Source organism: Ruegeria sp. D4, from assembly GCF_056534475.1.
Genome location: NZ_JBQFPJ010000003.1, coordinates 56300 through 113970 on the forward strand (window position 1 = coordinate 56300; position 57671 = coordinate 113970).

Below are 57671 nucleotides of genomic sequence, written 5' to 3' on the forward strand. Positions count from 1 at the left end.
GCACAGGATTGCCATGACTTCAGATGCCACGGTGATGTCATAGCCTGCTTCACGCGGGAAACCGTTCGAGACACCGCCCAGCGAGCAGGTGATCTGACGCAGGGCACGGTCGTTCATGTCGACCACGCGGCGCCACACGACGCGGCGCATGTCAATGGCCTGCTCGTTGCCCCAGTAGATGTGGTTGTCGATCATGGCCGACAGCAGCGAGTGAGCCGAGGTGATGGCGTGGAAGTCACCGGTGAAGTGAAGGTTCATTTCCTCCATCGGAACAATCTGCGCGTAACCGCCACCTGCAGCGCCGCCCTTCATCCCGAAGTTCGGGCCCAGCGAGGCTTCGCGGATACAGATCATCGCATTCTTGCCGATGCGGTTCAGGCCGTCGCCCAGACCAACGGTGGTAGTGGTTTTGCCTTCACCTGCCGGGGTTGGGTTGATCGCGGTCACCAGGATCAGCTTGCCATCTTCACGGTCCTGCACCGAGTTGATGAAGTCCTGGCTGACCTTTGCTTTGTCGTGACCGTATGGCAGCAGGTCTGCGGACTCGATGCCGATTTTAGCGCCGATTTCCTGAATCGGCTTTTTGTTCGCTTCGCGGGCGATTTCGATGTCGGATTTGTAGCTCATTGGGCAGGGTCCCTGGTTGAATGCCGTGCAAAACCGACGCTGAGCGTCGGCGCTGTGCAATCCATACCGTCGTGTACAAAACGGATGGCTATGGATTCCGACATAATTGTGCCGCGAAACGGCGTCGGGGTGTTTACCGCGTTTCTAATCGGAAACGCCGGTACCGGAAGGTGCCCAGGCCCGCTGATCCGGCACGAACAGTTTCATGCTGTCACCCAGCTTCAATTGACCCGGGCGTTCGACCCAGGCGGTCACGCCCCTGCGCCCCTGTGCCGCCGGTTTGAAGGCAGGGCCATGTCCCGGCAGGTCGGCTTCCACCTCGCGTCCCGGAATGATGCAGGGACGGTTTTCCATATCGATCGTTAGCGTCAGGCCATTTACGGCCTGCAGACGGGAACTTGGCGGCACATGGGTGAAATCGGGAATTCCGCGCAACACAAGGCTGGCGCCCAGATAGGACGGGTCCAGCCGGGTGAGGCTCATCTCGGCGGCAATCTCGTCCAGTTGCTCGGCTGACAATACCGACAACTGCCGGACATTTCGAATTTCTGTTCCCTTCGGATACAGGTTTGTCATGCGAACGCAGGAGGCCCGGTTCACACCTTCGTGCCGCGCGCCGGGATCACCCGCGAAATCCAGATCCAGCGTCTGGACCGACTTGGCCCGAATGCTATTGCCAGCAGGAACGTGCCCCAGCCAGGTCACTTCGGCGGTGTATTCGGTTTGGCGCAATACGGGCATGTCACCCCTTTCAGGCTGTGTGCGATAACGCGGCACAGAAACCCAGTTTCAGGTGATTGGAAAGAAAAAAGACCCGGGACATTGCCCGGGTCCGTTTGTTATGCCGAGGGTTCCGGCTCCATCCCGCCTTCGGGCGGAGACTTCTTGACCTTGGTTTTCGGGATCGCGGTGACACTGGGCGCGCTACCCTCGTCGGTGTTGTCGCCTTCGTCATCCCCCTCGCCGGGCGATTCGCCGTTCATGACGCGCTTTATCTCGTCACCTGTCAGCGTTTCGTATTCCAGCAAGCCCTGTGCCAGGCGTTCCCAGCTTTCACCGTTCTCGTGCAGGATTTCGAGCGCGCGCTCATAACCCTGCTGAATCAGGCGCTTCACCTCTTCCTCGATCAGTTCCTTGGTGTGGGCGGAAACCGAGAATCCGGCCGTGTTGCCTGAATACCCCTCATGCGCCTCGGCATAGTCGATATTGCCGACCTTGTCGGACATGCCCCAGCGCATCACCATGGCGCGCGCCAGCTGGCTGGCCTGCATGATGTCACCGGCCGGACCGTTCGACACATGGTCTTCACCGTATTTGATCACCTCGGCGGCTTTGCCCGCCATGGTCATGGCCAGCTTCTGCTCACACTCATCGCGGTGATAGTTCAGGCGGTCCATTTCCGGCAGCGAAACCACCATACCCAGCGCACCACCGCGCGGGATGATCGTCGCCTTGTAGACCGGATCGCACAGCGGCAGGGTCAGGCCGACCACGGCGTGACCGGCCTCGTGATAAGCGGTCTTTTCCTTCTGGTCCTGTGTCAGAACCATCGAGCGGCGCTCGGCCCCCATCATCACCTTGTCTTTCGCATTCTCGAAATCTTCCATGGTGACAAAGCGGCGGCCCACACGGGCGGCCATCAGTGCGGCCTCGTTCACGAGGTTCGCCAGATCAGCACCCGAGAAACCCGGCGTACCGCGTGCAATGATACGCAGGTCGACATCGGGGCCCAGAGGCGTCTTGCGGGCGTGGACACCCAGGATCTTCTCACGGCCTTTGATGTCCGGATTACCCACAGTGACCTGACGGTCGAAACGGCCCGGACGCAGCAGCGCGGGGTCCAGAACGTCTTTACGGTTGGTGGCCGCAAGAATGATCACGCCTTCGTTGGCCTCGAACCCGTCCATCTCGACCAGCAACTGGTTGAGGGTTTGTTCGCGTTCGTCGTTACCACCGCCATAACCGGCGCCACGATGGCGACCCACGGCGTCGATTTCGTCAATGAAGACGATACAGGGCGCGTTTTTCTTGGCCTGCTCGAACATGTCGCGCACACGGGACGCGCCGACACCCACGAACATTTCAACGAAGTCTGAACCCGAGATGGTGAAGAACGGCACGCCCGCCTCACCCGCAATCGCGCGGGCCAGCAGCGTTTTACCGGTACCCGGAGGGCCAACCAGCAGCGCGCCTTTCGGGATCTTGCCGCCAAGACGTGAGAATTTCTGCGGGTTGCGCAGAAACTCGACAATCTCTTCCAGTTCTTCCTTCGCCTCGTCGATCCCCGCCACGTCGTCAAATGTCACGCGGCCATGCTTTTCTGTCAGCATCTTGGCCTTCGACTTGCCAAAGCCCATCGCGCCGCCTTTGCCGCCGCCCTGCATCCGGTTCATGAAATAGACCCAGACACCGATCAGCAGCAGGAAGGGCAGCAGTGTGATCAGGAACGACTGGAAACCCGACTGTTGCTGCTTTTCAGCGCGCACGGGGATGTTCTTGTCGATCAGCAGTTTGGTGACTTCGGCATCGCCGGGCTTGATGGTGACATAGCTGGCACCACTTTGCGTGGTATAGCGAATCTGCTCGCCGTCCAGTGTCACATTCTTGACTTCGCCACCCTCAACAGCGCTGACAAAGTCGGAATAGGTTCTTTCGTTATTCTGAAGCGAACCGCCCGGTCCGCTGAACAGATTAAACAATGCCAGGATCAGCAGAAAAAGAACGACCCAGAAAGCGATATTACGAGCGTTGCCCAAGAAAAATCTCCCAACAGATTTCGGCAGGTGAGGATCCGCCGCTTGCTCCTTAAAATAGAGAGGATTGTGGCAGGTTCAATGCGATAAAATCATAGCATAAAACTCGGGCCAATTTGGCATCATTTCGGCATGCCAGCCATTTGGAGATCCGGAAAGCGGGGCAGACACGACCGTATCGCCTGTCCAGACCGCAGGCGTGGACATCAGTGCGCGCCGGGGCAAGCGTGCTTCACGCCAATCCAGCAGTTGTTTCAGCCCGTCCTCGCCCAGCGCGCGGATTTCGGCATCTGGAATTGTGGGGCCGGACACCACCCAGCGTCGGTCCCAAGGCTGGTTACACGCGGCCGTTACACCCTGAAGCGCCTTTAGTTCCCTGCAAATCCACGCATTATCGCGTTCTGTGAAGACCAGACAGCCTCCGATGGTGCTGGTCCGGCGATTCAATAATGCTTCCAGCGCCTGATCCACATTTGACTGGCGCGGCGGATACCCCTCTCCCGCGATCCAGTTGATGGTTGCGACCAGAAGGCGGCGCTGGATCTCGCGCGGCAACGCCGCAAAGCCTGCGGGATCAATGCAGACAGCGCCGTCTTTCACTTCGGTGATCTTGCGCGCGGATTCCTGCGTATACCGCGCCAAAGCATCACGGGCTTGTGCAAGATTTTCAGCCACCCGGGCCAGAGACTGCGCGGTGATGCCAATTGGTTCAAGGCTTGCCAGAGCCTGCCGCACCTTGATCCGGTCAAATCGGGTATCGTGATTCGACGGGTCCTCGATCCAATCAGCGCCGATCTCGCGTAGATAAGTGCGCAGTTCCTGACGCGAGATATCCAGCATCGGTCGAAGCAGCAAAACCCCGTCTCGTGCGCGAACAGACGGCATCGATGACAGGCCGGTGACGCCGGCCGCGCGCGCCAGCCTCATCAGAACGGTTTCGGCCTGATCGTCTGCCGTGTGCCCAAGGGCAATGGCCTCCACCCCATTGCGACCGGCCCATTCCGTCAGCAACGCGTAACGCGCCTGACGGGCCTGATCCTGCAGGTTTCCGCTGCCACCCCACCCTTGCCAGACCAGAGTATCATGCGACAGCCCAAGGCTTCCTGCCTGCGCGGCCACCGTTTCTGCCTCGGCCGCTGCTTCAGGCCGCAGGCCATGATTCACGGTTGCTGCCAGAACTGTCACCCCTTCAGCCTGTGCTATGCCATGCAGAAGATGCATCAGCGCAACCGAGTCGCCGCCGCCCGAAACCGCCACACCGATACGGCGCGGCAGTGTTTTCGGCAGTCGCTCGCGGATCTGAGCTGTCAGAGAAGCTGCACTTCGGGTCAAGAACAACCCAGAGACGCCATTTCCTGCGTGGCGTCCGAGACCGTGCTGGAGGATGGGAAACGCACCCCAACCTCGCCCAACGTGATACAGGCCTGATCGGTTTGTCCCAATCGCCCCAGCGCGGCCCCCAGTTCAAACAGCGCTTCGGGGGCAAAGGCCCCTTCGGAATCACCGGTAAAGCTCGCCAAGAATGCCCGGGCGGCTTCCCGGGTATCGCCCAGACCTTCCAGCGCCTGGCCACGTTTCAGATGCGCCTCGGGTGCAAGCGGACTGCCGGGATACGAGGTGTCGAATTGCGCGAATCCATCTGCGGCAGACTGAAAGTCACCATCAGCCAGCGCCTGCGACGCTGCATCAAAATCAGCGCGTTCACCCACGGCAAGTTCACCCTGACCCGAGTTGGTCGGCTCAATCGGCGTAGGAGCGACGGCGACATCGGTCGCGGTTTCCCCACCTAGGGTCGACGTTTCGCCCAACGTGCTGAGATCGCCCCCTTCCAGTTCGACCAGTCGGAATTCCAGATCGCCAATTCGATTGGTGCCATCGGTCACAACGCTCTGGATACGTTGGTTCAGCTGTTCAGTCTGCCGGGTCAGGCGCTGTAACTCGGCCTCGATGGCGTCAACGCGTTCCAGTACGGAACTGCCGGACAGGTTCGGAGCCGGGGAGCCGGTGGTCGAAAACTCGCGCTTTAGGCGCTGGATTTCCACGTGCAGCACTGTCAGTTCCTGCCGGATATCCGCCAGCGTCTGCTGATCCTGCGCCTTTGCCACGCCGGCGCTCAGCACGACCGCCGCCAGAACCCATCCTGCAATTCGCATCATCTTACCCCAGTGTTGAGCCGGTCAGCACCGTCACCGCGCGGCGGTTCTTGGAATAGCAATCCTCGGTGCTGCAAATCTCGATCGGGCGTTCCTTGCCATAGCTGACCGTGGTCAGACGGCTACCCGCCACCCCCCGCGAGATCAGATATTCACGCGCGGCGTTCGCCCGGCGCGCGCCCAGCGCAAGGTTGTATTCGCGTGTGCCCTGTTCGTCGGCGTGACCTTCGATCATCGCCACAAAATCCGGGTTTGCCATCAGCCAGTCGGCCTGCCCCTGCAGAACGGTCTGCGCCTGGGCGGTCAGGGTGGATTGGTCGACCTCGAACAGCACCCGGTCCCCGACCGTTTGCTGGAAATAGGCAGGCGAGCGTGGGTCGCTTGGCGATCCCGGCAGGATCGAACCGCTGCCGCCTGCGCCGCCGCCCAGTGCCGATGGATCATTGTTGGTACAGGCCGCGATCACGCTCAGCGCGCCCAAGGCCAGGATTTTGCCCAATACGTTCATTTCAGGTGCCTCGTGGATTTGTTTGTTTATTGCCGTCTCTTTAGCACAGCCAGAGTTTCATGTGAACTTTGCCGATCCGCTGACCCGATCAATTCTGCAAAGGCCCCCAGGACGGGTCGCTGCCGCCATCCGGCGTGCGGACCGGGCGCAGGTTCCGGCCCGAAATATCCACCGAATACAGCGTCGCCCGTCCGCTTGCGCCCTGGGTCTCGCGGGTGAACATGATCACGCGACCATTGGGCGACCATGTGGGGCCTTCGTCCAGGAAGGACGAGGTCAGCAAGCGTTCTTCACTGCCGTCCGTACGCATGACACCGATGTGGAAACGGCCCTTGTTCTGCTTGGTGAAGGCGATCAGGTCACCACGCGGCGACCAGACCGGCGTGCCATACCGGCCCTGCCCAAAACTGATGCGCGTCGGCTCACCCCCGCCGGCGGGCATGATGTAGAGTTGCGGCGTGCCCGAGCGGTCGCTTTCGAACACGATCTGCGAACCGTCCGGCGAATAGCTGGGGGCGGTTTCGATTGCGGGCGTGTTCGTCAGGCGGACGCTTTGGCCCGACGCAAGGTCCATCTTCCAAAGGTCGGTATTACCGCCCTGAATCAGCGAATAGACGATCGAGCGCCCATCCGGCGAGAAGCGCGGCGAGAAACTCATCGTGCCGTCCTGCGTCTTGAGTTCACGCCGTTTGACCCGGCCCACGTCCAGAACGTAAATCCGGGGGCTGCCGCTTTCGTAACTTGTGTAAAGCAACTGCTCGCCGGTAGGGGAAAAGCGCGGGGCCAGAACGATGGCAGAGCTGTCGGTCAGATACTGAACATTGGCTCCGTCGTAATCCATGATCGCCAGCCGTTTCAGGCGCTGGTCCTTGGGGCCGCTTTCCGACACAAACGCAACCCGGCTGTCGAAATATCCGCCCTCGCCTGTCACCCGGCTATAAACCTGATCGGCCACTTTATGCGCCATGCGCCGCCAGCCATCCGTGGTGCCTGCAAACTGCAACCCGCTGCCCAGTTCCTGACCCGAGAAAACATCCCAGACCCGGAAACGGACGGTCAGCTTTTTGCCTGACACGTTGACCGCGCCCGTCACCAACGCTTCGGCATTGATGGCCTTCCAGTCCGCAAACTGAAGCGGGGCCTCGAAGCTTGTCACCTGACTGATGAACGCATCCGATGAGATTTCGCGAAACAGCCCGGTGCCAGTCAGATCCGCCGCAACAACGCGCGAGATGTCCTGCGCGTATTGCGCCGCGGTAGGACTGTCCGGTACGAAATTTGGAACGGCAAAGGGCAAGGGTTCGATAATACCCTGATCCAATTCCAACCGCAGCGGCCCGCTTTGTGCAAAAACCGGCGCCGACAGAAGCGTCAGGCCAATAAAGAGGCTGGTCAGAAGTTTCATCATTTGATCCGCATCCTCTCGGGATTGAATGTAATCTCAATATCCTGCCACTGCGCGTATTTGTCAGCAGGCAGGTCGTATCCTTTGGCTCCGCAACGCAAAATAGCGCGCCGAGCGGCCTCGTAGGCCTGTTTTGCAGCCCCTGAAGAGCCGCCTGAGCTGTCGAGCAACTGCAAGCTGCCGCCAACAACCTTACCATCCGGGGTCAGAGAAAAGCCGACCACAACGACTGTCTGCAAGGCGTCCGTCGACAACGATCCGACATTCCAGCATTTCGATACCGCCAGCCGCATCGCGTCCTTTTCACCACTGGTCAGCGGTGGCCCCGATGGTTCGTCATTCTGTCCCAACGCATCGGCCAGCGCATCCTCGATGGCCTGCTGGTCACTTTGCGCCGGTTCTTCGGGGGCTTCCGGGGCTTCGGCCACCACGGGTTCGGCCGGAGGTTGCGGGCGGCTGGGACGCGTTCGGGGGCGCGGGGAAGTCTGGGGCGACAATTCCTGCGTCTCTTCCGCCTCGGTCACGATCTGATCCGTGGCTTCCTCGGGCGCGGTCTGATCCTGTTGCTCCTGCTGGGTCTCGGCCCCTTCATCCAGGGATACGGCGGGGGTTTCGATGTCATCCGGTTTTGCCTCGGGCGGCGGCGGGGCCACCGGCTCGGGCGCAACCTTGTCAGCGGAATTGGGCAGGGATTCCGGACCCGGCGTCGGCAACGCAGCGACTTCCGGATCAGGTTGGTCCAGCGTCGGGGGTTGTTCGATCACTTCCGGCTCGGGCGGGGCTTCCACCGGCTCGGGCAAAGGATCAGGCTCGGGCTCGGACGCGACAATCGGCTCGGGTTCTGGTTGTTCTTCGGGTGTCGGTTCAGGGGCGTTGGCCACTTCGGGCTCTTCAGGCGGCTGCAATTCAGCGGGCGGCGACGGAACCTGGGGCGCGTCACGTTGCGCAGTCATCGCAGCAAACTGTTCAGCCGTGACCACAGATACCTCCTGAACGGCCATAGGCAAAGGTTCGGACCGGAACGTGCCGCCAAACAGCGCCCATCCGATCAGACCTACGTGGGCAATCGCCGAGATCTTGGTGCCGGTATCCACCGCGCGGCCTCACTCTCCACCTTCGTCAAATGTCGGCCCGCCGGAATCGGTCACAAGGCCCACATTCGAAAACCCGCCGGCATTCAGCGCCCCCATCACCTGCATCACCTGCGCGTAGGGAATTGCGCCGTCCGCCCGCAAGAACACCCGGTCACTGGTTCGCTCAACCGCAATGGCCCTGAGTTTTCCGATCAGATCGGCACGCGCGACGTCCGTGGTCTGGATCTGCACCCGCCCGTCTGCTGTCAGTGTTACGGTCAGCGGTTCCTCATTGTCACCCGGCAGGGCACTGGCCGCCGTCTTGGGCAGGTCCACGGGCACCCCCACGGTCAACAGCGGGGCCGCCACCATGAAGATGATGAGCAGCACAAGCATGACATCTACAAATGGCGTCACGTTGATCTCGGCCATCGGCTGGGCGCGACCACGCCGCCGCCCCCGCCTGCGGCCGTTTCCGCCCGAGGGTTGCTGAACCGCCGCACCCATCTCAGCTGTCCAACTGCCGCGACAGGATGGTGGCGAATTCGTCGGCAAAGGCTTCATACCCGCCAACGATCCGATCACTGTCCGCGCTGAGCTTGTTGTAGAAAATCACCGCCGGGATCGCGGCCAGCAGGCCCAGACCGGTGGCCAGAAGCGCTTCGGCAATACCGGGCGCGACAACGGCAAGGTTGGTGTTCTGCTGCTCGGCGATCTCAATAAAGGCGTTCATGATGCCCCATACGGTGCCGAACAAACCGATAAATGGCGCGGTCGAGCCGACCGTGGCCAATATGGGCAGACCTTTTTGCAGTGTTTCCGCCTCTTTTGCGATGGCCACATCCATCGACCGGTCAATCCGTGCCGTCGCGCCGGCAATCAAGCCGCCGTCGGTCCGGTGTGACCTGCGCCACTCGATCATGCCGGCGGCGAATATCTTCTCGGAACTGCCGTCCGGTCGCGTCCCGATCTGTTCAAACAGCTCATCCAGCGGATTGCCGGACCAGAAGGATTCATCAAAAACCTGCGCTTCGCGTCGCGCTGCGCGGTAATTGATCAGTTTTTGAATGATGATCGCCCAGGACCAGAACGATGCAACGACCAGTATCAGCATCACCAGTTTGACGATAAATGTCGCGCGGGCAAACAGCCCCCACATGGAGAAGTCGATCTCCTGCGCCAGCGCCAGCGTTTCAGCTTCCATGAACCTGCTCTTTGTTTTGCCTGACAGCCATTTGGCCTTGTTTTGCCAAACGCTAACGCAGTTGATATCGAAAAGCCAACAGAACCACCCCGGCTGAGTAAATTGTTACATCAATGCGCGAATCTCTGCCGGAAGACGGATCGGCTTGCCCTCGCTATTGATGCAAACGGCGGTCACGGTGGCGCGGAAAATCTCGGTTTGGCCGCGCCGAACAAGCTGCGCCATGGTCAGGCGCACTCCTGAAATCGAAATCATCTCGGTCTCGACGATCAGTTCATCATCAAATTTGGCCGGCGACAGATAATCCGCCTCGATCCGGCGCACGACCCAGACAATCCCCTGATCCCGCATCGCGTTCTGGTCATTGCCGAGGTTGCGCACCCAGTCCGACCGTGCCCGTTCAATAAAACGCAGGTAATTCGCATGATAGACAACACCACCCATGTCGGTGTCTTCGTAATAGACACGAATGGGAAAGACGTGCTTCATTGTGGCTGCTCCAGACGCGCAAACAATCGCAATGCGTGGGACGCATCCTGCGCCATTCCCGGCAAAATCGGATCATAGGCGGCCCGGATCAGCGCAGCGATTTCAGGGCGCAGAATTGTCGTCTCGCCAGCCACGGCCAGCGGAGACTGCGACCGGAACGCAGCATCGGACCACAACAAAACGGTCTGTACCACCTGCCCCAGCGCAAGCGTTTCGGCAGGAATTTTGGACAATTCGCCATCCATCTTCAAAAACACGAACGCCGCCCGGATGGTCCCGTCCTCCTCGAACCGGAATATACGGTACTGGTTGGCATCCGCCTCCATCAGCCGCCCGACCAGAGGGGTCAGATCAGGGATCAGACGGTCCAGATCGGGCACCTCCTGCAATTCCTGCCAGTCGCGAAAAAAGAAGACCATGCAGTTCGCGCCCAGTTCCGGATCGGTCTCGGCCATCTTGTGGCCAGCCAGCGCGACAACCGCCTCGAACGCACCCTTGATCACTGAAAGCGTATCATCTTCGACGCCAAAGACGATCGGCACGATCGGTCGCCCCCAACGCGCGAACAGGAACTCGCCGTTTTCACGCGTAAAAAGTGCTTTGATTTCTTCCGGTGTCACGGCCGACCCTTCATCTTTTCAAAAATACTCTCGCCGAAGGCATAAAACCCATGGCGCACCGCATCAACCAAACAGATCGCTCTGCCCCCGGGGCGCGGCCATTCCCAAATGGGTCCATGCCTTCTGCGCCAGCATCCGTCCACGCGGAGTGCGCTGTATCAGTCCCTGCTGCAACAAATAGGGCTCAATCACTTCTTCAAGCGAATCCCGACTTTCTGACAGCGCTGCTGACAAGGTTTCGATTCCCACGGGGCCGCCCGCGTAATTCTCTGCGATCAGCTTCAGATAACGCCGGTCCGCGCCATCCAGCCCCAGGTTGTCCACACCCAGACGCGTCAGGGCACCATCGGCCAGATCGCGTGTAATCCGTCCATCGCCCTCGACAATGGCAAAATCGACCACGCGCCGCAGCAGCCGCCCTGCGATCCGCGGGGTTCCGCGCGAACGCCGGGCAATCTCGCGCGCGCCTTCATCATCAGCCGGAGCACCCAGCTTGCGCGCGTTACGGGTGACGATCTCGTGCAGTTCGTCGACCGTGTAGAACTGCAACCGCGTTGGAATACCAAACCGGTCGCGCAAAGGCGTGGTCAGAAGCCCCATGCGAGTCGTAGCGCCCACCAGAGTGAACGGCTGCAATTCGATCCGCACGGTGCGCGCCGCAGGGCCTTCACCGATCACCAGATCCAGCTCGAAATCCTCCATCGCCGGATACAGCACCTCTTCAACAGCCGGGTTCAGGCGGTGGATTTCGTCGATGAACAACACGTCCCGCGATTCCAGATTGGTCAGGATCGCCGCCAGATCGCCCGCCTTGGCCAGCACGGGGCCCGAAGTCATGCGGAAATTCACCCCCAGCTCGCGCGCCATGATCTGCGCCAGCGTGGTTTTCCCAAGCCCCGGCGGGCCATGGAACAACGTGTGATCCATCGCCTCGCCTCGCTGGCGGGCTGACTGGATGAAGATGCGCAGATTGGCTCTTGCCTCGGCCTGACCGATAAATTCGTCCAGCCCCTGCGGACGCAGCGCACGGTCATTGTCTTCCGGCAACGGGTCAGGGCGCAGGGCGGGATCGGCGTCTACCATTCATTCACCCTTTCGGAGCAAGCAGTTTCAAAGCGGCCCGGATCAGCTCCGCCTCACCCGCGTCGGGCAGGTTGGCTGCGGCTTCGGCCACGGCCGATGCTGCCTCGGACGGTCCATACCCCAAGTTGGACAGGGCCGACAAAGCCCCTGCAGTAGCAGCAGCCGAACCCGAGACTGGCCTGACCGCCGGTTTGGCGACTGGTGCAGGTTCGGACGATTCGACCACTTCCAGTTCGGGACCGCTCATCGCCTCTGTCACCGTGCCGCCCATTGCCATCACGCCCGGTGCCTTGTCCTTGAGGTCCAGCACAATCCGCTGCGCCGTCTTCGGTCCGACACCCTTGGCCGCCTTGACCGCACCCCAGTCACCCAACGCAATGGCGCGGCTGACCCCGCCCGGTCCCAGTGCGGACAGAATGGCTAGCGAGACCTTGGCCCCAACGCCCTGCACCGAACACAGCAGGCGATGCCATTCCTTTTCGACCAGCGACAGAAACCCGTAAAGCTGCATAAGGTCCTCGCGCACGACCATGTCGGTGTAGATCGAGACGCCCTCACCCACACCCGGTAGTGCCGCCATGGTCCGGTCCGAACAGTAGACGATATAGCCGACCCCGCGCACATCAATCAGCACGTGGTCTGCCGCGCGATAATCCAGCCGCCCGGTCAATTTTCCGATCATGCCCGCACCTCTTTCATCCGCGCCTGAGGCGCCGCGCCGTAATAGGAATGACAGATAGCAATCGCCAGCGCATCCGCCGCGTCCGCCCCTTTGGGCTGACACCCCGGCAGTTGCAGCTTGACCATATGCAGCACCTGCTCTTTTTCGGCGTGACCCACACCGACCACGGTTTTCTTGACCCGGTTGGGCGCGTATTCCCCGACCGTCAAACCGGCCTTCGCCAGCGTCAGCAACGCCACGCCGCGCGCCTGACCCAGTTTCAACGTTCCGGCACCGTCCTTGTTGACGAATGTCTGCTCGATCGCGGCCTGATCCGGTCGATACTCTGCTATGACCTCGACGATCTGGTTGTGCAGGGACAAAAGGCGTTCTCCCAGATCGTCCCCGTCGGACTTGCACAACCCGTTGGCGACATGGCTCAGACGGCTGCCATGCGATTCGATGATGCCCCATCCCAGGGTTCTCAGCCCCGGATCAATGCCTAGAATTCGCATGTTGTGCCTTTGGCCTGCTCGGGTTCGTGTGATTTTTTTATCAACTAGCACGAAGCAAGAACATTTTCCAAGCGAATTGACCCAAAGGCCAAAAACGACAGACCTGTCTCAACGGCGACGGATGGACCCTTTTTGCGACCCGGAATGTCCTGTTTCCGCCACCTAATGAAAGAGAAATTCATCAATGATTTAAGGGAATTTAAGGAAACTCGAGCTCTGCAGAAATTGCATAGGACACATGCAAATTCCGCTCTTGTGCCGGCGATATGACATCACTAGATGCCCGGCAGATCGCAAGATTAGACAGTAACACAAACCAGAAGGAAACAGGATATGGCTGCACTGGACACAACCCGCACCGCCACTGGCTCGTTCGGCCTCGTTGGCCGTATCGGTGAAACTTTCGCAGCGGTCGTCAACGCCGTTGTCGAATGGAATGACGCCCGCGTTACCCGCAACGCGCTGAGCGGTCTGACCGACCGTGAACTGGAAGATATCGGCCTGTGCCGTGGCGACATCGACGTCGTTGCCGAAGGCCGCCGCTAAGACGGCAAACGCCCACTCACAGCTCCTTTACGGAGCAAAAAAAACACCGCGCAGCCAGAAGCAGCGCGGTGTTTTTTGATTCAGGCCAAGTCAGTAGAGGACTTTGTTAAGCTGAACCGAGAGAAACTCTGTCATCGGGTCCACCTGCATGATCCAGGCTCCCGCCTGCTCAACCGAGGTGCCCTGGCTTAGGGTGTCAATGCGGTGGTCATAACCGTTCGGACCAAGGCTGGACAGCAGAAACGCCTTGAAGGCAAAGAACCCGCAGATGCAGAACAGCAGAACCTTTGCAGGGATCGCCGATCTGACGCGTTGTGGTTTCATCACCACCAGACCATCCTTGCGCATCGTCGCACGATAGCCGTGGCTCATCTTGCTGTGCTTCTTGTTCAGGCGATTGACGCGCTGATCGAACTCCAGTTGTTTTACCGTCATGGCAGCCTCCTAAAACCGCCCCCCGCTGACTTGAATGACGGTAGAAACAGATTGCGACAAAAAAGAGGCAAAAAACCACAAAACTCCTGCAAATGGCCCTGAATTAGCCCTGTTTGCTTAAGATCAGCGTCGTCCAGTCACCAATCTGGCCGCGATGATGGGTATTGAACCCATTTTGTAAATAAACGGAAACGACGTCATCGGCCTGTTCGTTCAGAATCCCTGACAGAATCGCGTAGCCTCCAGAGCGCAGATTCGCTGAAATTTCCGGTGCCAGAGCCACCAGCGGACCTTTCAGAATATTCGCAAAGATCAGGTCATAGGGCGCATGCGATTGCAGTTCGGGGTGATCGAAGCCCGCCGCCTCGATACAGAGCACCTGACCGGACATCCCGTTTGCCTTCAGGTTGGCCTCGGCCACGTCAACCGCGACCTGGTCAATATCGCTGGCCAGAAACTGCCCGTTCCAGACCCGCGCGGCGGCCATTGCCAGAACAGCGGTGCCACAGCCGATATCTGCCACTTTCGCCGCCGAGAACCCTTCGTCAAGCAACCGATCCAACGCCTTGAGGCATCCAAGGGTCGTGCCATGGTGCCCCGTGCCAAACGCCATCGCGGCCTCGATCAGCAGAGGGATACGGCCTTCGGGCAGCTTGTCCGCATCATGGCTGCCATAGACAAAGAACCGCCCCGCCTCGACCGGTGCCAGTTCCCGGCGGACATGCGCGACCCAGTCGGTTTCGGGCAGTTCCGAAACGACAAAGGGCTTCGCCCCGAACGCAGCGGCCAGAACGGCCAGCGCGGTTTCATCGGGGGCTTCGGTGAAGTAACCGCCAACCTCCCACAGGCCCGAGTCGTCTTCGACCTCGAACACGCCCACGCCAGTTGGTTCCGGGTCCAGACGCTCCATCGCTTCGCCCAGGCTTTCGGCGGCTTTCTTCCCGTTCAGTGTCGTGAGCGCAGTGAATGTGGGCATCGAGGCCTCCTGTCCAATCTCGCACTTCGCCTAGGGCCACCGGCCGCCAAGGTCAAGCGCTGGCGCCTATTCGGCGGGGGCGGGGGCGTATTTCGACAGGATGGTTTCGTTGCCCGGTTCCGGGTGACGCGGGATCAGCAGGGACAGACCCAGCGAGACCAGCGCCATGGCAGCAGCCAGCCCGAAAACGGCGCCGGGCGAGACAACCCACAGGAGCCCCAGCAATGCAGGCAGGAACACAGCCGCGATATGGTTGATCGTGAAAGCCACCGCCGCCGTGGGCGCAATATCCGCCGGGTCGGCGATCTTCTGGAAATAGGTCTTCAACGCCAATGCCAGCGCGAACAGTACGTGGTCGATCACGTATAGGATTGCGGCCAGCAGCACGCCCCAGCCAAACCAGTAGATACCGCCATAGGCCGCGAACACGATCGCCAGACCGGTATACTCAAAAATCAGCGTGCGGCGTTCGCCGAACATCGCCACCGCTTTGCCCAACATGGGCGCAGCGGTCATGTTGATCAGCAGATTGATCAGATACAGCCCTGTCAGTTCGTGCACGTCAAAACCGAACTTCTCGACCATCATGAAACCGGCGAAAACAATGAAAATCTGCCGCCGGGCCCCGGCCATGAATTGCAGCGCATAGTACAGCCAATACCGGCGGCGGAGTATGATCTTCTTTGTCTGCGGCGTCAGCGCATCGAATTGCGGGTAAGCGACCAGGCACAACAAGCCGAGCAGCGCCGTCAGCCCCCCGGCCGCCATGAATACCGTGTTGTAGGACAGATCGAACCGGTCCCATGTCAGAACGATCAGGCCGTAGACCACCAGAGTCGAGGCAGACCCCATCGCCACCAGCCATCCCAGCACTTGCGGCGCGCGGTCTTTGGGCAACCATTGCAGTTGCAGCGACTGGTTTACCGTTTCGTAGTAGTGAAAGCCGATCGAACTGAACAGCGTCACAAACAGCAACCCGCCAAGGCTGGGAAACCAAGCGGTGACGGCCGTTGCAACACCCAGCAGCATCAGGGAGATCATCGCCAGCACCTGTTCGCGAATGAACAGGATCACGGCAATCACGCCGACGGCGAGAAAGCCCGGAATTTCCCGCACCGTATGCAGCAAACCGATATCCGCACCGTCAAAATTCGCCACCTCGATGACAAAGTTGTTCAACAGCGCGCTCCACGCGTTGAACGCGATGGGCATGGTCAATGCCATCACGAAAAGGAGCGTGACCGGACGGCGCCAGAACGGAAGGCTCTGCGCCTCAGAAAGCGGCATGGGTTTCAGCATGGGACTCCCTCTACGCCCATTTGAACAGTTTGGCGAGAGGGAAGCGGCATGCGCACAGCAGGCCTGCGCAGATGCAGACGTCAGTAGAAGCTTTGCGGGTCGATATCCACGGAAAGTCGGATATCGCCTTTCAGGCGCAAAGGCGCGATCCAGCGCGCGATGGCGTCCTGAATGGGCGCGCCCTTCGGCGCTTTGACCAGCAGCCGCACCCTGTGGCGGCCACGGATGCGGGCGATGGGCGCCGGGGCCGGACCAAACACCTGCGCGCCCACGTCACGCAGCGGCGCGTCATTGCGGGCCATGGCATTGCCGATGTCGAAAACCGGGCCGACCTCTGGGCCCGACAGAACAATTCCAGCCATGCGGCCATAAGGCGGCACGCCTGCCGCCTGCCGCCCGGCGGCCTCGGCCTTCCAGAAACCTTCTTCATCGCCGGACAGAATGGCGCGGATGACAGGATGTTCCGGTTGAAAGGTCTGCAACAGCGCCTGCCCGGGCTTGTCGGCCCGACCGGCCCGACCCGCAACCTGCCGCATCAACTGGAAGGTCCGCTCGGCAGCCCGCAGGTCTGCGCCATGCAGGCTGAGATCCGCGTCGATAACTCCGACCAGCGTCAGCTTTGGAAAGTTGTGCCCTTTGGCCACCAGCTGTGTCCCGATGATAAGATCCGCGTCGCCTTCGGCAATCTCTGCAATCTTGGCCTTCAGCGCCCGCGCCGAGCCGAACAGGTCGGAACTGAGCATCGCGATCTTCGCCTCGGGAAAGGTCGCTTCGGCCTCTTCCGCCAGCCGCTCGATTCCCGGCCCGACCGGGGCCAGTTTGCCTTCGACCCCGCAGGACGGACAGGTCTCGGGCATCGGTTTGGTTTCGCCGCATTGATGGCACATAAGGCGTTTCAAAAAGCGATGCTCGACCATCCGCGCGTCACAGTGATCACAGGCAATCTGTTCACCGCAAGCGCGGCAGAGCGTCACCGGCGCGTAGCCACGGCGGTTGATGAACAGCAGCGATTGTTCACCCTTCTCGATCCGCTGCCGCACTGCCTGCCGCAGGGACGGGGAAATCCACGTTCCCGTCTGCATCTGTTCGGTGCGCATGTCGATGGGCTTCATCTCGGGCAGGACTGCCGCCCCGAACCGCGACGTCAGATCGAGACGCTCGTATTTCCCGGCCTCGGCGTTGGCCCAGCTTTCCAATGAGGGCGTGGCACTGGCCAGAATCACCCGCGCGCCACAGATGGCCGAGCGCAGGACCGCCATGTCGCGGGCGCTGTAATGCACGCCATCCTCTTGCTTGTAAGAGGTATCATGTTCCTCATCGACAACAACCAGCCCCAGATGGCGGAACGGCAGGAATAGCGCCGACCGGGCGCCGACCACCAGTTGCGCATCCCCCTGCCCGACCATCCGCCAGACCCGGCGGCGTTCGGTCATGGTCGCACCCGAGTGCCATTCGGCCGGCCGCGCGCCGAACCTTGCCTCGACCCGGGTCAGAAACTCGGCAGTCAGGGCAATCTCTGGAAGCAAGACCAGCGCCTGCCGCCCTTGCCGCAAAGTCTCGGCCACCGCTTCCAGATACACCTCGGTCTTGCCGGACCCGGTCACGCCCTTCAGCAACGTCGTGCCATAATTCCCCGTCCGCTGCCCCGCTTGCAGCCGCGCGACCGCGTCTGCCTGATCATCTGTCAGCTCCTTTCCCGGCAAATCCGGGTCCAGACGCGGATAGGGCAGATCTCGCGGGCTGTCCTCTTCCCGAACCGCGCCTTGCTTGACCAAGCCCTTGACGACCGAGGACGTCACCCCCGCCTGTTCAGCCAGTTCCTTCAGCGTAAAGGCCAGCCCGCCATAGTCGCGCAACACTTCCAGCACGCGGGTACGTGCATCCGTCATCCGGTCAGGTTGACCTTCGCCAAGGCGATATATCTTGCGCATAGACGGCGGATCACCCAGCCCCGGCGCGCGGGTCGCCAGACGCAGCATCGCGGGCATCGGCGTCAGCGTGTAATCGGCCACCCGCCCCAGAAACACGCGCATCTCCTCTCGCATCGGCGCAACTTCGAGCACATTTATGACCGAACGCGCCTTGGCAAGGTCAAAGCCCCCCTGCCCCGCCCCCCAGACCACGCCAAGAACCTTGCGCGGACCCAATGGTACTTCGACAAACGCCCCCAGAAAGCACCCACCCTCGGGCGCCTTATAGTCCAACGTCCGGTCCAGCGGCTGCGTCGTCAGCACCGCAACCAGGTCTCCTTCGTCGAAAAATCCGTTAGCGCTCACGGCATATCCTTCGCAGGGGGTTCCAGCATGGGTCTCTTTGAGGTAAAGCCATCCGCAACCAAGGCCAACCCATCAAAGGACTGCCCTCATGAAATTCTTTGTAGACACCGCCGAGATCGATGCCATCGCCGAACTGAACGATCTGGGCATGGTGGACGGCGTAACCACCAACCCGTCGCTGATCCTGAAGTCGGGCCGCGACATTCTGGAAGTGACCAAGGAAATCTGCGATCTGGTCGACGGGCCTGTGTCTGCCGAAGTGGTCGCAACCGAAGCCGACGACATGATCGCCGAAGGCCGCAAGCTGGCCAAGATCGCCCCCAACATCGCTGTAAAAGTGCCGCTGACATGGGCTGGTTTGAAAACATGCAAAACGCTGACCGACGAAGGCCAGATGGTCAACGTGACTCTCTGCTTCTCCACCAACCAGGCCATTCTGGCAGCCAAGGCTGGTGCGACTTTCATCTCGCCCTTCATCGGACGTCTGGACGACATCAACCTTGATGGCATGGATCTGATCGCCGACATCCGTCAGGTTTATGACAATTACGGGTTCGAAACTGAAATTCTGGCCGCCTCGATCCGCACCGTGAACCATGTGACCGACAGCGCGCGCATCGGTGCCGACGTGATCACAGCGCCACCCGCCGTCATCAAGAAACTGGCCGATCACCCGCTGACCGACAAGGGTCTCGAGACCTTCCTGGCCGACTGGGCCAAGACCGGCCAGAAAATCCTCTGATCCATTGCACAACCGCGCGGCGCCGTCAGGCGCCGCGCCCGGCCCAACGGCCGAGGCCTGATCCCCGATCAGGCGCAGGCAGGCGAGAGCCGCCGCATGAGACCTGAGAAAACCCGTCAAAGCTGCATTTTTTCCAAGGCAATCGCGGCAAGCCATGTTATAGTCTGGCACAACAAAAAAAGACCGGACGGGATATGAGCAGTAACCCCAAACTCGAGGATAGCCTTCGCGCCGCGATTCTGGCTGAACCAGACGCCGTGCTGGATGACAAGGACCTGATGCAGGCCCTGGTGGCCGCGAACGAACAGGCGCGTGGCGAAAATGTCATCGACCTGCGCGGCATCGCCATGCAGCGGCTTGAAGCGCGGCTGGACCGACTGGAAGACACCCACCGCTCGGTCATCGCGGCGGCTTACGAGAACCTTGCGGGCACAAATCAAGTACACCGCGCCATTCTGCGCCTGCTGGAGCCCGTCGAGTTCGAAGACTTCCTGCGCGCCCTGGGCAGTGACGTGGCCGATATTTTGCGCGTGGACCAGATCACTCTGGTTCTGGAAACCACAATCGAACAAAACGATCCCGCCATCGAAAAGCTGGGGGGCGTTCTGGCTGTGGTCGAGCCCGGCTTTGTCGACGCGTACCTCAACAGTGATCGCAGCAGATCCGCGCGGGATGTCATCTTGCGCGAAACCCGTCAACACAGCCGCAGGATCTATGGTGCGCAGGCGGGGCATTTGCGGTCCGAAGCCTGCCTGCGGCTGAACCTGGGCACTGGTCGCCTGCCGGGCATGATCGTTATGGGCGCCCGGGATCCACGACATTTCACTCCACAACTGGGCACCGACCTTCTGACCTTTTTTGCCGGCGTATTTGAACGCTCCATGCGCCACTGGCTGTCGTGAGCCTGATTTCTCCGGCCTGCCGCGATGCGCTGCAGCACTGGCTTGACGGGCTTGCCGCGCTGGCCGGACGGTCGGAGAACACGCAATCCGCCTATCGCGGCGATGTCACCGACTTTTTGTCCTTCATGACCCTGCACCATAACGGGCAGCAGGGGCTGGCCGCGCTTGAATGGATCACGGTTTCGGACATGCGCGCCTGGATGGCGGATCAGCGCGGTAGCGGTGTGGGGGCGCGGTCGCTGGCACGCAAACTGTCCGCCGTCAAAAGCTTTTATCGCTGGCTGGCCGAGCGCGAAGGCTTTGAACCCACCGCCGTTCTGTCGACCCGCGCACCCAAATACACCCAAAAACTGCCCCGTCCGCTTGCCGAAGATGCGGCGCGCGCGATGATTGATACGGTCGAACTGCAATCCAGCTCGGATTGGGTCGCGGCCCGGGACATGGCGGTGGTCACACTGCTTTACGGGTGCGGATTGCGGATATCCGAAGCCCTGTCCCTGACGGGTAGGGATGTGCCTCTGCCAGCAACACTGCGGATTCTGGGCAAGGGCGGGAAGGAGAGGATCGTGCCGGTTCTGCCAGTCGCCCGGCAGGCCGTGGAACGGTACACGTCGCTTTGTCCTCATTCCCTGGTGCCCTCAGAAGCTTTGTTTCGCGGTGTGCGAGGCGGGCCGCTGAACCCACGCGCAATCCAGGGCGTCATGGCGAAGGCACGGATGCAGCTGGGCCTGCCTGCCACAGCCACCCCACATGCACTTAGGCACAGCTTTGCTACGCATCTTCTGTCGGCGGGTGGTGATCTGCGCGCAATTCAGGAATTGCTGGGGCATGCGTCGCTTTCGACCACGCAGACCTACACGGCAGTCGACAGCGCGCGCCTGATGGAAGTCTACAACCGGGCTCATCCCAAGGCCTGAACCGGATCACCACAGCCATTCGCCGGCGTTTGGTCATTGGAGACTTTTTGCTTTGCATCTCGTGGCCGCATCGTCCATGACACCCCCATGACATTGAGATTCAAAGCCCTTAGCGTTCATCTGTTCACCGCCACCGGTGCCGTTTTTGCAATGCTTGCCATGCTGGCCGCCGTCGAAGAAAAATGGAGCCTGATGTATCTCTGGCTTGTGGTCTCGTTCATCGTGGACGGTATCGACGGCCCGCTGGCCCGCCACTATCACGTCAAGAAAAACGCGCCCGAGTTCGATGGCGTCCTGCTGGACCTGATCATCGACTACCTGACTTACGTGTTCATCCCCGCCTTTGCACTGTTCAAATCGGGTCTGATGGACGGCTGGACCGGCTGGTTCGCCATCATCGTTATCACTTTTGCCAGTGCCATGTATTTCGCGGATACGCGAATGAAGACCAAGGACAACTCGTTTTCGGGTTTCCCCGGCTGCTGGAACATGTTCGTCATCGTGATCTTCGCACTCGAACCGAATTTCTGGGTGATCCTGCTGCTGGTCACGCTGCTATCATTGGCAATGTTCCTGCCGCTAAAATTCGTTCATCCGGTCCGGACCGAACGCTGGCGCAATCTGACGTTGCCAATGGCCCTGGCCTGGACGTTCTTTGCAGGATGGGCGGCTTGGGTCGATTTCCATCCCGAAAGCTGGGCCCACTGGGGGCTGGTCATCACCAGCCTGTACCTGACCTTCGCGGGCATCGCTCAGCAGATGGTACCCGCGCGCGATAGCTGAAATTACAGGACCTCCTGCACTTCGAATTCGGTGCCATTATGGGTGAACACATCACCCTCCTGCAGGCCCGCCATGGCCAGATAGATCGGGCTTTGCATGGAAATGCCCATATAGGTGTTGCCGTCGACGTCAAACCGCGTCGTTGAAACACACACAACAAACCGCCGGTTGTTGAATTTGATCACCGCGCCGGGCTGCACCGTGTCGGTCAGGCTGAAATCAGTGTTTTCGATCACGTCGATCTTGGCATGATGGGCATGGACCGGCGCGTCGAAAGCTGCCGCCAGATCTGCATTCTCGCGCGAGGCAGCGATGTCGTCCTTGTCATGTCCTTCACGGTCATCCAGCTGCGAATCTTTCAGAAACGCATCATAATGCGCCTGCGCCGTGGCAAGCTCCTGCGCTTCAAGCGACATCAGCCGGTCGATAATTGCCTTTTTGCGGGCTGCAAGGTCTGCTTCAGTGGTCATTCAATGCGGTCCTTCAAATTCAGTATCGAATATAAGTTGGGCCGCAATCCGGGCGATTGCAACAGGTTTCCACTGTTCAGATAAGCAGGCTGGCAGCTCCTTCGTGGCGCAACAGGGCAACCTTGGTCTCGACACCCCCGCACCCGGAAAACCCGACCATCCTTCCATTTGCCCCCAAAACGCGGTGGCATGGGATGATCACCGGGATCGGATTCCCGCCACAGCCGCGCCCCACCGCCTGCGCCGAATAGCCCAGCTCCGCCGCCAACTCGCCATAAGTCCGGGTCTCACCCAGCGGGATCGCGAACATTGCGTCGCAGACCCGGCGCTGAAACTCTGATCCCTTTACGTGATAGGGCAGATCGAACCTTTGCAGGCGCTTCTGGTCGTAGGCCCGCATCTGCGCCGCCGCCTCGCGGAGCAACGGCGTATCAGGGGCATCGTCGGACCCGTCCCAAATCAGCCCCGTGATTGCCTCGTCTTCCTCGACGATGCCGAGGCGCCCAAACCGTGTGTCTACCGCAATCGTTCCCATGCGGTCATGCTGACAGACAGGTCACAGCCACCGCAACCCGATTCCGGACAATTCGCCCGTCTTTTGTTCAATATACCTTTCGGAGAAAGGCAGAGCCTCACTAAAGGCCCTGCCCCATAGCCGCCGGTAACGGATCAGCCCAGCGCTTCGTCGCAGCGCCCGCAAACTTCGTCATGCGCGTGGCGGCCCACGTCAGGCAGGATCTTCCAGCACCGTTGGCACTTCGCGCCTTCCGCCTTTTCGAACACCACTCCGACGCCTTCGATCTCGGGCACGCGAAACGCCTCGGCCGGGGCCGGATCGCCGGTCACCGACAGACCAGAGGTGATGCACATGTCATCCACATCAAACGTTGCCAGCAGATCGCGGGTTTCGGAGTCTTCGATATATACGATCGGCGCCGCCTCCAGGCTGGAGCCGATGACCTTGTCCTGGCGCTGCACTTCCAGCGCAGCGGTCACAGCACGGCGCACCCGGCGGATCTTGGCCATGGCTGTCTCAAGCTCGGCGTTGCGCCAGTCGGCAGGCGTCTCGGGGAAGTCCACCAGATGGACTGAACTGTCGTCGCCCGGGAACCGTTCCAGCCAGACTTCCTCCATGGTGAAGACCAGGACCGGCGCCAGCCAGGTGGTCAGGCGGTGGAACAGGGTATCCAGCACGGTGCGCGCGGAACGGCGGCGCAGCGTGTCGCCATCGCAATACAGCGCATCCTTGCGAATATCGAAATAGAACGATGACAGATCGACGGTCGCAAAGGTGAATACGGCACTGAACACGCCCTGGAAGTCGAACGCGGCGTAGCCCTTGCGTACTTGCTCATCCAGATCGGCCAGACGGCTGAGAACCCAACGCTCCAGTCGCGGCATATCCTCGGGCGCGACGCGATCCGCCTCGGAGAAGTCAGCCAGCGAACCCAGCATGAACCGCATGGTGTTGCGCAGGCGGCGATAGCTGTCGGCGGTGCCTTTGAGGATTTCCGGCCCGATCCGCTGGTCGGCGGTATAGTCGGTCTGAGCCACCCAAAGGCGCAGGATATCGGCACCATATTGCTTGATGACCTCTTCCGGCACGATGGTGTTGCCCAGCGATTTGGACATCTTGTTGCCCTTGGCATCCAGCGTGAAGCCGTGGGTCACAACGTTGCGATAAGGCGCCCGGCCTTTGGTGCCGCAGGCCTGCAGCATGGACGAATGGAACCAGCCACGATGCTGGTCGGTCCCTTCCATGTAGACATCGGCGATGCCGTCTTCGGTGCCGTCCTCGCGGTCGCGCAGAACAAAAGCGTGGGTCGAGCCCGAGTCGAACCACACGTCCAGCACGTCGAACACCTGATCGTAGTCGTCCGGGTTGGCAATGCCGTCCAGCACCTGCTCTTTGAACCCGTCAGTGTACCAGATATCCGCGCCATCCTTCTCGAACGCCGCTTTGATACGCGCGTTCAGGTCTGCGTTGCGCAGCAGATAATCTGCGTCGGTCGGCAGAGCACCCTTTTTGGTGAAGCAGGTCAGCGGCACGCCCCAGGCGCGCTGGCGGGACAGAACCCAGTCCGGGCGCGCTTCGATCATCGAATACAGGCGGTTGCGACCGGTCTGCGGGGTCCACTTCACCAGCTCGTCGATGGAGCGCAGGGCCCGTTCGCGGATGGTGTCGCCCATCTCGCCCATACCGTCATCCAGCTTGCGGTCGACCGAGGCAAACCACTGCGGCGTGTTGCGATAGATGATCGGAGCCTTCGAGCGCCACGAATGCGGGTAGCTGTGTTTGATCTTGCCCCGCGCCAGCAGTCCACCAACCTCGACCAGCTTGTCGATCACGGCTTTGTTCGCATCACCCTCACCGCCCTTGCGGGACAGGATGAATTTGCCTCCAAAGAACGGCAGATCAGCACGGAATGAGCCATCGTCCATCACGTTGTAGGTGATGACCTGTTCCAGCATCCCCAGATCGCGGTACAGCTCGAATTCTTCCATCCCGTGGGACGGTGCACAGTGAACGAAACCTGTGCCTTCGGTGTCGGTTACGAACTCAGCGGCGCGGAAGTCACGGATGTCGTCCCATTCACCATTGCCACCCTCGGCGCCGGCCAGCGGGTGGGTCAGCTGGACACCTTCCAGTTCATCGGCAGTCACATCGCGGACGCGGGTCCATTGGTCGTCGTTCAGGCGGGCGCGGCCAAGCACATCGGCGGCCAGATTGTCGGCCAGCAGGAATTTGTCGCCCACATTGGCCCAACATTCCTCCGGCGCTCCGGTGACTTCATAAAGGCCATAAGAGATGTCCTTGCCGTACACGACCGCTTTGTTCGACGGCATGGTCCAAGGCGTCGTGGTCCAGATCACCACAAAAGCGTCATCCAGATCGCCCGCATTCACGACCTTAAACTTCACCCAGATGGTGAAGCTTTCCTTGTCGTGATATTCGACCTCAGCCTCGGCCAGCGCAGTTTTCTCGATGGGCGACCACATGACGGGCTTCGAGCCCTGATAGAGCGTGCCGTTCATCAGGAACTTCATGAACTCGTCGGCGATCACGGCCTCGGCATGATAGTCCATGGTGATATAGGGATCGGGCCAGTTGCCTGTGATACCCAGACGCTTGAACTCTTCGCGCTGGACGTCGATCCAGCCCTCGGCAAACTTGCGGCATTCCTGACGGAAGTCGACGATGTTCACCTCATCCTTGTTTTTGCCCTTCTTGCGATACTGCTCCTCGATTTTCCATTCGATGGGCAGGCCGTGACAGTCCCAGCCGGGCACGTAACGCGCGTCGAAACCCATCATCTGATGGGATCGCACGATCATGTCCTTGATGGTTTTGTTCAGCGCGTGACCGATATGCAGGTGACCGTTCGCGTAAGGAGGGCCATCATGCAGCGTAAAGGGCGTGCGGCCCTCTTTTTCACGCAAGCGGTCATAGACGCCGATGGATTCCCACCGCTCCAGCCATGCGGGCTCGCGCTTGGGCAGGCCAGCGCGCATCGGGAACTCGGTTTTGGGCAGGTTCAGCGTGTCTTTGTAGTCAGGTGTCTGGATCGTGTCGGCGCACATTTGGGGCGTCCCTTGGATGATCTGGTCTTACTAGGATCGAAGCGTTCGGTGCGAAGTCTCAAACACCTTTGCCCGGCGTCTCAGAGGGTCAGAGCGCCGGGAATATAATTCGAATAATGATGGCCAGACGGTCATGCATGGCAGGCTTATAAGACGCCTTCCCGCAATGGTCCAGAGGTTCTGCCGCCCGGTGTGAAGAGCGGTGAACAAGTCATTTTCACACCAATTCCCCACGGCCAACCGGGCCGTCAGGGGTGAAACAGAGACCCGACAAGGTAGGCAATCAACGCCGCCGTTCCGCCGATCAACAAGGTCTCAAACCCCGACCGCCACCAAGGTGCCAGCGACCACCGGCTTTTCATCGCACCGATGGCGAAGAAAACCGCAAGGGTCAGTGAGACCGAGACCGCAAAGGCATTCTGGACGGACACCAGGAACGGAACCAGCGGAACCATCCCGGCTACCAGAAACGCGAGGAACGTCGCCATTGCAGCCTTGAGCGGATGAGGCTCGACACTGCCCAGACCGTATTCGCCTTCGATCATCAGGTTGATCCAGTTTTCCCGATTATCGGTGATGGCATCCGTCGCCTCGTTCAGAACGCGGCCCGAAAGTCCTTTCTGAGCCAGAATCTCGCGCACTTCGCCGCGCTCGCCTTCGGGATAAAGGTCGATATGGCGTTCCTCGACCGCGCGAATGCGGCGGATATTGTCCAGTTCGGCCTTGGTGCCCGAATAGTTCCCCGCCGCCATCGAAAACCCGTCGGCCAGCACGTTCGCAAGGCCAAGCGCCACGATGACAAAGGGCGACAGACCCGCCCCGGCGACACCGGACACAATGGCAAAGGTCGTGACCGACCCGTCCAGCCCGCCATAGACAAGATCCCGCAGGACGCCGCGACCGGGCGGGGCATTGATCCGGGCGGAAATCTCTTTCTGGCTGTGACCGTGGTCGATCATGGCTGGCCCTCCGTCGCCATTAGCTTGGCGGAAGGATAGCACTATGGCCTTGCGTCAGATCAATCTTTCGAGAACAGGCCGCTCAGTGCACGCCGGATCATGCCGCGGGTCGACGGCTTGTGCCGTTTGGAAAAGGGCAACGGACGGCAGACTTCCATCGCGGCCACGCCAACACGGGCGCTCAGCGCGCCGTTTACCAGACCCTCACCAAAACGGCGGGACAGTTTGCTGAGGACTGAGCCGCCCAGAACCGGCTCCAGCAGATCATCACCCACAGCGACGGCACCCGTGGCGACCAGATGCACAAAGACTGCCCGCGTCAAACGCCATCCGCCAAAAAAACCGGCGCGGCCTCCGTAGATTTCGGCAATGCGCCGGATCATCCGCAGGGACGCCAGCATCGCCGTTGCGACATCCGCCAGCGCCAGCGGTACAAGCGCGGTCACGGTGGCCACCTGCCTGGCCGCGGCTTCGACCTCACGGCTGGCGGCAGCGTCGAGCGGGGCAAGCAATTCGTCCTCGGCAAGGGACAGCAGACCGCTGGCATCGAATTGCTCACTCATGCGCTCGGCCAGCCTGTCGCGGCCCCATCTCGTGTCTTCGCGGCCCTTGTAGAACGCGACCAGCCTGTTCGTGACCGACCGCGCCTGCGCCAGATCAGCTTCGGCCAGCGCGGCATCGGCGGCGCGGCGCATTCCATCCACGCGCGACAACCGTCCAATAGCCGCCAGTTCACGGATCACGATGATCAGCGTCACCAATACCAGCGCCGCAATCAGCCCGGTGACGATCCACCCCAGAACAGGCGAACGCGCCACCAGCGACGTTGCAAAATCCCACGCTGCAATCGATACCGCCGCGCCCACAACGGCCAGCGCCAGCCCCCAGAACCACCGGGACAGGGCAGAAGGCTTTCGGGCCGCAAGCCGGGCCGCGGCCTGCATTGCCTGACCTTGCGGCTGCGCAACATCGGGAACGGGCGGCACCTGCGCTACGTCGGCAGCGGGTTCATCCGCTTCCAGATCGATCAGAACCGGGCCTTTAGCCATTGTTGCCGCCCTCCGCATTCCAGACAAACCTGATATCCGGCAGGTTTTCATCGTTGTCCGATCCGTCGCCGCGCGCGACCTCGACAAATCCGTGACGCTCATAAAACCTGAGCGCGGGCCTGTTTGCCTCGAACGCGTACAGCGACAGCTGAGATCGTTCGATTTTAGCCCGGTCCAGCAATTTCCGCCCAATCCCCTGCCCCCGCGCCGCAGCAGCAAGATAGAGGGAGTGAACCTCGTCACCATGACGCGCCAGAAACCCCACGACGCCCTTGTCCGTCTCGGCCACAGTGACCCAACCCTGATCGATCATCCTGCCGCAAAACGCGATGGTTTCAGCGCAGGAATGCAGCTCGGGCATCCAGTCGTTTTCGCGCGCGAATCCATGCAGGATTTCACCGGTTGTGCCGGCATCCGTACTGCGGGCGGGGCGGAGTTTTACGGTCACAGGCGGTCTCCGATCAAAAACTGGGCGGCCCGGTCCAGCCGGATGTGCGGCGGCCCGTCCCCGGGGCGAAGGGTCAGATGCGCCGGGGCAAATGTCATGAAACCGAAATCATCGTTCAGCCAGTTCTCAGCCCCGTCGCGGGCCGGGCCCAGCAGATGAGCGGGATCCGACGGCAGATCCCCGGCATAAAAGGCAGCCTGGTTCCCGGTATCCAACAGAGTGCCACGCACGCAGGGCAGTTCCGACCCGTTGTGATTGCGCATTTCTTCCGTCGTGGCACGCAGCGACGCCAGCGACAGGGCGGCGGTCTCGGCTCCGGCGAATTTGGCCCTGTCCTGCGCTTCGCGCGTCAGCGCCTCCATGATCGCGGTCAGGCGTGGGTGTTGCAAGTGGTGCAGATGATCGGCCTTGGTGGCAGCAAAGAGAATACGCTCGACCCGTTTGCCCAGCAGCAGCTGGCTGAGCCACGCATTTCGGCCGGGACGGAAAGCCGACAGGATATCTGCCATCGCGCGGCGCATGTCCTCGACCGCCTTCGGGCCCTTGTGAATTGCGCCCAGCGCGTCGACCAACACAACCTGCCGGTCGATGCGCGAGAAATGATCACGGAAGAACGGTTTGACCACCTGCGACTTGTACGCCTCGAACCGCCGTTCCATCTCGCGGTGCAGCGAGCGCCTGCGCGACGGGCCGTCAACCGGCAACGGCGCAAAGGTCAGAACCGGTGATCCGGCCAGGTCGCCCGGCAGCAGGAACCGCCCCGGTGTGCAGTCGTAATACCCGCTGTCCCGCGCCCTGTTCAGATAATCCGTGAACGCCGCCGACAGTGCCTGAGCCGTCGGCTCATCGTGGTTCTCAGTGTGATCGGTTGCCCCGATCTGTGACAGGAAAACCGCTGCTTCGGACCGGTCTTCGATGCGAGTCAGCGTGTCCTGCGACCATTCCGCATAGGATTTCTCCAACAGGGCCAGATCCAGCAGCCATTCCCCCGGATAGTCCACGATATCAAGATGAACGGTGCGCGGTCCCTGCAACCCGGCCAGCAAACCGGCGGGGCGCGCCTTGAATGACAGGCGCAGTTCGGACACCGCGCGCGTGCTCTCGGGCCAGTGCGGCGCGGGGCCGGTCAGGTCGGACAGATGAGATTCAAAGTCGAACCGGGGCACCGTGTCATCAGGCTGTGGTTGCAGATAGGCGGCGTTGATCCGCCCCTCCTGCTGGGCGACAAGCCCCGTCATGCGGCCCCGATCCAGAAGATTGGCCACAAGCGAGGTGATAAACACCGTTTTGCCGGACCGCGCCAGCCCGGTGACGCCCAGACGTATGACAGGCTCGAACAGGGTTTCAGACACGCGGTCGCCCACGGATTCGACACCGCGAACAAGACTGTCTGCCAGTGATGAGATGACCAATCCGCCGCCCCGCATGGTTGTTTTGCTCAAGATAGGTAGCAAGCCCCGAGGTTGCCAGAGCTTTTCCCAATCCGGCTCTTGCCCGGACCGGCGCGGCGCGATACCAGCGCCACATGCCAAGATACGCGCTGAAAGTCGAATATCAGGGGGAACCGTTTGCCGGATGGCAGCGGCAAAAGGACCTGCCGTCCGTGCAGGGCGCAATCGAGACCGCGCTGTCGCGTATCCAGCCGGGCGAGCACACAATTGCCGCCGCCGGGCGGACAGACGCGGGCGTTCATGCTTTGGGACAGGTGGCGCATTGCGACCTGGTGAAAGACTGGGATCCGTATCGCCTGTCCGAGGCGCTGAACTATCACCTCAAGCCTCAACCCGTGGCCATCGTGAAGGCTGCGCGGGTGGATGACGACTGGCATGCCCGGTTTTCAGCACTCGAACGGCAATACCTGTTCCGCATCCTGATGCGCCGCGCCCCCGCTACCCATGACAGCGGGCAGGTCTGGCAGATCAACCACCAACTGGATGTCGACGCGATGCAGGCGGGTGCGGACATGCTGGTCGGGCGGCATGACTTCACGACCTTCCGCTCGTCGATCTGTCAGGCGGCCAGCCCGGTCAAATCTCTGGATGAGTTGCGGGTTGAACGGGTTCAGGGCTTTTCAGGGCCCGAAGTGCGCTTCCACGTGCGCGCGCGGTCGTTCCTGCACAATCAGGTGCGCAGCTTTGTCGGCACGCTGGAACGGGTCGGCGCGGGATCGTGGACACCAGAAGATGTGCGCGATGCTCTGCAGGCCGTTGACCGTGCTGCCTGTGGCCCGGTCTGCCCGCCGCAAGGGCTTTATCTGGCGCGGGTCGGATACCCTGAACCGGTGTTCGACTGACCTATAGCGCGCGCATCAGCAACCCGCTTGCGATCACTGCAATAATCAGACCCGCCACCAGTTCGATGGTCGGGGCCAGCACGGAAACGAACCGCGTGGCCGAGGCCGAAGCCAGAAGCCCCCCGCGCAAGCCGAAGGATGTCCAGCCCACAAGGGTTGTGACCGTCGCAGTGCCCAGCGCCATGGCAAATGCCCCGGCGATGCCGACCATTGCGATACCCATCTGCCAAGTCAGGATCAGTACGAACAGCGCGCCGGTGCAGGGACGCGCAGCAATCCCCGCGATCAGCACCAACGCCTCGCGCAGGCTGCCGACATTCGCCACTTCCTCGGGGCTTGGGCCATGGCGGTGACCGCACTCGGAACACTCCCCGTGATCGTGGTGGTGGTGATCATGGTGGTCATTATGACGGTGCGCGGAGGACTGTGAGTTTCGATGCTGTCGGGCGAAACTGCGAACCGCACGCAGGACAAGCCACATCCCGATCGCCGCAATGGCCCCATAACTGATCGGAGCCATCACCTGTTCTGTTGTCCCGATCAGAGACTCACGTGACATCTGAAACACCAGCACCCCGGCATAGACCAGAACGATCGCCGTTACCGCCTGCCCCAAACTGGACAGAACACTGATTGCGGACAATCGCCAGAAAGCGACTTGACGGCCCAGCCCGTAGCCGCCGATCAGAACCTTGCCGTGTCCCGGGCCGATCGCGTGGAAAAACCCATAGGCGAAACAAACCGTCAGCAGGGTTGCGACCGCTTCCGGCTGTTCCGCGCGCGCGGCGCGCAGGGAACGCGCGATCTGGTTCTGGAAAACCCGTTGTTCACCGGCCGCCCAGGCAGCAAGATGGTCGAACCCGCCGCTGCCCCAGAACCACAACAGCAAGGCACAGGCCAGCGCGACCGGAATGATCAGGAATTTGGACATGAAACGCGGATCTCGGTCGCAAAGCTTTCCCCGACAAGGGGGATATCATTTTCTTCAAGGTCGACATCTGCATCCAATGTCAGCAGAAAGGCCTGCATCTGCGCCAGTTGTCCATCGATATCGGGTTCCCGGCGATCGATCTGGCAGCCATCCGGCCCGGAAATCGTCACCGGGCGCGTGACCTCGTAAGCCGTGTAGAAGGTTTCATCGAAAGGTTTGGCGGACAGGTCAGCCGCCGATACGCCGCCAGATTCGACCTCGCGCAAATGAGTTGTCACGATACGCCCGTCTTCGGTGGTCGCGGACGGCTCTGACGGCCCCGTCAATGAAACCGGCGTTCCACCTGCGGTGACGACAAGATCGCCGTTGTAGCCTGCGACCCATTGCATGTCGAAACCGGTCAGAACTTTCTGCTCGGCCTCGGACAGCACGCCGTCTGCATCCTGATCGAGTTTCAGGTCTTCCAGAACCAGAAGGGAATAGAATTCGTCATAGACCCAGGTCACGCGGACATGAGTCAATTGGCCTGTCTCATCGACAATGAACTCCAGCCCGGTATCGATATAGACATGCGGGTGCGGAATTGCCGAAACCGGCAGGCAACAGGTTAACAATGTAATCAGCCAGCGCATGGCCAGAACATAGGGGCCGAAGGCCGCTGCGGCAATGCACTTCCAACACGGATCGAAACATCCGAAGGGTATGCGCTAGCGCGGTGGAAGCAGAACGAGTGTCTGCAACGCCGTACCCACTGGCCCCTGCGTGTCATACAGGATCGCTTGCGACATTCCGATTCCGTTCGGCTTCCAGTGCGAGACCGACTCGGCCGCCAACCAGTCCGAAACAGGTTCGCGGTGGATGTGCAGCGTCAGGTCCGTGTTCATAAACCCCATGCCCGAAGGTTGCACGTTGCACGAGATACCGTTGCCGCAATCGGCCAGCGGACACAGCGACTGAACAGGCGAAGGCTGTTCAGTGCCAAGCAAATGCGGCGTTCGCAACCAGATCGTCTTGGGACCAAGGCCCTGATTGCCGCCTTTTGGATAGGCCACGTCCACGGCCTGCGCAAAACAGTGCAGGTCATGCCGCAACTCCATCAAGGGAAAATCCCCGGTCACGAGATCATGAAATGCAGGTGCGTGAACCTCAGCCGTGGGAACCTCGCCCAGATCCTTGCGCACAAGATGCATTGTTGTTGCCGTTGCGCACAGCGTGTTGTCCAGATCGTGCACCGTGACCCGTGTTGTCGCCAATGTGCGTGTGTGCCGGGTGGTCTCGGCGGCAACCCGCAATCCCGCCAGCGGCAATGGCCGGATCAGGTCCACCGTCAGCCGGGTCAGCATCTTTTCGGGGCCTGTTTCAGCCTCGGCCGCGCGGACGATCAGGCCGGCAACGGGGCCGGCATGACAATGATCGGCGGACCACGGTCCGCGCGCCGGGTCGTTGCCGACAAACACGCCATCCGGGTCAAGGTCAAAGAAAGCCTTTTGGCTGGGCATGGCAGTCATCGGTGTCGGATCCCACGGGTCATTTGTTGATCATGTTTCCGCGATCCGACGACGGACCGGGCTTTACCTTTGGACCGAGAATGACTTAGCTGCCCGAAAGATGTCCAGTTGGGTGACGGAACGTCATTCGTTCAAATCGAAACACATGGGGGTGCGAAATGGCATTGTTGGTTGAAACCGGATTGTCCGACTGGATCAGCGATGATGATATTGCGCGCGAAATCCGGCGACACCATCCGGACGCGGACGTGCGCACCCCGGATACGATTGGCGATGCCGCAGACATCACGATGATCGCGCTTGTCGGCCTGCGCCAGGATCAGCCGAAGCGCTATCCGAATTTGAAACTCGTGCAGAAACTCGGCGCCGGGGTTGAGACAATCGTCAGCAATCTTGGCCTGCCCGATCATGTCCGCATCACCCGCCTGAAACCGGATGCACCGGCGCAGGGCATAGCCGAATGGTTTCTGGCGTATGTGTTGCGCCGGCAGCGGCACATGGCAATCTATGAAGCCGCCCAGCGCCGAGCCGAATGGACGCCGCGCGCGCCCGGCTTCAGCCCTGATACGGTGGTCGGGGTATTGGGGCTGGGCCATATCGGTGCGCGAACCGCCCGGATGCTGCGCGATGTCGGGTTCCAGGTCATGGGATGGAGCCGTTCGCCCAAGCAGATTGAGGGCGTGACCTGCCTGCACGGCGAGAACACGCTGCCCGACCTGCTGGGCCAGTGCGATCATGTCTGTGCCATTCTGCCATCGACACCTCAGACAATCGGATTGTTCGATGCCGCGCTTCTGGATGCGATGAAGCCCGGAAGCCAGTTGCTGAATGCCGGGCGCGGTGATCTCATCGACGAAGCCGCGCTGATGGCGGCGCTGGATCGCGGTACACCGGGTCATGCAGTTCTGGACGTCACCTCGCAAGAACCCCTGCCTTCGGACAACCCGTTATGGCGGCATCCCCAAGTGACGATCACCCCGCATGTGTCGGGCTGGCATCTGGGCAACGCATTGTCCGATGTGGCCGAGAATTTCCGGCGCCTGACCAGCGGTCAGCCTCTGCTGCACGAAGTCGACAGGGCGCGCGGTTACTGATCTGCCGCAAAATGGTCAGGGCGTCAGAATCCAGTTGCCGCTGGCGTCCTTGCATCTGCGTGTTCTGACCTCGCGGGAACTCTCCGCGCCTTCGGGCTGAATGAAATGCTGCAGATGAACGCAGTTGCCGCGAACATCCCGGACCCGGATCGTTCCCTTTGATCCCGTGGCGTCATTGACCCAGCTGCGTTCATCTCCGGCCCGCGCGCTGCCGGTCAGCAACTGGTCCGCCGTGGCATTTACCACTTCAAAATCCGCAGGGGTCAGCCCCATCTCCGATATGATGCGGGACAGCGGTTTGGCGTCTGCGGCAACGCCCAGACCAAAACTCATGACCGCTGCGAAGGTTGCCAATTTCCAGGGCTTCATATTCGCCTCACCGTTCTGAAATAGATTTAGTCCCAAGACTATACTCGCGCTGGTCCGTGGCCAAGCCCCCCACGGCGCGCACCTTCAAATTATCCCGAACAAACCTATCGCAACACAGGCGCTAGGACCGCCGGATTATTGCCAGCATAGTGCGACCGATACGAACCAGAGGCATTCGATGGCACACCCGACTTATTACGCCCCATCCGGCGGGCATCCCGGCCAGGACCAGATTCTGACAGACCGCGCCATGTTCACCGACGCATACGCGGTGATCCCCAAGGGCACCATGCGCGACATCGTCACCAGTTACCTGCCATTCTGGGAGGGCACGCGTCTATGGGTGCTCTCGCGCCCGCTGAGCGGATTTGCCGAGACCTTTTCGCAGTACATTATGGAGGTTCAGCCCGGCGGCGGATCTGATCGCCCCGAAACCGACGCGCAGGCCCAGGGGGTGATCTTTGTGGTCGAGGGCACGGTCACACTGACCCTTGGCGGCGAAGTTCATGTCCTTGAAACCGGTGGCTACGCCTACATCCCGCCGGGTTCGGACTGGACGCTGCACAACCGTGCAGATGAAGTGACAAGATTCCACTGGGTCCGCAAGGCCTACGAGGCCGTCCCCGGCCTGCCCGCGCCCGATCCAATCATCACCAATGAACGCGACGTGGCCCCCATCGAAATGCCCGGCACCGAAGGGCGCTGGTCGACGACCCGCTTTGCCGACCCGCAGGATCTGCGCCACGACATGCATGTCAACATCGTCAACTTCGAACCCGGTGGCGTGATCCCCTTTGCCGAAACCCACGTGATGGAGCACGGGCTTTACGTGTTGGAGGGCAAGGCTGTCTACCGGCTCAACCAGGACTGGGTCGAGGTTGAGGCCGGAGATTACATGTGGCTGCGCGCCTTCTGCCCGCAAGCCTGTTACGCAGGCGGCCCGGGGCGGTTCCGCTATCTGCTTTACAAGGACGTTAACCGGCACATGCCGCTGAACCTGTCGCGGCGTTAAACGGGTAGAATGGTCAATTACCCGTCGGGGGTTCACAGAAGCGTCTGAATCTGGTGAAATATCCTCGGGTTACAGTACTGGAGATTGCACCATGTTATTTCGCGGAACGATGTTTGCGCTTGCGGCCGTTATCGGCCTGACGGCGTTCGATGCCGCACCTGTTGCGGCCAGGGAAGAAACCAAATCCGTATTTGTCATGAGCCGTACATGGGCTGTGACACAGGTTTCAGACGCTCCGGTCATTTACCGCGCCACACGGGACAACAACAATCTGAACCCCTTTGGTCCGCCGCCGCGCCTGCGGACGATACAAGCCATAGCGGCGATCCAGCAGGCAACGGGTTGCAAGGTTATCCGCTCAAGCATGTATCAGAACATCTCGGGCCAGTTTTTCTCGCAGGTCTCCTGCGGTTAGAACGGTATCGAAACGGGCATTGAGATCGCCCGGTCAGCCTGCCATAGCTTGCCCATGAAACTCGCGATCAACGGATTCGGCCGTATCGGCCGCACAATTCTGCGGCAGGTTCTGGCCTTGCCGGAAGACAGCAATGTCGAGCTGGTGCTGATCAACGATATCGCCCCGCTTGAGACCTGCGCCTATCTGTTCAAATACGACAGCACCTTTGGCCCTTACGCCGGAACGGTCCTGGCTGAAGGTGACACTCTGATCGTGGACGGGCACCGGGTTCCGATGACCCACAGCGAGGATCTGACCCGTGTGGATCTATCCGGGGTCGATGTCCTGCTGGACTGCACAGGTATCGCACGCACGTCCGATGTGGCCAGCCGAGGATTGACTGCCGGCGCCAGCAAGGTGCTGATCTCGGGCCCCTCGCCCGCAACCGAAGTCACCATCGTACTGGGCGCAAACGAAGAGCAACTGGGCAATGCCCGGATCGTTTCAAACGCATCCTGTACCACCAACGGGCTGGCTCCGCTGGTGCGGGTATTGGATGGGATCGGCGGCATCGCCGCGGCCCATATGACAACGATCCATTGCTACACAAACAGCCAGCCGATGGTGGACGCGCCGCGCGGCGATCTTGCACGCTCGCGTGCGGGTGCGCTGTCCATGGTTCCAACCACAACCAGTGCCACGCATCTGATTGACGAAGTAATGCCTCATCTGGCCGGTCGCATCTCGGGCGCCGCGGTGCGCGTACCCACCGCCAGCGTTTCGGCCGTAGACCTGATCGTGACCCTGGAAAACGAGATGAGCCCCGAGGTGTTTGACGCCAAGCTGCGCGCAGCGGCCGAACACTCGCCTGTTTTGGGCTGGACGGACCTGCCTCTGGTCTCATCCGATCTGCGCACGCGACCCGAGTCACTTGTGATCGCGGGCCCCGAAACTCGCATGGTGGGAAACAGGCAGGTCAGGGTGTTTGGCTGGTATGACAATGAATGGGGCTTTTCGGCCCGAATGCTGGATGTCGCGCGCCTGATGGCGGCAAGCTGAAGTCGACGCAGCCCGCCAAACGGCGGGCTGCGATTCACGGATCAGTCGTGGGGCAAGCTGCCCGAGCCATGCCCGGCCATTCCGCCTGACACTTCTTCGGTGGCCTCATCCGCCAGTTCTTCGGGCAGGATCAGATTCAGCACAATTGCGATGACCGCAGCAGGCAAAAGCCCACTTTTCATCAAGATGCCCAAAGTTTCCGGCAAGTGCTGGACCGCATCCGGTTCCAGTTGCAGCCCAAACCCGATGGACAACGAGATGGCAAAGATCACCATATTGCGCCGGTTCCAGTCCACATCGGACAACATGGATATACCGGCGGCGACAACCATCCCGAACATGACGATCACACCGCCGCCCAGCACTTCGATCGGAACGGTGCGGATGATGGCCCCGACTTTGGGGACCAGCCCGCACAGGATCAGAAACAGCGCACCAATGGTCACGACATTGCGGCTCATGACACCGGTCATGGCGATCAGGCCGACATTCTGGCTGAACGACGTGTTGGGCAACCCGCCGAACACACCGGCAACCGCCGAGCCAAAACCATCCGCATAGGTTGCACCGGCAATCTCCTTGTCGGTGGCTTCACGTCCGGCACCGCCCTTGGTCACACCGGACACATCGCCCACGGTTTCGATGGCCGAAACAAAGGCCATCAGACAGAACCCGATCACGGCAGCGAACGAAAACTCGAACCCGTATTTGAACGGCATCGGCAATGCGAAGGCCGAGGCGCGGCTCCAGCTTGAACCGATTGCCTCAAATGTCACCATGCCAACCATCAGCGCGTATACGTAGCCGGCAGCCAGACCGATCAGCACCGCCGAAACCGACAGCATCCCGAGTGTAAAGAACTTGAGCGCAAGGGTCACGAAGATCACGACCAGAGCCGCCGACCAGTTCAGGGCCGAGCCGTACTCCGGCGTGCCAATCGCCGGAACGCCGCCAGCCGCGTATTGAATACCTACCTTGACCAGCGCCAGACCTATCATGGTTACGACCAGCCCGGTCACCAGAGGCGGCAGCGCAAACCGGATCTTACCGATCACCGCCCCGAGGCTGGCGTGAGACAGGCCACCGATCAGAACGCCGCCGAACAGGGCAGCCAGCCCATCGACGCCCTTACCGGCCACAAGCGGGATCATGATGGGCAGAAAGGCAAAGCTTGTTCCCTGAACGATGGGCAAGGCCGCCCCGACCGGACCAAGTGTCACCGTCTGCAGCAGGGTAGCGACCCCGGCAAACAGCATGGACATCTGGATCAGATAAAGTAGCTCCGGGAAATCGGGAGAATTTGATCCAAATCCGAATCCCGCCGCGCCCGCGACGATGATCGCGGGCGTCACATTGGACACGAACATCGCCAGAACGTGCTGTATCCCAAGGGGAACCGCCTTGTGTAATGCGGGTGTATAGTTCGGATCCCGAAGCTGTTCGGGCGTACCGATCGAAGTGTCGGCCATGAGTACTGTCCTCCCTGTCAGATTTCATGGGGGTCTTACCGCTTATCCTGCGGCTTCAACTGGCTACGGCACGACCTGATAGGGCGTGTCGAACCAGAATTCTTCAAGATTTGCGCCTGCGCCGATCCTGTCGACGACGGCAAACAGGCCGGGGGCGTGGAGCGGCGTCAGGACCCCGTGCCAGGTGCCGCGATGGTAATTCACCGCCTGCCCCGGCCCGGTCACAAAAGCCAGCGGTCGCCCGGGCTTGCCATCGGCGTCCGGCGCGACGATCACCAGAAAGGGCTGGTGGGTCATCGGGATAAAGGCCTGGCTGCCCTCGGGGTGCCGTTCGACCATGTCGAGCGTATAGGGCAGTGCCCGTGGATTGGCGTTGAACAGGCTGATCCCGGCGCGCCCGTAGGCAAAATCCAGAGCTGCCCTGTCATGATACCGACCACATTGGCCCTGATTTATGATCTTGTCCGGCTCGCCCGCAACGTCGATCACATCGCCGTATGGGGCAAACGCATCAGCGGTCAGCGGCTGAACACTGATCCGATTGCTCATGACGGCAACACATCCCGCAGACGGAACTCGGCGATCCGTTCGACTTGTCGACAGGCTTCCGCAAATTCAGTGTCCCGGTCCTGCCCGATCCGCCGTTTGAACGCTTCCAGAATCGATGCCTTGTCGTGATCCCGAACCGCGATGATGAACGGAAATCCGAATTTGTCCGTGTAGGTCTGATTCAGATCCGTGAAAGTCGCACGTTCATCGTCGGTCAGCGCATCCAGCCCGGCCGAGGCCTGCTCGGTCGTGCTTTCCTGGGTCAGACGCTTGGCCTGCGCAAGCTTGCCCGCGAGATCGGGATGCGCTGTCAGCACGCCAAGCCTTTCCGTTTCAGTGGCCGAGCGGAACATGCGGGCCAGGGCATTGTGCAGGCCGCCCGCCGTGTCATGCGCCGGACCCAGTTCCAGATCAAAGGCGCGCTCGGCGATCCAGGCTGAGTGTTCGAAAATGCCGCCATAGCTGGCCACAAAGTCCTCCCGGCCCATCTCGGACGGCCTTGCGCCCTGCGTGGGTGGGTAATGCGCGGCCCAGTGTTCTGCGATCTGCAGGCGCGTGGCGAACCACACATCCGAAAACCCGCGCGCGTAGTCCAGGAACCGTTTTAGGGCCATCACCCGACCCGGACGCCCGATCAACCGGCAATGCAGGCCAATCGACAGCATTTTTGGTGCCCCGGCCTCGCCTTCGGCATAAAGCGCATCAAAACTGTCCTTGAGGTAGGAGAAGAACTGATCGCCTGAATTGAACCCTTGTGGCGTTGCAAAGCGCATATCGTTGCAGTCCAGAGTGTAAGGCACGATCAACTGATGCCGATCACCGAACCTGGCCCAGTACGGCAGGTCATCGGCATAGGTATCCGCGACATAGGCCATCCCGCCTTCTTCCGCCGCCAGCCTTACTGTGTTTTCCGAGCACCGACCGGTGTACCAGCCGCGCGGGCGCTCGCCCACGACTTCGGTATGCAGGCGCACGGCTTCCGCAATCTGGGCCCGTTCCTCGGCCTCGGGCATGTCCTTGTGTTCCACCCATTTCAATCCGTGGCTCGCGATCTCCCACCCTGCCGACTTCATCGCGGCCACTTGATCGGGTGAGCGGGCCAGTGCGGTAGCGACCCCGTAAACCGTGATCGGCAGATCTTTCATCAATCGGTGCAGGCGCCAGAACCCGGCCCGTGATCCGTATTCATAGATCGATTCCATGTTCCAGTGACGCTGCCCTGGCCATTGCGCAGCGCCGACGATTTCGGACAGGAAGGCCTCGGACGCGCTGTCGCCGTGCAATACGCAGTTCTCGCCGCCCTCTTCGTAGTTGAGCACGATCTGCACCGCGATCCTTGCACCACCGGGCCAATTGGCATTGGGCGGGGTGGCTCCGTATCCGATCATATCGCGGGGGTAACGAGGAGGCTGCATGTCGTCTTCCGTTCCGGGTTTAACTTCCTGATTAATGCAATAGCCTAAAAATTCGTATCCGATTATCAAATCAATCCGAACGCTGTTTCCGGTTGTTTCGGCATTTCCACCATTTTGATGTTTGCGCCACACTGTGGCAAACCCGATGAAACAGTCAAAGGAGATCACTGTGGCAGGCTACCTGACAACCCATGTTCTGGACACGGCGCGCGGTTGCCCGGCGAAAGGTCTTAAAATCGCACTGTATCAGGTGTCGGGAAACTCCCATCGCAAACTGGTCGAGATGGAGACAAATTCCGACGGGCGCACCAACAGCCCCATCCTGCCGCAGGAAGACTTTGAAACCGGAACTTACGAGCTGATCTTTTTTGCCGGTGACTACCTGCGCGCAACCGGGCAGGCGGCAGAGGATCCGCTGTTTCTGGACCAGGTTCCCATTCGGTTCGGCATGTCCGATGCCGAGGCACATTATCACGTACCGCTGCTGCTTTCCCCCTACGGGTATTCGACCTACCGGGGAAGCTGACCGCTTTCCGCGCGCCTCCCAGCCGTCGTCGACCCTTTCAGGGCCGTCTTCCGTTGGGCCGGGCACTGCCCCTTGCAGGTGCAGCGCGGATTAGCCCTGAAAAACTGTTACCCGACTTGATAGGGGTCGCAACCGCGCCGCGGCCTTGCCGCGGCGCCGGGCCCAACGCTGTGCCGCGCCTGCAAGGCGCAAACGGCGGCGGGAGCTTCGGCTCAACCCTTCGCTTGCGAGCTGCGCACGACCTTACCGATACGCGAGATCATGAAATCCATAAACAACCGCGCCTTGGGGTCCTGATGGCGGCGATGGGTATAGAGGCATGCCATCTGCACAGGCACCGGCGGCGTCTGCATCGCAACGGCCACCAAACGGCCCGCTTTCAAATGCTCCGCCACTTCAAAGGCGGGTTTCATCGCAATCCCCTGCCCGGACAACGCCCAATCGGTCAAAACATCGCCGTCATCGCATTCGAAGCGACCTGATACAGCGTATCGCTTCGGGCCCTCGGGTGTTTCCAGCAGCCATTGGAACTCTGTCGCGCCGGGGAAACGAAGGTTCAGACATTCATGCTTGTCCGAAACCAGATCCGCACCGGTCTGCGGCATGCCCCTGTGTTCCACGTAATCCGGCGCGGCGCATAGTACCCGCTGGCAATCCGCGATCTTTCTGATCCGCAGGGTGCTGTCCTCGGGCTGGCCAATGAAAAATGCCAGATCCAGGCCTTCGGTGGTCAGATCAACCGATCTGTCCGTCAGCCGCAGGCGCACGTCAATCTCAGGGTACTCCAACAGAAAATCAGGCACATGCGGGGCCAGCAACCGGCGGCCAACCCCCAACGGCGCCGCAACGAATAGCGATCCCCTTGGCGCTTCGGTCAGATGGACAACCTGCGCCTCGGCCTCATCCACCGCATCCAGAACCGCGACCGCACCGGGATAAAAGGCGCGACCCTGTTCGGTCGGACTGAGGTTTCGCGTGGTGCGTTGAAACAGACGCACGCCCAGATGATCCTCAAGCTGGGAAATCCGGGCCGAGGTTACGGCAGGGGAGATCCGCAGGTCTCGACCCGCAGCGGACATGCTGCCCAGATCATAGACACGGACAAAGGTACGGATGTTCTCGAGATAAGACATCTTATCGATTTTTTTGATACAGTTTGACAATATACGGGAATACCGAAGAAAATCCCTTTTGCCTAGTGTGACGGCAAGCAATCGGAGACTTCTTGCATGTATGACCTCGCCGTGTTCTGGGACTGGATAGCCTTTGCTGTGCGCTGGCTGCACGTGATCACTGCCATCGCGTGGATCGGATCATCCTTTTATTTCATAGCGTTGGATCTTGGGCTGAACCGCGACATCCCCGGCCCCGCCGATGGCGAGGAATGGCAGGTGCATGGCGGTGGCTTCTACCACATTCAGAAATACCTGGTCGCGCCCGAGCGGATGCCGGACCACCTGACCTGGTTCAAATGGGAAAGCTATGCGACTTGGCTCAGCGGGGCGGCGCTTCTGATGATCGTCTATTGGGTCGGCGGCGAGCTGTATCTGATCGACGCGCAAAAGGCCGATCTGGCGCTGTGGCAGGGGATTCTGATCTCGGCCGCCTCGCTGACCGTGGGCTGGCTGGCCTATGACTACCTGTGCAAATCCGGTCTTGGCGAACGCCCCACCCTTTTGATGGTGCTGCTGTTCGTGCTGCTGGTGGCAATGGGTTGGGGGTACAACCAGATCTTCACCGGCCGTGCAATGATGCTGCATCTGGGGGCCTTCACAGCCACTATCATGACGGCGAACGTGTTCTTCATAATCATGCCCAACCAGCGCATCGTAGTGGATGACCTGAAGAACGGGCGCACACCGGACCCGAAATACGGCAAAATCGCCAAGCTGCGGTCCACGCACAACAACTACCTGACGCTGCCGGTCGTGTTCCTGATGCTGTCGAACCACTATCCACTGGCCTTTGCGACCGAATACAACTGGATCATCGCGGCGCTGGTCTTCCTGATGGGTGTCACCATCCGGCACTATTTCAACACCCGCCATGCCCGCGCCGGCAACCCGACATGGACCTGGCTGGTCACCGCCTTGCTGTTCATCGCTATCATGTGGCTGTCCACCGCGCCGATGTACAAACCGCTGGAAGAGGCCGAAGCGCAGCCGCTGACGCCTTATGAACAAAAATTCGCCGCGGCAGACGGGTTCGAAGAGGCGCATGACATCGTGCTGGGCCGCTGCTCCATGTGCCACGCTCGCGAACCGGTCTGGGAGGGTATCCTGTGGGCACCCAAGGGCGTGCTATTGGAAACCGAAGGCGACATCGCAAGAAACGCAAAGCAGATCTATCTGCAGGCAGGCGTCAGTCATGCGATGCCGCCTGCAAATGTCACCTTCATGGAGCCCGAGGACCGCGACGCCCTGATCCGCTGGTTCCGGAATGCGGGTATTTGACCGCACAAAAGATTGCCTCAAATCGCAATTCGCACGTCATTTCCCTTTTCCTGCACCCCATCAGATGGTCTAACATGAAGTTGAACAGCCGCCGAACCGTACAAGGCGGCCAAAGTGATTTCGAGTTGGGGCAGTTGGAGCCATTTGATGCAGGGAAGAAGGCCGCGCGCCATTCTTAAGTGCTGGCTGTTTGGCGTTGTCGTGGCCATCGCGCCGACCACATTGGCGGCGCTGGAAACCACGTTGACGGCGCCCGGAGCGCCGAAAGAAGTGGTGGACCGCCTCAAGGAAAACTCTTCGGTAACAACAGCCAAATCGCGCGGGCTGGACACTCCGCTGGAAATACTGTCCGCCGCGCTTTCGGATTACCGCACCATCGTCCAGATCCTGTATGACGAAGGGTATTTCAGCCCGGTCGTCAGCATCAAACTAGATGGACAGGAAGCGGCCGATCTCAGTTCGCTGAGCGTTCCAAGCCAGATCAAGCGCGCTGTCATCACTGTGAACACGGGCCCGGTCTTTACCTTCGGAACAGCGCTTGTACAGCCGTTGGCCCCGCTGACCGTATTGCCCCAGGAATTTTCTACCGGCAAACGTGCGACAACGGGCGCGATCCAGCAGGCCACGTCCGCAGGTGTTCAGGCATGGAAAGACGCTGGGCACGCAAAGGCGGACGTTGCAGGGCAAAAGGTCGTCGCCCGGCACAAACAATCCAAGCTGGATGCCGAGATCGATCTGGCGCCCGGCCCGCGTCTGACATTCGGAAGGATGTTCATTGATGGCGACACCACCGTGCGGCACAGATCGATCGAAAAGATCGCGGGTTTTCCCACGGGCGAAGTCTACTCCCCCCAAAAAGTCCAGAAAGTCGGAACCCGTCTGCGCCGCACCGGGACGTTCAATGTTGTCTCGATCAAGGAGCGAGAAGAACCCAACCCTGATGGCTCGCTTGATTTTGATGCCACGTTCGAGGACCTGCCCCCGCGTCGTATAACACTCGGGGGCGAGCTTGCCTCACGCGATGGTCTTGATCTGACCGCGACCTGGACCCATCGAAATGTGTTCAGGCGCGCGCAGCGGCTGAGGTTCGAGGCCGCGATCCGCAACATTGGCGGGGCCGAAAATATCGATGGGCGGATTGGCCTGCGACTGGATCAGCCAGACAGGCTGGGCCCCGACGACAGCACCTTTTGGAGCGCCCTGCTGGAGCGGCGCGACACCGAAAACTACAACGTTACCGTGGCCTCAGTGGCATATGGTGCGCGGCGCACCTTCTCGGACCAGCTTTATGCCGAGGCGTCGGCGGGGTTCCAGTATTCGGATGCGGATGATGCGTACGGCTCAGGGCGCAAGTTCAGATATTTCATCCTCCCCTTCCGGTCGGAATGGGACCAGCGCGACAGCAAGGTCAGCGCCACTCGGGGGTTCTATCTGGATGCGAATGCCATGCCTTTTGCGGGTCTGTCAGAAACCGAGTCCGGCCTGCGCATTTTTCTGGACGGGCGCGGCTATACCAGTTTCGGAACCGGCGGCAGGCTGGTGCTGGCCGGCCGTGTGCAGCTGGGGTCGGTTCTGGGGCCGTCTCCGGACGGGGTGACACCGGATTTTCTGTTCTTCTCGGGCGGCGCGGGAACCGTGCGCGGGCAACCTTTTGAAAGCCTCGGCATCCCGGTGGGAACCGGTGTGGCGGGCGGCAAGTCCTTTCTCGGCCTGTCCGGAGAGGTGCGTGGCAAGGTCACCGACTCACTGTCTCTGGTCGGGTTCTACGACTACGGCACGGTCGACACTTCATCCTTCATCGGCAGCGGTGCCGAGTATCATGCCGGTGCCGGTATCGGTGCCAGATACGATCTGGGTGGGTTCGGCCCGTTGCGCGTTGATCTGGCATGGCCGGTTCAGGGCGACACCGGCAGCGGGCTGCAGTTCTATATCGGGATTGGACAGGCATTTTGATCCGGCGGCTTTCATATCCCGTTCTGATCGGCGCGGTGCTGATCACATCGCCCGTGACCGCGCAGGAAGATAGCGGCGGCAGCATGCTGGAGAATTTCCTGCAGGACACCCTGTCCGGCGACGACCAGAACGTCCGGGTCAAGGGCCTTCAGGGCGCGCTAAGTTCGCGGGCGACCATCGAAGAAATCACCGTGGCCGATGACGAAGGCGTCTGGCTGACCATCAAGGATGCAGTGCTGGACTGGAACCGGCTTGCATTGATCCGCGGCCGTTTTTCGGTCAACGCTTTGACTGCGCAGGAAATCGACATCGCCCGCGCGCCCGGGGCAACCACCAAGGACACCCCCGCGCCTTCGGCTGAAACCAAGCCGTTTCAGCTGCCTGAATTGCCCGTTGCCATCCAAATCAGTGAAATCCGGGTAGACGAGCTGTCGCTGGGCCAACCACTGATCGGGGTCGCGGCCGAGCTTGCCGTGAACGGAAATCTGTCGCTGGCAGACGGCACGCTGGATACCAAACTGGATGTCACGCGACTGGACCGGGCCGGCGACCAGATCAGCCTGTCCGCCGGGTTTGAGAACGCGAGCAGTGAAATCCGTCTGGACCTGAAAGTGGTCGAGGATTCGGGCGGGCTGATCTCGACGGCGCTGAAGATACCCGACAGCCCACCGATCGGTCTGACCGCCACCGGGTCAGGTCCCCTTACAGATTTCACAGCGGATATCGGCCTGAGCAGTGACAACCAGCAGCGTGTCGCAGGACAGGTCCGGTTGCGGTCGGCCACGGAGGCGGGTGGCGCGTCAAGTGACGGCATCGCCTTTACGACCGATCTGAAAGGCGACCTGACGCCATTTCTGGCGCAAAACATGGACACGTTCTTTGGCCCTGACACGCGTCTGTTTGTCGATGGCCGGACGCAGCCGGACGGCGCGCTGGACATTTCCGATCTCGAGTTTTCCTCGCAGGCGCTGAAGCTGAAGGGAGAGCTGCAGCTTGCCCCTGGCGGTGTACTGCAACTGGCGGCCCTTCAAGGGCGGATAACTCCACCGGATGGCGAAACTGTCGTGCTGCCAGTCTCAGGCGGTCAAACATCTATCGAAGCGGCTCAGATTTCAGCGCTTTTCGATCAGAAGAACGGCAACCTGTGGGATTTGAGCCTGACAACAAACGCTTTCAAATCGCCGCAAATCGGGTTGCAGCGGGCGCAGATCACCGGCCAGGGAACACTGGAACAAGGTGCATCCTTACAATTCGAAGGTGACATTCAGGCCGCGCTGGACGGGATCGATCTGGCGGATGCCGGGCTGAACACGGCACTCGGCGATCGCATCACACTGGACGGATTGTTCAGCTACGGTAGTGATCAGTCATTGACCCTGTCAGGGGTGGAACTGGTGGGTTCGGACTATACGCTTGGGGCGGACGCATTGATCAGCGGTTTGGCCAGCGGTCTGACGATTGACGGAACGGCGACCCTGGACGCAACGGACCTGTCCCGGTTCTCGGAACTGGCCAAGCTTGATCTGGGCGGACAGGTCTCGGCCCGGGTCGAGGTAAACGGATCACCGCTGGAAGGCAGCTTTGACGGTAAGCTGAGCGTCGAGGCCCGCGATCTGTTGACCGGCCGGGACGATATCGATCCGGTGATTGCCGGCGAAACGAGCATTGTGGTGGATGCAAAGCGCGACACGGACGGCGTCACCATCCGTGACCTTACAGTTAACGGCGAAACCTTGCAGGCGGCTGCCAGCGGTGAGGTCACGACACCGGACGGGAACCTGACCATCGACGGTCAGGCCAGCGTCAACGCGCAGGATCTTTCCGTCTTTTCGGGTCTGGCAAAGCGCGAACTGAGCGGCGCAGTTCAGGCCACCCTCGACGGGCAGGGAACCGTGCAAACGCTGGAGTTTGACGGAACAGCCAGCGTAATCGGACAAGACATCACAACAGGGCTTTCGGACATCGATCCGCTTTTGACCGGTCGGACCACTATCGAGTGGGATGGCGCCCGGACCGCCGACAAAATTGATATCCGTAACGCCACGGTAAACGGCACCGCACTGAACGCGCAAGTCTCGGCGATTGTGCAGGATCCGACAGGGGATCTGTCCGTTGACGGACAGGCGCAGTTGAACGCGCCGGATCTGTCGCTGTTCTCCGGCCTAGCCAAACGCGATCTGGCGGGTTCGGTGCAGGCCGACGCCAATGGGACCGCCGCGCTGGCCAACCGGACTTTTGACATCAAGGGCGATCTGGATGCGCGCGACATCCAGACCGGTATCGAAGCGCTGGACAAACTGATTCAGGGCCGCACGACTTTGACGGTGGACGCCGAGAAAACCGAGGAAACCGTCGATATCCGGGCATTCCGTCTGCAGGGAACGGCCTTATCTGCGGAAGCATCCGGTGAACTAAACCGCGAAAACGGGGGATTGACCTTCAACGTCAGACTGGATGACCTGGCCAGGTTGGCAAGCACCCTCTCCGGTCCTTTGACCCTGACCGGAAATGTGGCACCCGACGGTTCAGGGCTGGAAGGCACCGTTAGCCTGCGAGGCCCTGACAGCTCCTATGCCAGTCTGGACGGCAATGTTGGACTGGACGGAAACGCCGATCTGGAATTTGACGCCCGGTTCAACAAAATCGAACGTTTCGTACCCGAGTTCCCGGGGACTATAGCGGCCAAGGGTACGGCAAAACGTGACAACGGCGTCTGGACCATCAGCGCCAAGGCCGATGGACCAGCCGAAATCAGCGGCGATGTCTCGGGGACATTTAGCGAGACCACCGGTCAGGCCGACCTGGCCGCGCAAGGTGGTTTGAACCTTGGCGTCGCCAATGTGTTTATCACACCCAACAAGATCGATGGTCAGGCGCGGTTTGATCTTGCTTTGAACGGCGCTCCGTCACTGGCGGCTTTAAGCGGAACGGTTACAACCTCCGGTACAGCTCTGGCCATTCCCGCGGCTGGACAGACCGTGACGGGGATCAGCGGTTCGGTCGACCTGGCGCAAAGCCGCGCTACCGTCGCGCTGAACGGCGGGATGCAGGCTGGCGGGGCCTTTACGGTCAACGGCCCAATAGACCTGACGCCACCCTTCAATGCCAACATCACGACCGTTCTCAACAGCCTAGTGCTGACTGACAGGCTGCTATATGAAACGACGCTGAACGGCCAGGTCGCCATGACCGGCGCTTTGGCGGGCAACAGCTCGGTCGCCGGGCAGATCACATTCGACGAGACCAACATCAATCTCGCTGCAGCCTCCGGCGCGGTGGGCGCGGCACCCATCCCCAACATTACGCATGTCAACGAAAGCGCGGCTGGCTTCCTGACCCGGGAACGCGCGCAGCTGGTCGTGACCGGCGACAAAGCCAAAAGCGATTCGCGGATTGCGCTGGACGTCAGCCTGCTGGCCCCCAAAGCCGTGTTTGTGCGGGGCCGCGGTGTGAACGCTGAACTTGGGGGCAGAATCAACATCGGTGGAACCACGGCATCCATCGTGCCGTCCGGTCAGATTGAGCTGATCCGTGGCAACTTCGACATTCTGGGGCGCAGGCTGGCGCTGACCAAGGGTGTCGTGACACTTCAGGGCGATCTGACACCCTATATCGAGTTCGAATCCTCAACCAGCACGTCGGACGGCACCGCCACGATTGAAATTGCGGGGCCATTGGATGCGCCTCAGGTCGACATATTTTCCGACCCTGAACGCCCTGCGGAAGAGGCCCTGGCGATATTGTTGTTCGGCAATCGCTTTTCCGAACTTTCGCCCTTTGTGATCGCGCAAATGGCGGCGTCGCTGGCGCAACTCAGTGGTGCAGGCGGGGACGCAACCAAAGGGCTGCGGGATGCGACGGGCGTGGATACGGTCGACATTGGTGCTTCGGAAGGCGGTGCGGGCCGTCTGGGCGCAGGCGCTTATCTGAGCGACAACCTCTACACTGATTTCACGGTCAACACCGAAGGCGACACCGAAGTGAACCTGAATCTGGATGTCACCGACAGTTTCACCGTGCGTGGTACGGTCGACGGGCGTGGTGAAACAGGTTTGGGCGTCTTTTTCGAACGCGACTACTAGGGCCAGGTGCGGTTCCAGAACCATCTGGACAAGTGTGTAAGTTTGTTTTGTCCTGTGCCAAAGCGCTTTTTTTCGCCTTCCTGCCTTGCTCCTTGGCGACTGCGGCGCGTTGAGGCGCAACTGACGTTGCACAGTTTTGGACAGGCATGACCGGCACAGGATGGTGTGAAACACGAAAGGGCGGCTCTGATCAGAACCGCCCTTGAATTCTTACCGCTCGCAGCGCTTATTCCGCCGCGATGGCATCCCCGATCTTTTCAACGCGAATGGCCGAGAATTTGAACTCGGGGATTTTCCCGTATGGATCAATGGCCGAGTTGGTCAGAATGTTCGCCGCCGCTTCGACATAGGCAAACGGGATGAAGACCATGTCTTCGGCGATCGCCCGGTCCGCCCGAACCATGATGTCAATCGTCCCGCGCCGGGTGGTCAGCCGGATCATTTCACCCGGTTCGATCCCCATCAGCTTGAGCGTGCGAGGGTTCATCGAACAGTTCGCTTCCGGCTCAACAGCGTCGAGAACATTAGAACGGCGGGTCATCGACCCGGTGTGCCAGTGTTCCAACTGACGGCCGGTGGTGGCGATCATCGGGTACTCGTCATCCGGCGCTTCATCCGGCGGGATGACGCTAGCCGGGGTAAACCGGGCCCGGCCATCTGCGCGCGGGAATCCGTCACCGAATACAATCGCCTGCCCCGGATCGGTCTCGCTGAGCGACGGGTAGGTGATGGTTTCGGTCTCAAGCCTATCCCACGTGATGTTGTCAAGCGACGCCATGGTCAGCTTCATTTCATTGAAGACCTGAGACACGTCCGTATAGTCCCAGTTCAGCCCGATCCGCTGCGCCAGATCGACAGTGATCTTCCAGTCTTCGCGCGCCTCACCCGGAGGTGTCACGGCAGGCCGCACCCGCTGCACCTGACGGTTGGTGTTCGACACAGTGCCGTTCTTTTCATACAGCGCCGAGGCGGGCAGGATGATGTCGGCATAGTTCGCCGTCTCGGTCAGGAAGATGTCCTGCACGATCATCAAGTCCAGCTTGGCCAGCGCGTCACGCGCGTGATTCACATCCGGGTCGGACATGGCCGGGTTTTCGCCCAGAATATACATGCCCTTGATGTTGCGCGCATAAATCTGGTCGATGATCTCGGTCACGGTCAGGCCCTTCTCGTTCGAGAAGTCGTCCGAGTTCCAGACCTCGTTGAACTTGGCGCGAATGCCATCGTCCGTCACGGTCTGGTAATCCGGCAGGAACATCGGGATCAGGCCCGCATCGGATGCACCCTGCACGTTGTTCTGACCGCGCAGCGGGTGCAGACCCGCGCCGGGTTTACCGACGTTGCCGGTCATCAGAGCCAACGAGATCAGGCAGCGAGAGTTGTCTGTGCCGTGGATGTGCTGGCTGACGCCCATGCCCCAGAAGATCAGGCCGGCCTTGGCCTGCGCAAAGGTGCGCGCGACACGGCGCAGCTGATCCGGTTCGATGCCGCAGATCGGCGACATCGCCTCGGGCGTGAACTGGCGCAGATGCTCTTTCTCGGCTTCCCAGTTCTCGGTCCAGCGGTGGATGTACTGGCTGTCATACAGCTCTTCCTCGACGATCACGTTCATGATCGCGTTCAGCATCGAGACATCAGCACCCGGACGGAACTGCAGCATTTCGTCGGCAAACTTGCGCATACCGACGCCGCGCGGGTCCATCACGATCAGCTTGCCGCCGCGCTTGGCGAACTGCTTGAAGTAAGTCGCCGCAACCGGGTGGTTTTCGATCGGGTTCGAACCGATGATGATCGCCACATCCGCGTTTTCGATCTCGTTGAAGGTCGCGGTCACTGCCCCGGAACCGACGTTCTCAATCAGAGCAGCAACTGACGACGCGTGACACAGACGTGTGCAGTGATCGACGTTGTTGTGCTTGAAACCCTGACGGATGAACTTCTGGAACAGATAGGCTTCTTCGTTGGTGCATTTGGCCGAACCAAAGCCTGCAACGCTGCGCGGGTCTTCGTCGCGAAGCACCTTCAACTTGGTGGCGGCAAGATCCATCGCCTCTTCCCAAGTCGCTTCGCGGAAATGGGTACTTAGATCGCCGGGATCGACGTTCAGGCCCTTCTCGGGGGCGTCTTCGCGGCGGATCAGCGGCTTGGTCAGACGGTGCGGGTGGTGGATGTAGTCAAAGCCGAACCGTCCTTTGACGCACAAACGGCCTTCGTTTGCCGGGCCGTTGATGCCCTCGACATACTTGACCTTACCGTCCTTGACCTTCAGCGAAACCTTGCAGCCCACGCCGCAGAACGGGCAGACGCTTTCGGTTTCGCTATCGTAGTCCTTACTGTCGCCGTGCTGGTGATCGTCCAGCACGGTCGCGGGCATCAGCGCCCCGGTTGGGCAGGCCTGAACGCATTCGCCACACGCCACACAGGTCGACGCGCCCATCGGATCGTTCTGGTCGAACACGACCTGCGCCGTATGGCCACGACCGGCCATGCCGATCACGTCATTGACCTGCACTTCGCGACAGGCCCGGACGCAGAGGTTGCAGTTGATGCAGGCATCCAGATTGACGCGCATCGCAACGTGGCTGTCATCCAGCAGCGGGATTTTATCGGCCTCTTTCGCCGGGAAACGGCTGTCGCTGACATCGGTCAGCTTGGCCATGTCCCAGAAGTGGCTCGAGGTGTCGTGTGCCTCCTCGGGCTGGTCGGCAACCAGCAGCTCCACAACCATGGCGCGCGATTTCTCGGCACGCTCCGAGTCGGTCTTAACGACCATCCCATCCGCCGCAGGGCGGATGCACGAGGCGACCAGCGTACGCTCGCCCTCCACTTCGACCATACAGGCGCGGCAGTTGCCGTCCGGGCGATAGCCCGGCTGCGGCTTGTGGCACAGGTGCGGAATAGTGAACCCCTGCCCCTTGGCGGCTTCCCAGATGGTCCAGCCCTCGGGCACGGTGACGTCTTCGCCGTTCAGGTTGAAGGTGACGGTCTTGGTTGGGCTTGCGTCAAGCATGGCTCTGTCTCCCTCAGATTTCGTCAGCGAAATGTTTCATGACAAGGCGGATCGGGTTCGGGGCCGCTTGCCCCAAGCCGCAGATGGACGCGTCGCCCATGACCTGGCACAGATCTTCGAGCAAGTCCTGATCCCACTTGTCGGCCTGCATCAGCTTCACCGCCTTTTCGCAGCCCGCCCGGCAGGGCGTGCACTGACCACAGCTTTCATCCTCGAAGAACCGCAGCATGTTCAGCGCCGCATCGCGGGCCGTGTCCTGATCGGACAGAACCACCACAGCGGCAGACCCGATGAAGGTGCCCAACGGCTGCAGGGTGTCAAAGTCGAGCGGGACGTCGTCGATACTGGAGGGGAGAAGACCTGACGACGGCCCGCCCGGTTGATACGCCTTGAACGCATGACCTTCGGCCATGCCGCCGGCGGCATCAATCACGTCAAGAATGGTCGAACCCGCAGGCAGCAGGTAAACACCGGGGTTGGTTACTCGGCCCGAGACAGAGTAGCTCCGCAAGCCCTTGCGACCATTCTTTTCAACTGAATTCAGAATCTGCGGCCCCTCACGGCAGATCTTCGAGACCCAATACAGCGTCTCGACATTGTGCACCAAGGTCGGACGGTTGAAGACCCCTACCTGCGCCACAAATGGAGGACGGTGACGCGGCAAGCCCTTCTTGCCTTCGATCGACTCGATCATCGCGGATTCTTCACCGCAGATGTATGCGCCAGCACCGCGACGCAGGTCGATGTAACCTTTTTCGACGATCCCGGCCTGTTCCAGCGCGGCAATCTCACGGGCCAGGATTTCCAGTACCGCCGGATACTCGTCGCGCATGTAGATGAAGCAGGTCTCGGCCTCGACCGCCCAGGCGGCAATCAGCATGCCCTCAAGGAAGACATGCGGCGTGCGTTCCAGATAGTAGCGGTCTTTGAACGTGCCAGGCTCGCCCTCGTCCCCGTTCACGGCCAGATAGCGTGTGCCCTCGTTCATTCGAACAAAGCCCCACTTTTTGCCGGATGGGAAGCCAGCACCACCCAGGCCGCGCAAGCCCGAGGACAGGATGTCTTCCTGCACTTTCTCCCAGTCACCACCGTCGCGCAGCTCTTTCAGCTTGGCGTAACCGCCGTTTGCCTCATAAGCAGCGAAGGCTTCGTAGCCGGGCAGATGGGCGTGAGTGTCGCCCGCAGCAATCGCAGCCTGCACCTTTTCGGGGGTCGCATGGTCGATATGGTTGTGACCGATTTCGAGCACCGGCGCGGTATCACAACGGCCCATGCACGGCGCGCGCACCACACGCACCTCTGCCGGGTCCAGACCGTCTTCCAGCGCCTTCTGCAGCTGCTGGGCACCGGCCATTTCACAGGACAGGGAATCACAGACACGGATCGTCAGCGCAGGCGGAGGGGTCTCGCCTTCTTTCACAACATCGAAATGGGCGTAGAAGGTCGCCGTCTCATAAATCTCGGCCTGTCCGATCCGCATCTCAACCGCAAGCGCGGCGATGTGGTCGGCGCTGATATGGCCGTGTTCGTCCTGAATCAAATGCAGGAATTCGATCAGCAGGTCGCGGCGGCGCGGGCGATCGCCCAGCAGGCGATGAATCTCCGCCTGCGCCTCATCCGTGAACTGACGGCCTTTGGGCGTGTGCCGCCCTTTGCCTTTACCTGACTTCCAGACGCCCTTGGGTGCGCCTGATGGCTTGGTGTCTAATGGTGCCATGATGCCCTCCGATTGAGGCTCCGTGTCTCATCAGAATAGCATATCGTCAAATCGCCAAATTCAATCGCACGATAACGACAGTTTATCACCGTAAAGACGTCACCACGGCACGCAAAGCCTCGACCGTTGGCAATTCCGGGTCACGACTAAGGGTCGCCAAACAAATCGGTTTGCTGACAATCGGGTCGACTAAGGGCAGCACTTTGGTTCCCTTCAGATCGCCCAACGCCCGGACCAGAACCCGAGGCACAACCGTAGCTGCCAGCCCCTCGCGCGCCATCACCATCGATGCGGTAAAGCCGCTGGTTTCGGCGACGACGTGGGGATGCAGGCCCTGTTCGGCGAAAATCCGATCCAGAATGCGTCGGTTCTGCATCTGCGGCTCCAGAAGGCTGATCGGAAATTCGGCCACCCGAGCCCATGGAATAGGGCCGGATTCTTCGATCATGTGGGACGGGACAAGCAGCACATAGGTTTCTTCATACAGCGGCTGCACCTGCCGCAAGTCGGTGCCGATACTGTCGCCGTAGGTGATGCCCGCATCCAGACTGCCTTCGTCCAGCCGGTGCTGAATGGCCGAGGCCGACATGGTTTCGATCCGCGACAAAATGCGTGGATGAGCTTGCTGGAGGCGTTTGATGAGGCGTCCGGTAAAGGCAATCGCGGTGGGGATCACGCCCAGAATCAACGTCCCCGTAATCTCACCCCGCGCGGCCAGCACCTGCTGTTCCAGCGCCTTTGCGTCATCGAGGATACGCCGTGCGCGGCGGACGATCATCTCGCCCTCTTCGGTCAGGCCCTGAAACCGGTTGGCCCGGCGGACAATTGAAACGCCCAGCCGATCTTCGAGATTGCGGATGCGCATGGAAAACGCGGGTTGAGAAATCCCACATTCCTCGGCCGCCTTGGCGAAATGGCGTTGCCGCGCCAAGGCGCTGAGGAGTTGAAGGTCGCGGATTTCGATCATGCTTTAGCATTCCAACGTCGGGCAAAATGACACTCTAACCGCATTTTTCCAAAGGAAAAGCGCCGTCTCTGCCTGCGACCCGGCAATACAGAGTTCTTGCCTCGCCTGGTCAACTTGCCTCTAATGGAACGAGCGTACGAACGCACGGAGCGCATAATGACGGCAAAGGACGTTTTTCAAGAGTTGTATGACGGATACGTCGATAGATATCGATCAAATGACGCCGCCGGATGCGCGTCGTACTTTACAGAAAACGCAGAGTTGTTTTCACCCTATGGCCCTGCAGCGATCGGGCGACAAGCCATAGAAGATATCCATTCGGAGTGGGTTGAGGAAGGCGGCGAAGACAAAGTCATCGAAATTGTGCACGCTGATATCAATGACAATGTCGGTTGGTGCCTCGCTCGTTACAGCGAAGGTACGACCGGCCAGGGTACCTCTTTGAATATCCTATATAAGCAGGCTGACGGCAGGTGGCTGATCACCCAGTGCAGCTTAAACGAAGCGCTCTGAAAACTTGCCGCAGCCTGATTGATTTACGTGTTGAACAAGAAGTGCATCACATCGCCGTCCTTGACGATGTAGCCCTTGCCCTCGGCCCGCATCTTGCCTGCTTCTTTCGCACCCTGTTCGCCATTGGCAGCGATGTAGTCGTCATAGGCGATGGTCTCGGCACGGATGAAGCCTTTTTCGAAATCCCCATGGATCACGCCAGCGGCCTGCGGCGCGGCGGTGCCGGTGCGGATGGTCCAGGCGCGGGCCTCTTTCGGGCCGACGGTGAAATAGGTTTCCAGTTTCAGCAGGTCGTAACCTGCTCGGATCAGACGATCGAGACCGGGTTCTTCCAGGCCCATTTCCTCAAGGAACATCTGGGCTTCGTCCGCTTCCAGCAGGCTGATCTCTTCTTCGATCTTGGCGCTGATGATAACGTGAGCATTACCCTGAGCAGCGGCCATTTCGGCCACCTTCGCCGAGCACTCATTACCTTCGGCAGCTTCTTCTTCGGACACGTTGCAAACATAGAGCACCGGCTTGGTGGTCAGCAGTTGCAGCATCTTCCAGGCCTTGGCATCTTCGCCTGACACTTCAACCAGACGCGCGGGCTTGCCGCTTTCCAGCATCGCTTGCGCTTGGGCCAGCAAGCGGTCCTGTTGCTGTGCCTCTTTGTCACTGCCTTTCAGCTTGCGCACCAGATTGGCGCGGCGCTTTTCGATGCTTTCCAGATCGGCCAGCATCAGCTCGGTCTCAATCGTGTCCGCATCAGCTACCGGATCGACACGGCCATCCACATGGGTCACATCTCCGTCTTCGAAACAGCGCAGCACATGGGCAATGGCGTCGGTTTCCCGAATGTTGGCCAGAAACTGGTTTCCAAGCCCCTCGCCTTTCGAGGCACCTTTAACCAGACCGGCGATATCAACGAACGTCATCCGCGTCGGGATGATCTGTTTCGAGCTTGCAATCGCGGCGAGCTTGTCCAGCCGATCATCGGGCACGGCCACATCGCCCACATTGGGTTCGATCGTGCAGAACGGGAAATTCGCAGCCTGTGCAGCCGCGGTTTTGGTCAGCGCGTTGAAGAGGGTCGACTTACCCACATTCGGCAAACCCACGATTCCCATTTTAAAGCCCATGACGGTCTCCTAATGCCATTCGAGGGGTGCTTCTATGCAGGTCCGGGTCAATGCGCAAGCCAGAGCGAAAGATGGCGGCCTGATCCAAAATGCAACATCACGAAATCGTTCGACATCCGTGATCTTGCCCGCATTGAATCCTGCGCTCTAAGCTCACCATGTAAGACGTTGCAAACAAACAGATAGTGATCAACCGTTATGAAGAGTTTTGTTGCAGCCCTTGTGCTGATAATGGCCGCTCCGGCAGCGTACGCTCAAACCATCATCTTTGGCGCTGGGTATTCGGATTTCTCCGACAGCGACGCAGACGATGAAGCCGCTTTCTCGCTCGAGTACCAACACCGCCCCTTTTACGAAGCCACCCGCGTGTCCGCGACCTGGGGCAGCGCCCTGACGGTGGATACCGCTGGTGATGTTCATATCGGGATCGGGTTGATCGGGTTCTACACCTTCGCTGACCGATGGTTCGTTGAAGGCAGCGTCATGCCAGGGTACTTTTCCGAAGGCGACTCGTTGAACGATCTGGGCGGAGAGTTCCAGATCCGCAGCCTTGTTGGCCTTGGATATACGTTGAACAATGGCAACAAGCTGTCCTTCGCGATTACCCACAAATCCAACGCCAGCACCCAGGACGACAACCCGGGTGTCAACTCGGCCCTGGTCAGATATCATTACGCGTTCTGAACCATTCAGCCTTGACGGGATTGATTTCCGGGCAAAGTTTCTGCACATCAGGTTCAAACCTGAATGCAAGGACA

Annotated in this window: 54 protein-coding genes (1 of these 54 cut by a window edge); 16 read left to right on the top strand and 38 right to left on the bottom strand. The window is 60.5% G+C overall.

Annotation, left to right across the window (positions count from 1 at the left end; genetic code table 11):
- The 15 genes from ACR0MI_RS06190 to ruvC form a co-directional block, all read right to left on the bottom strand.
- Window positions 1–627 carry the beginning of a formate--tetrahydrofolate ligase gene (locus ACR0MI_RS06190; protein WP_170613304.1) on the bottom strand. The gene continues 1050 nt to the left of window position 1, outside the view, so 627 of the gene's 1677 nt are visible here — the first part of the coding sequence; its start codon is at window positions 625–627; its stop codon lies off the left edge, out of view.
- A 144-nt stretch (window positions 628–771) separates the two neighbouring features.
- On the bottom strand, window positions 772–1368 hold the full coding sequence (locus ACR0MI_RS06195) for an MOSC domain-containing protein (RefSeq protein ID WP_170613306.1): 597 nt from the start codon (window positions 1366–1368) through the stop codon (window positions 772–774).
- A gap of 98 nt (window positions 1369–1466) precedes the next feature.
- Window positions 1467–3383, bottom strand: a complete 1917-nt coding sequence (ftsH, locus tag ACR0MI_RS06200; RefSeq protein WP_170613308.1) for an ATP-dependent zinc metalloprotease FtsH — start codon at window positions 3381–3383, stop codon at window positions 1467–1469.
- Window positions 3384–3458: 75 nt separating this feature from the next.
- Window positions 3459–4712, bottom strand: a complete 1254-nt coding sequence (gene tilS / locus ACR0MI_RS06205) for a tRNA lysidine(34) synthetase TilS (protein WP_170613310.1) — start codon at window positions 4710–4712, stop codon at window positions 3459–3461.
- The gene (gene ybgF, locus ACR0MI_RS06210) at window positions 4709–5533 is read right to left on the bottom strand and encodes a tol-pal system protein YbgF (RefSeq protein WP_170613778.1); all 825 of its coding nucleotides are present in this window, start codon (window positions 5531–5533) and stop codon (window positions 4709–4711) included. The genes tilS and ybgF overlap by 4 nt, the downstream gene beginning before the upstream one ends.
- 4 nt (window positions 5534–5537) lie before the next feature.
- A complete protein-coding gene (gene pal, locus ACR0MI_RS06215; RefSeq protein WP_170613312.1) occupies window positions 5538–6041 on the bottom strand; it encodes a peptidoglycan-associated lipoprotein Pal in 504 nt (167 codons plus the stop codon).
- Window positions 6042–6129: 88 nt separating this feature from the next.
- Complete coding sequence (tolB, locus tag ACR0MI_RS06220) at window positions 6130–7449, bottom strand: Tol-Pal system beta propeller repeat protein TolB (protein ID WP_170613314.1); 1320 nt, start codon at window positions 7447–7449, stop codon at window positions 6130–6132.
- Complete coding sequence (locus tag ACR0MI_RS06225) at window positions 7446–8540, bottom strand: energy transducer TonB family protein (protein WP_170613316.1); 1095 nt, start codon at window positions 8538–8540, stop codon at window positions 7446–7448. Before ACR0MI_RS06225 ends, tolB begins: the two co-directional genes overlap by 4 nt.
- A 9-nt stretch (window positions 8541–8549) precedes the next feature.
- Window positions 8550–9026 (bottom strand): protein TolR, encoded by a 477-nt coding sequence (tolR, locus tag ACR0MI_RS06230; protein WP_170613318.1) that lies wholly within the window; start codon window positions 9024–9026, stop codon window positions 8550–8552.
- Window position 9027: 1 nt separating this feature from the next.
- The gene (tolQ, locus tag ACR0MI_RS06235; protein WP_170613320.1) at window positions 9028–9723 is read right to left on the bottom strand and encodes a protein TolQ; all 696 of its coding nucleotides are present in this window, start codon (window positions 9721–9723) and stop codon (window positions 9028–9030) included.
- A 105-nt stretch (window positions 9724–9828) separates the two neighbouring features.
- Window positions 9829–10212, bottom strand: a complete 384-nt coding sequence (gene ybgC, locus ACR0MI_RS06240; RefSeq protein WP_170613322.1) for a tol-pal system-associated acyl-CoA thioesterase — start codon at window positions 10210–10212, stop codon at window positions 9829–9831.
- A complete protein-coding gene (locus ACR0MI_RS06245) occupies window positions 10209–10832 on the bottom strand; it encodes an RNA methyltransferase (protein WP_170613324.1) in 624 nt (207 codons plus the stop codon). Before ACR0MI_RS06245 ends, ybgC begins: the two co-directional genes overlap by 4 nt.
- Before the next feature lie 63 nt (window positions 10833–10895).
- Complete coding sequence (ruvB, locus tag ACR0MI_RS06250) at window positions 10896–11915, bottom strand: Holliday junction branch migration DNA helicase RuvB (RefSeq protein WP_170807742.1); 1020 nt, start codon at window positions 11913–11915, stop codon at window positions 10896–10898.
- Window positions 11916–11919: 4 nt separating this feature from the next.
- Complete coding sequence (ruvA, locus tag ACR0MI_RS06255; protein ID WP_170816789.1) at window positions 11920–12597, bottom strand: Holliday junction branch migration protein RuvA; 678 nt, start codon at window positions 12595–12597, stop codon at window positions 11920–11922.
- Window positions 12594–13091: a crossover junction endodeoxyribonuclease RuvC gene (gene ruvC / locus ACR0MI_RS06260; protein ID WP_170613330.1), complete on the bottom strand. Its 498-nt coding sequence runs from the start codon at window positions 13089–13091 to the stop codon at window positions 12594–12596. The genes ruvA and ruvC overlap by 4 nt, the downstream gene beginning before the upstream one ends.
- A 333-nt stretch (window positions 13092–13424) precedes the next feature.
- Here ruvC and ACR0MI_RS06265 point away from each other — a divergent pair, with 333 nt between their 5' ends.
- Window positions 13425–13637 carry a DUF1127 domain-containing protein gene (locus ACR0MI_RS06265; RefSeq protein ID WP_170613332.1) on the top strand — a complete coding sequence of 71 codons (213 nt, stop codon included), beginning with the start codon at window positions 13425–13427 and terminating at the stop codon, window positions 13635–13637.
- A 90-nt stretch (window positions 13638–13727) separates the two neighbouring features.
- Here ACR0MI_RS06265 and ACR0MI_RS06270 read toward each other — a convergent pair whose 3' ends face one another.
- The 4 genes from ACR0MI_RS06270 to ACR0MI_RS06285 form a co-directional block, all read right to left on the bottom strand.
- Window positions 13728–14072 carry a hypothetical protein gene (locus tag ACR0MI_RS06270; protein ID WP_170613334.1) on the bottom strand — a complete coding sequence of 115 codons (345 nt, stop codon included), beginning with the start codon at window positions 14070–14072 and terminating at the stop codon, window positions 13728–13730.
- 103 nt (window positions 14073–14175) lie between these two features.
- Window positions 14176–15048 carry a 50S ribosomal protein L11 methyltransferase gene (locus ACR0MI_RS06275; RefSeq protein WP_170613336.1) on the bottom strand — a complete coding sequence of 291 codons (873 nt, stop codon included), beginning with the start codon at window positions 15046–15048 and terminating at the stop codon, window positions 14176–14178.
- Between the two features lie 66 nt (window positions 15049–15114).
- Window positions 15115–16347: an MFS transporter gene (locus ACR0MI_RS06280; protein WP_170613338.1), complete on the bottom strand. Its 1233-nt coding sequence runs from the start codon at window positions 16345–16347 to the stop codon at window positions 15115–15117.
- A gap of 80 nt (window positions 16348–16427) precedes the next feature.
- Window positions 16428–18623: a primosomal protein N' gene (locus tag ACR0MI_RS06285; RefSeq protein WP_170816788.1), complete on the bottom strand. Its 2196-nt coding sequence runs from the start codon at window positions 18621–18623 to the stop codon at window positions 16428–16430.
- 88 nt (window positions 18624–18711) lie between these two features.
- Here ACR0MI_RS06285 and fsa point away from each other — a divergent pair, with 88 nt between their 5' ends.
- The 4 genes from fsa (at window position 18712) to ACR0MI_RS06305 (ending at window position 21967) form a co-directional block, all read left to right on the top strand.
- Entirely contained in the window at window positions 18712–19365 is a 654-nt protein-coding gene (gene fsa / locus ACR0MI_RS06290) for a fructose-6-phosphate aldolase (RefSeq protein WP_170613342.1), read from the top strand.
- A gap of 194 nt (window positions 19366–19559) precedes the next feature.
- Window positions 19560–20267 carry a DUF484 family protein gene (locus ACR0MI_RS06295; RefSeq protein WP_170613344.1) on the top strand — a complete coding sequence of 236 codons (708 nt, stop codon included), beginning with the start codon at window positions 19560–19562 and terminating at the stop codon, window positions 20265–20267.
- Window positions 20264–21184 carry a tyrosine recombinase XerC gene (locus ACR0MI_RS06300; protein ID WP_170613346.1) on the top strand — a complete coding sequence of 307 codons (921 nt, stop codon included), beginning with the start codon at window positions 20264–20266 and terminating at the stop codon, window positions 21182–21184. The genes ACR0MI_RS06295 and ACR0MI_RS06300 overlap by 4 nt, the downstream gene beginning before the upstream one ends.
- 87 nt (window positions 21185–21271) lie before the next feature.
- Window positions 21272–21967, top strand: a complete 696-nt coding sequence (locus ACR0MI_RS06305; protein WP_170613347.1) for a CDP-alcohol phosphatidyltransferase family protein — start codon at window positions 21272–21274, stop codon at window positions 21965–21967.
- Window positions 21968–21969: 2 nt separating this feature from the next.
- Here ACR0MI_RS06305 and ACR0MI_RS06310 read toward each other — a convergent pair whose 3' ends face one another.
- The 7 genes from ACR0MI_RS06310 to ACR0MI_RS06340 all read right to left on the bottom strand — a co-directional run bounded on the left by ACR0MI_RS06310 (window position 21970) and on the right by ACR0MI_RS06340 (window position 29887).
- A complete protein-coding gene (locus ACR0MI_RS06310; RefSeq protein ID WP_170613349.1) occupies window positions 21970–22437 on the bottom strand; it encodes a hypothetical protein in 468 nt (155 codons plus the stop codon).
- 76 nt (window positions 22438–22513) lie between these two features.
- Complete coding sequence (locus ACR0MI_RS06315) at window positions 22514–22972, bottom strand: methylated-DNA--[protein]-cysteine S-methyltransferase (protein WP_170613351.1); 459 nt, start codon at window positions 22970–22972, stop codon at window positions 22514–22516.
- Window positions 22973–23106: 134 nt separating this feature from the next.
- The gene (gene ileS, locus ACR0MI_RS06320; RefSeq protein ID WP_480853929.1) at window positions 23107–26019 is read right to left on the bottom strand and encodes an isoleucine--tRNA ligase; all 2913 of its coding nucleotides are present in this window, start codon (window positions 26017–26019) and stop codon (window positions 23107–23109) included.
- 248 nt (window positions 26020–26267) lie between these two features.
- Window positions 26268–26978, bottom strand: coding sequence for a VIT1/CCC1 transporter family protein (locus ACR0MI_RS06325; protein ID WP_170613355.1), 711 nt, complete (start codon window positions 26976–26978; stop codon window positions 26268–26270).
- A 59-nt stretch (window positions 26979–27037) separates the two neighbouring features.
- On the bottom strand, window positions 27038–28027 hold the full coding sequence (locus ACR0MI_RS06330; protein ID WP_170613357.1) for a YcjF family protein: 990 nt from the start codon (window positions 28025–28027) through the stop codon (window positions 27038–27040).
- Window positions 28020–28475 carry a GNAT family N-acetyltransferase gene (locus ACR0MI_RS06335; protein ID WP_170613359.1) on the bottom strand — a complete coding sequence of 152 codons (456 nt, stop codon included), beginning with the start codon at window positions 28473–28475 and terminating at the stop codon, window positions 28020–28022. Before ACR0MI_RS06335 ends, ACR0MI_RS06330 begins: the two co-directional genes overlap by 8 nt.
- Complete coding sequence (locus ACR0MI_RS06340; protein WP_170613780.1) at window positions 28472–29887, bottom strand: YcjX family GTP-binding protein; 1416 nt, start codon at window positions 29885–29887, stop codon at window positions 28472–28474. The genes ACR0MI_RS06335 and ACR0MI_RS06340 overlap by 4 nt, the downstream gene beginning before the upstream one ends.
- A gap of 113 nt (window positions 29888–30000) precedes the next feature.
- Here ACR0MI_RS06340 and truA point away from each other — a divergent pair, with 113 nt between their 5' ends.
- On the top strand, window positions 30001–30768 hold the full coding sequence (gene truA, locus ACR0MI_RS06345; protein WP_170816786.1) for a tRNA pseudouridine(38-40) synthase TruA: 768 nt from the start codon (window positions 30001–30003) through the stop codon (window positions 30766–30768).
- A 1-nt stretch (window position 30769) separates the two neighbouring features.
- On the opposite strand, the gene ACR0MI_RS06350 is transcribed toward truA, so the two are convergent.
- The 3 genes from ACR0MI_RS06350 to ACR0MI_RS06360 all read right to left on the bottom strand — a co-directional run bounded on the left by ACR0MI_RS06350 (window position 30770) and on the right by ACR0MI_RS06360 (window position 33207).
- Window positions 30770–31699 carry a HoxN/HupN/NixA family nickel/cobalt transporter gene (locus tag ACR0MI_RS06350; RefSeq protein ID WP_170613363.1) on the bottom strand — a complete coding sequence of 310 codons (930 nt, stop codon included), beginning with the start codon at window positions 31697–31699 and terminating at the stop codon, window positions 30770–30772.
- Entirely contained in the window at window positions 31684–32331 is a 648-nt protein-coding gene (locus tag ACR0MI_RS06355; protein WP_170613365.1) for a DUF1007 family protein, read from the bottom strand. Before ACR0MI_RS06355 ends, ACR0MI_RS06350 begins: the two co-directional genes overlap by 16 nt.
- A 75-nt stretch (window positions 32332–32406) precedes the next feature.
- Window positions 32407–33207 (bottom strand): thioesterase family protein, encoded by an 801-nt coding sequence (locus ACR0MI_RS06360; RefSeq protein ID WP_170613367.1) that lies wholly within the window; start codon window positions 33205–33207, stop codon window positions 32407–32409.
- A gap of 158 nt (window positions 33208–33365) precedes the next feature.
- Between ACR0MI_RS06360 and ACR0MI_RS06365 the strand changes: the two genes are divergently transcribed.
- Complete coding sequence (locus ACR0MI_RS06365) at window positions 33366–34301, top strand: 2-hydroxyacid dehydrogenase (RefSeq protein WP_170613369.1); 936 nt, start codon at window positions 33366–33368, stop codon at window positions 34299–34301.
- Between the two features lie 15 nt (window positions 34302–34316).
- Here ACR0MI_RS06365 and ACR0MI_RS06370 read toward each other — a convergent pair whose 3' ends face one another.
- Window positions 34317–34670: a hypothetical protein gene (locus tag ACR0MI_RS06370; RefSeq protein ID WP_170613371.1), complete on the bottom strand. Its 354-nt coding sequence runs from the start codon at window positions 34668–34670 to the stop codon at window positions 34317–34319.
- Window positions 34671–34848: 178 nt separating this feature from the next.
- On the opposite strand from ACR0MI_RS06370, the gene ACR0MI_RS06375 reads away from it, so the two are divergent.
- The 3 genes from ACR0MI_RS06375 (at window position 34849) to ACR0MI_RS06385 (ending at window position 37138) form a co-directional block, all read left to right on the top strand.
- Window positions 34849–35682 (top strand): bifunctional allantoicase/(S)-ureidoglycine aminohydrolase, encoded by an 834-nt coding sequence (locus ACR0MI_RS06375; RefSeq protein ID WP_170613373.1) that lies wholly within the window; start codon window positions 34849–34851, stop codon window positions 35680–35682.
- A 91-nt stretch (window positions 35683–35773) separates the two neighbouring features.
- Window positions 35774–36097 (top strand): hypothetical protein, encoded by a 324-nt coding sequence (locus ACR0MI_RS06380; protein WP_170613375.1) that lies wholly within the window; start codon window positions 35774–35776, stop codon window positions 36095–36097.
- Between the two features lie 54 nt (window positions 36098–36151).
- A complete protein-coding gene (locus ACR0MI_RS06385) occupies window positions 36152–37138 on the top strand; it encodes a glyceraldehyde 3-phosphate dehydrogenase NAD-binding domain-containing protein (RefSeq protein ID WP_170613377.1) in 987 nt (328 codons plus the stop codon).
- 41 nt (window positions 37139–37179) lie between these two features.
- On the opposite strand, the gene ACR0MI_RS06390 is transcribed toward ACR0MI_RS06385, so the two are convergent.
- The 3 genes from ACR0MI_RS06390 to puuE all read right to left on the bottom strand — a co-directional run bounded on the left by ACR0MI_RS06390 (window position 37180) and on the right by puuE (window position 40571).
- A complete protein-coding gene (locus ACR0MI_RS06390; protein WP_170613379.1) occupies window positions 37180–38607 on the bottom strand; it encodes a nucleobase:cation symporter-2 family protein in 1428 nt (475 codons plus the stop codon).
- Between the two features lie 63 nt (window positions 38608–38670).
- Window positions 38671–39156 carry an ureidoglycolate lyase gene (locus tag ACR0MI_RS06395; RefSeq protein ID WP_170613381.1) on the bottom strand — a complete coding sequence of 162 codons (486 nt, stop codon included), beginning with the start codon at window positions 39154–39156 and terminating at the stop codon, window positions 38671–38673.
- Window positions 39153–40571: an allantoinase PuuE gene (gene puuE, locus ACR0MI_RS06400; RefSeq protein WP_170613383.1), complete on the bottom strand. Its 1419-nt coding sequence runs from the start codon at window positions 40569–40571 to the stop codon at window positions 39153–39155. The genes ACR0MI_RS06395 and puuE overlap by 4 nt, the downstream gene beginning before the upstream one ends.
- 169 nt (window positions 40572–40740) lie before the next feature.
- Between puuE and uraH the strand changes: the two genes are divergently transcribed.
- Window positions 40741–41097, top strand: a complete 357-nt coding sequence (gene uraH / locus ACR0MI_RS06405) for a hydroxyisourate hydrolase (RefSeq protein WP_170613782.1) — start codon at window positions 40741–40743, stop codon at window positions 41095–41097.
- A gap of 212 nt (window positions 41098–41309) precedes the next feature.
- Here the strand turns inward: uraH and ACR0MI_RS06410 are convergent, their stop codons facing one another.
- Window positions 41310–42230, bottom strand: coding sequence for a LysR family transcriptional regulator (locus ACR0MI_RS06410; protein ID WP_170816785.1), 921 nt, complete (start codon window positions 42228–42230; stop codon window positions 41310–41312).
- Between the two features lie 96 nt (window positions 42231–42326).
- Here ACR0MI_RS06410 and ACR0MI_RS06415 point away from each other — a divergent pair, with 96 nt between their 5' ends.
- From ACR0MI_RS06415 to ACR0MI_RS06425, 3 genes are all read left to right on the top strand, one after another.
- Window positions 42327–43550 carry a urate hydroxylase PuuD gene (locus ACR0MI_RS06415; RefSeq protein ID WP_170619422.1) on the top strand — a complete coding sequence of 408 codons (1224 nt, stop codon included), beginning with the start codon at window positions 42327–42329 and terminating at the stop codon, window positions 43548–43550.
- A 147-nt stretch (window positions 43551–43697) separates the two neighbouring features.
- On the top strand, window positions 43698–45503 hold the full coding sequence (locus ACR0MI_RS06420) for a BamA/TamA family outer membrane protein (RefSeq protein WP_170613389.1): 1806 nt from the start codon (window positions 43698–43700) through the stop codon (window positions 45501–45503).
- Entirely contained in the window at window positions 45500–49585 is a 4086-nt protein-coding gene (locus ACR0MI_RS06425; protein ID WP_480440714.1) for a translocation/assembly module TamB domain-containing protein, read from the top strand. The genes ACR0MI_RS06420 and ACR0MI_RS06425 overlap by 4 nt, the downstream gene beginning before the upstream one ends.
- A gap of 226 nt (window positions 49586–49811) precedes the next feature.
- On the opposite strand, the gene fdhF is transcribed toward ACR0MI_RS06425, so the two are convergent.
- The 3 genes from fdhF to ACR0MI_RS06440 form a co-directional block, all read right to left on the bottom strand.
- Window positions 49812–52595, bottom strand: coding sequence for a formate dehydrogenase subunit alpha (gene fdhF, locus ACR0MI_RS06430; RefSeq protein ID WP_170613391.1), 2784 nt, complete (start codon window positions 52593–52595; stop codon window positions 49812–49814).
- Window positions 52596–52608: 13 nt separating this feature from the next.
- Window positions 52609–54312, bottom strand: coding sequence for an NAD(P)H-dependent oxidoreductase subunit E (locus tag ACR0MI_RS06435; RefSeq protein ID WP_170613393.1), 1704 nt, complete (start codon window positions 54310–54312; stop codon window positions 52609–52611).
- A gap of 85 nt (window positions 54313–54397) precedes the next feature.
- Complete coding sequence (locus tag ACR0MI_RS06440; RefSeq protein ID WP_170613395.1) at window positions 54398–55279, bottom strand: LysR family transcriptional regulator; 882 nt, start codon at window positions 55277–55279, stop codon at window positions 54398–54400.
- Window positions 55280–55435: 156 nt separating this feature from the next.
- Here ACR0MI_RS06440 and ACR0MI_RS06445 point away from each other — a divergent pair, with 156 nt between their 5' ends.
- Window positions 55436–55792, top strand: a complete 357-nt coding sequence (locus ACR0MI_RS06445; RefSeq protein WP_170613397.1) for a nuclear transport factor 2 family protein — start codon at window positions 55436–55438, stop codon at window positions 55790–55792.
- Window positions 55793–55815: 23 nt separating this feature from the next.
- Here the strand turns inward: ACR0MI_RS06445 and ychF are convergent, their stop codons facing one another.
- The gene (gene ychF, locus ACR0MI_RS06450) at window positions 55816–56913 is read right to left on the bottom strand and encodes a redox-regulated ATPase YchF (RefSeq protein ID WP_170816784.1); all 1098 of its coding nucleotides are present in this window, start codon (window positions 56911–56913) and stop codon (window positions 55816–55818) included.
- A gap of 198 nt (window positions 56914–57111) precedes the next feature.
- Here ychF and ACR0MI_RS06455 point away from each other — a divergent pair, with 198 nt between their 5' ends.
- Complete coding sequence (locus tag ACR0MI_RS06455) at window positions 57112–57597, top strand: acyloxyacyl hydrolase (protein ID WP_170613401.1); 486 nt, start codon at window positions 57112–57114, stop codon at window positions 57595–57597.
- Window positions 57598–57671 lie beyond the last annotated feature (74 nt).

Coding starts and splice junctions, on each gene's coding strand:
- ACR0MI_RS06435 (WP_170613393.1), bottom strand. CDS start 54,312: ATGGCACCATTAGACACCAAGCCATCAGGCGCACCCAAGGGCGTCTGG.
- ACR0MI_RS06370 (WP_170613371.1), bottom strand. CDS start 34,670: ATGAAGCCCTGGAAATTGGCAACCTTCGCAGCGGTCATGAGTTTTGGT.
- ACR0MI_RS06305 (WP_170613347.1), top strand. CDS start 21,272: ATGACATTGAGATTCAAAGCCCTTAGCGTTCATCTGTTCACCGCCACC.
- tolR (WP_170613318.1), bottom strand. CDS start 9,026: ATGGGTGCGGCGGTTCAGCAACCCTCGGGCGGAAACGGCCGCAGGCGG.
- fsa (WP_170613342.1), top strand. CDS start 18,712: ATGAAATTCTTTGTAGACACCGCCGAGATCGATGCCATCGCCGAACTG.
- ACR0MI_RS06195 (WP_170613306.1), bottom strand. CDS start 1,368: ATGCCCGTATTGCGCCAAACCGAATACACCGCCGAAGTGACCTGGCTG.
- ACR0MI_RS06270 (WP_170613334.1), bottom strand. CDS start 14,072: ATGACGGTAAAACAACTGGAGTTCGATCAGCGCGTCAATCGCCTGAAC.
- ACR0MI_RS06280 (WP_170613338.1), bottom strand. CDS start 16,347: ATGCTGAAACCCATGCCGCTTTCTGAGGCGCAGAGCCTTCCGTTCTGG.
- ACR0MI_RS06310 (WP_170613349.1), bottom strand. CDS start 22,437: ATGACCACTGAAGCAGACCTTGCAGCCCGCAAAAAGGCAATTATCGAC.
- ybgF (WP_170613778.1), bottom strand. CDS start 5,533: ATGCGAATTGCAGGATGGGTTCTGGCGGCGGTCGTGCTGAGCGCCGGC.
- ACR0MI_RS06440 (WP_170613395.1), bottom strand. CDS start 55,279: ATGATCGAAATCCGCGACCTTCAACTCCTCAGCGCCTTGGCGCGGCAA.
- ACR0MI_RS06350 (WP_170613363.1), bottom strand. CDS start 31,699: ATGTCCAAATTCCTGATCATTCCGGTCGCGCTGGCCTGTGCCTTGCTG.
- ACR0MI_RS06445 (WP_170613397.1), top strand. CDS start 55,436: ATGACGGCAAAGGACGTTTTTCAAGAGTTGTATGACGGATACGTCGAT.
- ileS (WP_480853929.1), bottom strand. CDS start 26,019: ATGTGCGCCGACACGATCCAGACACCTGACTACAAAGACACGCTGAAC.
- ACR0MI_RS06275 (WP_170613336.1), bottom strand. CDS start 15,048: ATGCCCACATTCACTGCGCTCACGACACTGAACGGGAAGAAAGCCGCC.
- ACR0MI_RS06375 (WP_170613373.1), top strand. CDS start 34,849: ATGGCACACCCGACTTATTACGCCCCATCCGGCGGGCATCCCGGCCAG.
- ACR0MI_RS06395 (WP_170613381.1), bottom strand. CDS start 39,156: ATGAGCAATCGGATCAGTGTTCAGCCGCTGACCGCTGATGCGTTTGCC.
- pal (WP_170613312.1), bottom strand. CDS start 6,041: ATGAACGTATTGGGCAAAATCCTGGCCTTGGGCGCGCTGAGCGTGATC.
- ruvC (WP_170613330.1), bottom strand. CDS start 13,091: ATGCGAATTCTAGGCATTGATCCGGGGCTGAGAACCCTGGGATGGGGC.
- truA (WP_170816786.1), top strand. CDS start 30,001: ATGCCAAGATACGCGCTGAAAGTCGAATATCAGGGGGAACCGTTTGCC.
- ACR0MI_RS06410 (WP_170816785.1), bottom strand. CDS start 42,230: ATGTCTTATCTCGAGAACATCCGTACCTTTGTCCGTGTCTATGATCTG.
- ACR0MI_RS06330 (WP_170613357.1), bottom strand. CDS start 28,027: ATGGCTAAAGGCCCGGTTCTGATCGATCTGGAAGCGGATGAACCCGCT.
- tolQ (WP_170613320.1), bottom strand. CDS start 9,723: ATGGAAGCTGAAACGCTGGCGCTGGCGCAGGAGATCGACTTCTCCATG.
- ACR0MI_RS06265 (WP_170613332.1), top strand. CDS start 13,425: ATGGCTGCACTGGACACAACCCGCACCGCCACTGGCTCGTTCGGCCTC.
- ACR0MI_RS06315 (WP_170613351.1), bottom strand. CDS start 22,972: ATGGGAACGATTGCGGTAGACACACGGTTTGGGCGCCTCGGCATCGTC.
- ACR0MI_RS06325 (WP_170613355.1), bottom strand. CDS start 26,978: ATGATCGACCACGGTCACAGCCAGAAAGAGATTTCCGCCCGGATCAAT.
- fdhF (WP_170613391.1), bottom strand. CDS start 52,595: ATGCTTGACGCAAGCCCAACCAAGACCGTCACCTTCAACCTGAACGGC.
- ACR0MI_RS06295 (WP_170613344.1), top strand. CDS start 19,560: ATGAGCAGTAACCCCAAACTCGAGGATAGCCTTCGCGCCGCGATTCTG.
- ACR0MI_RS06415 (WP_170619422.1), top strand. CDS start 42,327: ATGTATGACCTCGCCGTGTTCTGGGACTGGATAGCCTTTGCTGTGCGC.
- puuE (WP_170613383.1), bottom strand. CDS start 40,571: ATGCAGCCTCCTCGTTACCCCCGCGATATGATCGGATACGGAGCCACC.
- ACR0MI_RS06355 (WP_170613365.1), bottom strand. CDS start 32,331: ATGCGCTGGCTGATTACATTGTTAACCTGTTGCCTGCCGGTTTCGGCA.
- ACR0MI_RS06380 (WP_170613375.1), top strand. CDS start 35,774: ATGTTATTTCGCGGAACGATGTTTGCGCTTGCGGCCGTTATCGGCCTG.
- ACR0MI_RS06365 (WP_170613369.1), top strand. CDS start 33,366: ATGGCATTGTTGGTTGAAACCGGATTGTCCGACTGGATCAGCGATGAT.
- ACR0MI_RS06390 (WP_170613379.1), bottom strand. CDS start 38,607: ATGGCCGACACTTCGATCGGTACGCCCGAACAGCTTCGGGATCCGAAC.
- ACR0MI_RS06385 (WP_170613377.1), top strand. CDS start 36,152: ATGAAACTCGCGATCAACGGATTCGGCCGTATCGGCCGCACAATTCTG.
- ruvA (WP_170816789.1), bottom strand. CDS start 12,597: ATGATCGGAAAATTGACCGGGCGGCTGGATTATCGCGCGGCAGACCAC.
- tolB (WP_170613314.1), bottom strand. CDS start 7,449: ATGATGAAACTTCTGACCAGCCTCTTTATTGGCCTGACGCTTCTGTCG.
- ACR0MI_RS06360 (WP_170613367.1), bottom strand. CDS start 33,207: ATGACTGCCATGCCCAGCCAAAAGGCTTTCTTTGACCTTGACCCGGAT.
- ruvB (WP_170807742.1), bottom strand. CDS start 11,915: ATGGTAGACGCCGATCCCGCCCTGCGCCCTGACCCGTTGCCGGAAGAC.
- ybgC (WP_170613322.1), bottom strand. CDS start 10,212: ATGAAGCACGTCTTTCCCATTCGTGTCTATTACGAAGACACCGACATG.
- ACR0MI_RS06455 (WP_170613401.1), top strand. CDS start 57,112: ATGAAGAGTTTTGTTGCAGCCCTTGTGCTGATAATGGCCGCTCCGGCA.
- ACR0MI_RS06420 (WP_170613389.1), top strand. CDS start 43,698: ATGCAGGGAAGAAGGCCGCGCGCCATTCTTAAGTGCTGGCTGTTTGGC.
- ychF (WP_170816784.1), bottom strand. CDS start 56,913: ATGGGCTTTAAAATGGGAATCGTGGGTTTGCCGAATGTGGGTAAGTCG.